Source organism: Dactylosporangium cerinum, from assembly GCF_042653625.1.
Taxonomy (GTDB): Bacteria; Actinomycetota; Actinomycetes; order Mycobacteriales; family Micromonosporaceae; genus Dactylosporangium; species Dactylosporangium cerinum.
This window is the reverse complement of record NZ_JBHSIU010000004.1, coordinates 281,055-338,725: the sequence shown is the minus strand read 5'-3', so window position 1 is coordinate 338,725 and position 57,671 is coordinate 281,055. Positions and strand designations below refer to the sequence as shown.

Annotated in this window: 53 protein-coding genes and 2 pseudogenes (2 of these 55 cut by a window edge); 43 read left to right on the top strand and 12 right to left on the bottom strand. The window is 72.0% G+C overall.

Translation table 11 applies throughout. The features are described from left to right. Positions 1–2 carry a 2-nt sliver of a hypothetical protein gene (locus tag ACFPIJ_RS02455; RefSeq protein WP_380112902.1) on the bottom strand. Its footprint begins 463 nt before the window's first position, so just 2 of its 465 coding nucleotides fall inside the window; only part of the start codon is in view: it crosses the left edge, with 2 bases visible at positions 1–2; its stop codon lies beyond the left edge, outside the window. A gap of 198 nt (positions 3–200) precedes the next feature. On the opposite strand from ACFPIJ_RS02455, the gene rimP reads away from it, so the two are divergent. The 17 genes from rimP to dapB all read left to right on the top strand — a co-directional run bounded on the left by rimP (position 201) and on the right by dapB (position 17,488). Next, a complete protein-coding gene (gene rimP, locus ACFPIJ_RS02450; RefSeq protein ID WP_380112901.1) occupies positions 201–806 on the top strand; it encodes a ribosome maturation factor RimP in 606 nt (201 codons plus the stop codon). Then, the gene (gene nusA, locus ACFPIJ_RS02445; protein ID WP_380112900.1) at positions 803–1,837 is read left to right on the top strand and encodes a transcription termination factor NusA; all 1,035 of its coding nucleotides are present in this window, start codon (positions 803–805) and stop codon (positions 1,835–1,837) included. Before rimP ends, nusA begins: the two co-directional genes overlap by 4 nt. A 5-nt stretch (positions 1,838–1,842) precedes the next feature. Next, positions 1,843–2,142 carry a YlxR family protein gene (locus ACFPIJ_RS02440; RefSeq protein WP_380112898.1) on the top strand — a complete coding sequence of 100 codons (300 nt, stop codon included), beginning with the start codon at positions 1,843–1,845 and terminating at the stop codon, positions 2,140–2,142. A gap of 159 nt (positions 2,143–2,301) precedes the next feature. Continuing rightward, positions 2,302–5,355 (top strand): translation initiation factor IF-2, encoded by a 3,054-nt coding sequence (gene infB / locus ACFPIJ_RS02435; protein ID WP_380112897.1) that lies wholly within the window; start codon positions 2,302–2,304, stop codon positions 5,353–5,355. A gap of 84 nt (positions 5,356–5,439) precedes the next feature. After that, positions 5,440–5,820: a hypothetical protein gene (locus tag ACFPIJ_RS02430; protein WP_380112896.1), complete on the top strand. Its 381-nt coding sequence runs from the start codon at positions 5,440–5,442 to the stop codon at positions 5,818–5,820. 20 nt (positions 5,821–5,840) lie between these two features. After that, a complete protein-coding gene (locus ACFPIJ_RS02425) occupies positions 5,841–6,137 on the top strand; it encodes a DUF503 domain-containing protein (protein WP_380112895.1) in 297 nt (98 codons plus the stop codon). Between the two features lie 87 nt (positions 6,138–6,224). Then, positions 6,225–6,722, top strand: coding sequence for a 30S ribosome-binding factor RbfA (gene rbfA, locus ACFPIJ_RS02420; protein ID WP_380112894.1), 498 nt, complete (start codon positions 6,225–6,227; stop codon positions 6,720–6,722). Further along, positions 6,719–7,750 carry a DHH family phosphoesterase gene (locus ACFPIJ_RS02415; protein WP_380112893.1) on the top strand — a complete coding sequence of 344 codons (1,032 nt, stop codon included), beginning with the start codon at positions 6,719–6,721 and terminating at the stop codon, positions 7,748–7,750. The genes rbfA and ACFPIJ_RS02415 overlap by 4 nt, the downstream gene beginning before the upstream one ends. A gap of 53 nt (positions 7,751–7,803) precedes the next feature. Then, the gene (locus ACFPIJ_RS02410) at positions 7,804–8,205 is read left to right on the top strand and encodes a hypothetical protein (protein ID WP_380112892.1); all 402 of its coding nucleotides are present in this window, start codon (positions 7,804–7,806) and stop codon (positions 8,203–8,205) included. Between the two features lie 73 nt (positions 8,206–8,278). Continuing rightward, complete coding sequence (locus tag ACFPIJ_RS02405) at positions 8,279–8,497, top strand: DUF6186 family protein (RefSeq protein ID WP_380112891.1); 219 nt, start codon at positions 8,279–8,281, stop codon at positions 8,495–8,497. 554 nt (positions 8,498–9,051) lie between these two features. Next, positions 9,052–10,338, top strand: coding sequence for an MATE family efflux transporter (locus ACFPIJ_RS02400; RefSeq protein ID WP_380113067.1), 1,287 nt, complete (start codon positions 9,052–9,054; stop codon positions 10,336–10,338). A 182-nt stretch (positions 10,339–10,520) separates the two neighbouring features. Further along, positions 10,521–11,354, top strand: a complete 834-nt coding sequence (gene truB / locus ACFPIJ_RS02395) for a tRNA pseudouridine(55) synthase TruB (RefSeq protein ID WP_380113066.1) — start codon at positions 10,521–10,523, stop codon at positions 11,352–11,354. Between the two features lie 72 nt (positions 11,355–11,426). Further along, positions 11,427–12,368, top strand: coding sequence for a bifunctional riboflavin kinase/FAD synthetase (locus ACFPIJ_RS02390; protein WP_380112890.1), 942 nt, complete (start codon positions 11,427–11,429; stop codon positions 12,366–12,368). Positions 12,369–12,462: 94 nt separating this feature from the next. Next, a complete protein-coding gene (gene rpsO / locus ACFPIJ_RS02385; protein WP_203846174.1) occupies positions 12,463–12,732 on the top strand; it encodes a 30S ribosomal protein S15 in 270 nt (89 codons plus the stop codon). Between the two features lie 219 nt (positions 12,733–12,951). After that, positions 12,952–15,414, top strand: coding sequence for a polyribonucleotide nucleotidyltransferase (locus ACFPIJ_RS02380; protein ID WP_380112889.1), 2,463 nt, complete (start codon positions 12,952–12,954; stop codon positions 15,412–15,414). A gap of 3 nt (positions 15,415–15,417) precedes the next feature. Further along, a complete protein-coding gene (locus ACFPIJ_RS02375) occupies positions 15,418–16,731 on the top strand; it encodes a M16 family metallopeptidase (protein ID WP_380112888.1) in 1,314 nt (437 codons plus the stop codon). 10 nt (positions 16,732–16,741) lie between these two features. After that, positions 16,742–17,488, top strand: coding sequence for a 4-hydroxy-tetrahydrodipicolinate reductase (gene dapB, locus ACFPIJ_RS02370; RefSeq protein WP_380112887.1), 747 nt, complete (start codon positions 16,742–16,744; stop codon positions 17,486–17,488). Between the two features lie 84 nt (positions 17,489–17,572). Here dapB and ACFPIJ_RS02365 read toward each other — a convergent pair whose 3' ends face one another. Further along, positions 17,573–18,178, bottom strand: coding sequence for a GNAT family N-acetyltransferase (locus tag ACFPIJ_RS02365; protein ID WP_380112886.1), 606 nt, complete (start codon positions 18,176–18,178; stop codon positions 17,573–17,575). Positions 18,179–18,334: 156 nt separating this feature from the next. Here ACFPIJ_RS02365 and ACFPIJ_RS02360 point away from each other — a divergent pair, with 156 nt between their 5' ends. From ACFPIJ_RS02360 to pspM, 17 genes and pseudogenes are all read left to right on the top strand, one after another. Beyond that, positions 18,335–19,666 carry a glycosyltransferase 87 family protein gene (locus ACFPIJ_RS02360; protein WP_380112885.1) on the top strand — a complete coding sequence of 444 codons (1,332 nt, stop codon included), beginning with the start codon at positions 18,335–18,337 and terminating at the stop codon, positions 19,664–19,666. A gap of 72 nt (positions 19,667–19,738) precedes the next feature. Then, complete coding sequence (locus ACFPIJ_RS02355; RefSeq protein ID WP_380112884.1) at positions 19,739–20,953, top strand: winged helix-turn-helix domain-containing protein; 1,215 nt, start codon at positions 19,739–19,741, stop codon at positions 20,951–20,953. 314 nt (positions 20,954–21,267) lie between these two features. Further along, entirely contained in the window at positions 21,268–21,819 is a 552-nt protein-coding gene (locus ACFPIJ_RS02350) for a DUF2752 domain-containing protein (protein WP_380112882.1), read from the top strand. A 9-nt stretch (positions 21,820–21,828) separates the two neighbouring features. Continuing rightward, positions 21,829–22,566 carry an FAD-dependent thymidylate synthase gene (thyX, locus tag ACFPIJ_RS02345; protein ID WP_380112881.1) on the top strand — a complete coding sequence of 246 codons (738 nt, stop codon included), beginning with the start codon at positions 21,829–21,831 and terminating at the stop codon, positions 22,564–22,566. A 36-nt stretch (positions 22,567–22,602) separates the two neighbouring features. After that, on the top strand, positions 22,603–23,556 hold the full coding sequence (gene dapA, locus ACFPIJ_RS02340) for a 4-hydroxy-tetrahydrodipicolinate synthase (protein ID WP_380112880.1): 954 nt from the start codon (positions 22,603–22,605) through the stop codon (positions 23,554–23,556). Beyond that, positions 23,553–25,241, top strand: coding sequence for a ribonuclease J (locus tag ACFPIJ_RS02335; protein WP_380112879.1), 1,689 nt, complete (start codon positions 23,553–23,555; stop codon positions 25,239–25,241). The genes dapA and ACFPIJ_RS02335 overlap by 4 nt, the downstream gene beginning before the upstream one ends. Positions 25,242–25,250: 9 nt before the next feature. Next, on the top strand, positions 25,251–25,664 hold the full coding sequence (locus ACFPIJ_RS02330) for a DUF2784 domain-containing protein (protein ID WP_380112877.1): 414 nt from the start codon (positions 25,251–25,253) through the stop codon (positions 25,662–25,664). A gap of 2 nt (positions 25,665–25,666) precedes the next feature. Next, the gene (locus ACFPIJ_RS02325; RefSeq protein ID WP_380112876.1) at positions 25,667–28,324 is read left to right on the top strand and encodes an FtsK/SpoIIIE family DNA translocase; all 2,658 of its coding nucleotides are present in this window, start codon (positions 25,667–25,669) and stop codon (positions 28,322–28,324) included. A gap of 643 nt (positions 28,325–28,967) precedes the next feature. Further along, positions 28,968–29,888, top strand: a complete 921-nt coding sequence (locus ACFPIJ_RS02320; RefSeq protein WP_380112875.1) for an AEC family transporter — start codon at positions 28,968–28,970, stop codon at positions 29,886–29,888. An 8-nt stretch (positions 29,889–29,896) separates the two neighbouring features. Then, positions 29,897–30,532 (top strand): helix-turn-helix transcriptional regulator, encoded by a 636-nt coding sequence (locus ACFPIJ_RS02315; protein WP_380112873.1) that lies wholly within the window; start codon positions 29,897–29,899, stop codon positions 30,530–30,532. A gap of 9 nt (positions 30,533–30,541) precedes the next feature. Beyond that, positions 30,542–30,985, top strand: coding sequence for a DUF3291 domain-containing protein (locus ACFPIJ_RS02310; RefSeq protein WP_380112872.1), 444 nt, complete (start codon positions 30,542–30,544; stop codon positions 30,983–30,985). A 29-nt stretch (positions 30,986–31,014) separates the two neighbouring features. Continuing rightward, entirely contained in the window at positions 31,015–32,445 is a 1,431-nt protein-coding gene (gene rimO / locus ACFPIJ_RS02305; RefSeq protein ID WP_380112871.1) for a 30S ribosomal protein S12 methylthiotransferase RimO, read from the top strand. Beyond that, positions 32,442–32,996, top strand: a pseudogene (gene pgsA, locus ACFPIJ_RS02300) (CDP-diacylglycerol--glycerol-3-phosphate 3-phosphatidyltransferase); the annotation flags it as partial. The gene rimO and the pseudogene pgsA, both read left to right, overlap by 4 nt. Before the next feature lie 410 nt (positions 32,997–33,406). Then, entirely contained in the window at positions 33,407–33,892 is a 486-nt protein-coding gene (locus ACFPIJ_RS02295) for a CinA family protein (RefSeq protein ID WP_380112870.1), read from the top strand. 99 nt (positions 33,893–33,991) lie between these two features. Next, entirely contained in the window at positions 33,992–34,447 is a 456-nt protein-coding gene (locus ACFPIJ_RS02290; RefSeq protein WP_380112869.1) for a helix-turn-helix domain-containing protein, read from the top strand. A 214-nt stretch (positions 34,448–34,661) separates the two neighbouring features. Next, positions 34,662–35,525, top strand: a complete 864-nt coding sequence (locus ACFPIJ_RS02285; protein ID WP_380112868.1) for a PspA/IM30 family protein — start codon at positions 34,662–34,664, stop codon at positions 35,523–35,525. 32 nt (positions 35,526–35,557) lie between these two features. Then, positions 35,558–36,301 (top strand): phage shock envelope stress response protein PspM, encoded by a 744-nt coding sequence (pspM, locus tag ACFPIJ_RS02280; protein ID WP_380112867.1) that lies wholly within the window; start codon positions 35,558–35,560, stop codon positions 36,299–36,301. A gap of 2 nt (positions 36,302–36,303) precedes the next feature. On the opposite strand, the gene ACFPIJ_RS02275 is transcribed toward pspM, so the two are convergent. From ACFPIJ_RS02275 to ACFPIJ_RS02260, 4 genes are all read right to left on the bottom strand, one after another. Further along, entirely contained in the window at positions 36,304–37,092 is a 789-nt protein-coding gene (locus tag ACFPIJ_RS02275; RefSeq protein WP_380112866.1) for a hypothetical protein, read from the bottom strand. A gap of 76 nt (positions 37,093–37,168) precedes the next feature. Next, entirely contained in the window at positions 37,169–37,618 is a 450-nt protein-coding gene (locus ACFPIJ_RS02270; protein ID WP_380112865.1) for a carbohydrate-binding protein, read from the bottom strand. A gap of 135 nt (positions 37,619–37,753) precedes the next feature. Next, entirely contained in the window at positions 37,754–38,563 is an 810-nt protein-coding gene (locus ACFPIJ_RS02265) for a DNA-formamidopyrimidine glycosylase family protein (protein WP_380112864.1), read from the bottom strand. A 19-nt stretch (positions 38,564–38,582) separates the two neighbouring features. Next, positions 38,583–39,518 (bottom strand): LLM class F420-dependent oxidoreductase, encoded by a 936-nt coding sequence (locus tag ACFPIJ_RS02260; RefSeq protein WP_380112862.1) that lies wholly within the window; start codon positions 39,516–39,518, stop codon positions 38,583–38,585. A gap of 15 nt (positions 39,519–39,533) precedes the next feature. Here ACFPIJ_RS02260 and ACFPIJ_RS02255 point away from each other — a divergent pair, with 15 nt between their 5' ends. The 4 genes from ACFPIJ_RS02255 (at position 39,534) to ACFPIJ_RS02240 (ending at position 43,189) form a co-directional block, all read left to right on the top strand. Next, positions 39,534–40,304 carry an SAM hydrolase/SAM-dependent halogenase family protein gene (locus ACFPIJ_RS02255; RefSeq protein WP_380113065.1) on the top strand — a complete coding sequence of 257 codons (771 nt, stop codon included), beginning with the start codon at positions 39,534–39,536 and terminating at the stop codon, positions 40,302–40,304. Between the two features lie 100 nt (positions 40,305–40,404). After that, positions 40,405–41,247 (top strand): SAM-dependent methyltransferase, encoded by an 843-nt coding sequence (locus tag ACFPIJ_RS02250; protein ID WP_380112861.1) that lies wholly within the window; start codon positions 40,405–40,407, stop codon positions 41,245–41,247. Positions 41,248–41,300: 53 nt separating this feature from the next. Beyond that, positions 41,301–42,497, top strand: a complete 1,197-nt coding sequence (locus tag ACFPIJ_RS02245; protein WP_380112859.1) for a glycoside hydrolase family 5 protein — start codon at positions 41,301–41,303, stop codon at positions 42,495–42,497. A 2-nt stretch (positions 42,498–42,499) separates the two neighbouring features. Next, the gene (locus tag ACFPIJ_RS02240) at positions 42,500–43,189 is read left to right on the top strand and encodes a GNAT family N-acetyltransferase (protein WP_380112857.1); all 690 of its coding nucleotides are present in this window, start codon (positions 42,500–42,502) and stop codon (positions 43,187–43,189) included. Positions 43,190–43,989: 800 nt separating this feature from the next. Here the strand turns inward: ACFPIJ_RS02240 and ACFPIJ_RS02235 are convergent. Beyond that, positions 43,990–44,487: a globin domain-containing protein gene (locus ACFPIJ_RS02235; protein ID WP_380112856.1), complete on the bottom strand. Its 498-nt coding sequence runs from the start codon at positions 44,485–44,487 to the stop codon at positions 43,990–43,992. 618 nt (positions 44,488–45,105) lie between these two features. Beyond that, a pseudogene (locus ACFPIJ_RS02230) lies at positions 45,106–49,845 on the bottom strand (Lhr family helicase); the annotation flags it as partial. Positions 49,846–49,974: 129 nt separating this feature from the next. Between ACFPIJ_RS02230 and ACFPIJ_RS02225 the strand changes: the two are divergent. Further along, a complete protein-coding gene (locus ACFPIJ_RS02225) occupies positions 49,975–50,409 on the top strand; it encodes a hypothetical protein (protein ID WP_380112854.1) in 435 nt (144 codons plus the stop codon). Positions 50,410–50,490: 81 nt separating this feature from the next. Here the strand turns inward: ACFPIJ_RS02225 and leuE are convergent, their stop codons facing one another. Both leuE and ACFPIJ_RS02215 read right to left on the bottom strand, forming a co-directional pair. Further along, complete coding sequence (gene leuE / locus ACFPIJ_RS02220; protein WP_380112853.1) at positions 50,491–51,129, bottom strand: leucine efflux protein LeuE; 639 nt, start codon at positions 51,127–51,129, stop codon at positions 50,491–50,493. After that, positions 51,129–52,319, bottom strand: a complete 1,191-nt coding sequence (locus ACFPIJ_RS02215; protein ID WP_380113064.1) for a bifunctional pyridoxamine 5'-phosphate oxidase family protein/GNAT family N-acetyltransferase — start codon at positions 52,317–52,319, stop codon at positions 51,129–51,131. The genes leuE and ACFPIJ_RS02215 overlap by 1 nt, the downstream gene beginning before the upstream one ends. Positions 52,320–52,396: 77 nt before the next feature. Between ACFPIJ_RS02215 and ACFPIJ_RS02210 the strand changes: the two genes are divergently transcribed. The 4 genes from ACFPIJ_RS02210 (at position 52,397) to ACFPIJ_RS02195 (ending at position 56,953) form a co-directional block, all read left to right on the top strand. Further along, positions 52,397–53,719, top strand: coding sequence for an aminotransferase class I/II-fold pyridoxal phosphate-dependent enzyme (locus tag ACFPIJ_RS02210; RefSeq protein ID WP_380112852.1), 1,323 nt, complete (start codon positions 52,397–52,399; stop codon positions 53,717–53,719). A gap of 199 nt (positions 53,720–53,918) precedes the next feature. Then, on the top strand, positions 53,919–54,707 hold the full coding sequence (locus ACFPIJ_RS02205) for a hypothetical protein (RefSeq protein WP_380112851.1): 789 nt from the start codon (positions 53,919–53,921) through the stop codon (positions 54,705–54,707). 296 nt (positions 54,708–55,003) lie between these two features. Further along, positions 55,004–55,738, top strand: a complete 735-nt coding sequence (locus tag ACFPIJ_RS02200) for a hypothetical protein (protein WP_380112849.1) — start codon at positions 55,004–55,006, stop codon at positions 55,736–55,738. A gap of 72 nt (positions 55,739–55,810) precedes the next feature. Next, complete coding sequence (locus tag ACFPIJ_RS02195; protein WP_380112848.1) at positions 55,811–56,953, top strand: acyl-CoA dehydrogenase family protein; 1,143 nt, start codon at positions 55,811–55,813, stop codon at positions 56,951–56,953. On the opposite strand, the gene dhaL is transcribed toward ACFPIJ_RS02195, so the two are convergent. Continuing rightward, positions 56,950–57,564 carry a dihydroxyacetone kinase subunit DhaL gene (gene dhaL, locus ACFPIJ_RS02190; protein ID WP_380112847.1) on the bottom strand — a complete coding sequence of 205 codons (615 nt, stop codon included), beginning with the start codon at positions 57,562–57,564 and terminating at the stop codon, positions 56,950–56,952. The two genes, ACFPIJ_RS02195 and dhaL, sit on opposite strands and share 4 nt — an antisense overlap. 1 nt (position 57,565) lies before the next feature. Next, positions 57,566–57,671: the final stretch of a dihydroxyacetone kinase subunit DhaK gene (dhaK, locus tag ACFPIJ_RS02185; RefSeq protein ID WP_380112846.1), read on the bottom strand. 884 nt of this gene lie beyond the right edge of the window; only the last 106 of its 990 coding nucleotides appear in the window; its start codon lies off the right edge, out of view; its stop codon occupies positions 57,566–57,568.

The following is a 57,671-nucleotide window of genomic DNA, read 5'->3' as shown; positions in this document are numbered from 1 at the left end:
ACGCGCACAGTGAACACTATCCGGCCGTTTTTCGGTGCACACGACCCACCGGTGGGGCGCACCGTCGCGGTGCGGTGGGAGCGCCGCCGGAACGCCTGACGTCACCGCGCGTTACGCTCTGCGGGGAGCCGCCCGCGCATTCGGTCGCAGGCGGCGTGCAGGCGTGTGCCCGCAGGGCGGTGCAGAAAGAGGTGTCGATCATGGCTCAGCAGCGGGATCGCCGCGCCGGCGGTTCGCGGGATGCTGGGGTCCGCGACGCCGGTGCGCACCGCGAGCGACTGCGGAAGGTCGTCGAGCCCGTGGTGGTGGCGGCCGGCTACGACCTGGAGGACCTCGACGTCAGCCGGGTCGGGCGGCGTCACCTGTTGCGGGTCGCGGTCGACAGCGACAAGGGCGTCGACCTGGACGCGGTCGCCGAGGTGTCGCGGGTGGTCTCGGCCGCGCTGGACGAGGCCGAGGCGTCGGGTGACGAACTGATCGCGGGGGAGTACGAGCTGGAGGTCGGCTCCCGTGGGGTCGACCGGCCGCTCACCGAGCCGCGGCACTGGCGGCGCAACCGGACCCGCCTGGTGCTGGTCGACGTCGCCGGGGTGCCCGTGACGGGCCGGGTGACGGCGGTGACGGACTCCGGGGTGACCCTGGACGTGGAGGGCACCGCCCGGACGTTCGCGTTCGAGGACCTGGGCCCCGGCCGGGTGCAGGTGGAGATGAAGCGGCTCGCCGAGCTGCCCGAGGACAACGACGAAGACCTGCCCGAAGACGAAGACTTCGATGACGACGACGAGGAAGGGGAGGACGAGGCGTGAACATCGACCTGGCGGCGCTCCGCGCGCTGGAGCGTGAGCGGGAGATCCCGTTCGAGACCATCCTCGCGGCGATCGAGACCGCGTTGCTGACCGCCTACCGGCACACCGAAGGGGCCAACTCGCACGCCCGGGTCGAGATCGACCGCAAGACCGGCGCGGCCTCGGTGCTCGCGCAGGACCTCGACGACGACGGCACGATCGTGCGGGAATACGAGGACACCCCGCACGACTTCGGCCGGATCGCGGCGATGACCGCCAAGCAGGTCATCCTGCAGCGGCTGCGCGAGGCGACCGACGAGGCGCACTTCGGCGAGTACGTCGGGCGCGACGGCGACCTGGTCACCGGCGTCATCCAGGCGCACGACGCGAGGACCGAGAAGGGCATCGTCTCGATCGACCTCGGCAAGATCGAGGGCCTGCTGCCAGCTGCCGAGCAGGTCCCCGGTGAGCGGTACGAGCACGGCCAGCGCATCAAGTGCATCGTGGTGCACGTGGTGAAGGGCTTCCGCGGGCCGCAGGTGACGCTGTCGCGGTCCCACCCGAACCTGGTGAAGCGGCTCTTCGCCCTCGAGGTGCCGGAGATCGCCGACGGGACCGTCGAGATCGCCGCGATCGCGCGCGAGGCCGGCCACCGCACCAAGATCGCGGTGCGCACGACGGTCTCCGGGGTGAACGCCAAGGGTGCCTGCATCGGCCCGATGGGCCAGCGGGTCCGGGCCGTCATGAGCGAGCTGCACGGTGAGAAGATCGACATTATCGACTGGTCGGACGATCCGGCGCAGTTCGTCGGCAACGCGCTCTCGCCGGCGAAGGCGCTCAACGTCGAGGTCGTCGACGCGGGCAACCGGGCCGCCCGGGTGACCGTCCCGGACTTCCAGCTTTCCCTGGCCATCGGGCGTGAGGGCCAGAACGCACGGCTCGCCGCGCGGCTCACCGGATGGCGGATCGACATCCGCCCGGACAACGCGTCGGACGGCAACGTCGATCACGTCACGGGACCGGGCGCGGCGCAAGCTGAAAGCGCAGGGTAGACTTCTTGTCGGTACGTCGCACGCCCCCGGTCCGCACTTGTGTCGGTTGCCGGAAGCGTGCGTCATCCTCCGAGTTGCTGCGGTTTGTCGCGATCGAGTCCGGCCCTGACCAGTTCATGGCTGTCCCTGATCCGGCCCGCAGACGGCCGGGTCGGGGAGCGCACCTGCATCCTGATCCGGCTTGCCTGGCGCTAGCGGAGCGTCGGCGAGCCTTCGGGCGAGCCTTACGTCTCGCCGGAGTCCTGGACACCGGTCCGCTGGCCGAAGCCGTCGCCCTGGCGGCGGCGTCGGAGCAATCGCAGTGATCGGAACCGCCGATGGTGGGCGCGAGATGCCCCACCCGGACACGCAAGGTAGGACGACGGACATGAGCACACGATGAAGTCCCTGAGATGACCAGGCTTCAAGTGCACGAGTGAGGTCGGCGCGGACCTATGCCGCCCGGCCTCGAGGTGAGGAGTGTAGTGGCAGGCAAGGCCCGCGTACACGAGCTGGCAAAAGAGCTCGGGGTCGAGAGCAAGACCGTGCTCGCGAAGCTGCAGGAGCTTGGCGAGTATGTGAAGTCCGCATCCAGCACGGTGGAGGCGCCAGTGGCGCGCCGGCTGCGAGCGAGCTTCGAGTCCGGAGGGTCCGCTTCAGCGCCCTCGGCACCTCCTGCGCCGGCATCGTCGGCCCCTTCGGCAGCGCCGGTGCCCTCGGCACCGCGTCCGAACCCGGCAGTCCCGGCAGCCAAGCCCTTCGCGCCCCCGAAGCGGCCACAGCCGCCCGCGGGCGGTGGCTCCGGAGGCGGGCCCGGCCCGCGTCCCGGTCCGCCGCGCCCGGCGCCCGTGGTCAAGCCGACGAGCGCACACGACATCGAGGTGGCGGCCGCCGAGCAGCGTGCCGCCGCACTGAAGGCGGACCAGGAAGCGGCCATGAAGGCCGCCAAGGAGGCCCGCCAGCGGGAGACCACCCGGCGTGAGCAGGCGCCGCCGCCCAGCGGTGGCGCACCTTCGCCCGGCCCGCGTCCCGGACCGGCGACGCCGGCACCCCAGCCGGGTGCCGCGCCGACTCCCGGTGCCCCACGTCCCGGCCAGGGGCCACGTCCCGGCGGCGCTCGCCCGCCGGCGCGTTCCCCGGGCAACAACCCGTTCGGTGTCTCCGGCGGCGCTCCGGCGCGGCCCGCACCGGGTGGCAACATCCCGCGACCGAACCCGGCCGCGATGCCTCCGCGGCCCAACCCCGCCTCGATGGGCGGCCCCCGGCCGAACCCGTCGCAGATGCCGAGCCAGCGTCCGGGTCGCCCGGCCGGTGGCCCCGGTGACCGTCCCGGTCGTCCGGGTGGCGGCCCTGGTGCCGGCGGCGGCCGCTTCGGCGCCGGTGGCGGCGGTGGTCGTCCCGGCGGTCCCGGTGGTGGCGGCGGCGGTGGCTTCCGTCCCGGTGGTGGCGGCGGCGGTGCCGGTGGCGGCTTCCGCCCCGGTGGTGGCGGCGGTGCCGGCGGTGCCGGTGGCGGCTTCCGTCCCGGTGGTGGCGGCGGCGCGCCCGGCGCGGGCGTCGGCGGTGCCGGTCGTCCCGGTGGCGGCGGTGCCGGTGGCCGTGGTCGCGGTGGCGGTGCGGCGGGTGCCTTCGGGCGTCCCGGTGGCCGGCCGACCCGTGGCCGCAAGTCCAAGAAGCAGCGCAGACAAGAGTTCGACAACCTGTCCGCGCCGACGATGGGCTCGGGCGCTCCCAGGGGTCAGGGTCAGACGATCCGGCTTCCGCAGGGTGCCTCGCTGTCCGACTTCGCGGACCGGATCAACGCCAACCCGGGCTCGCTCGTCCAGGAGATGTTCAACCTGGGCGAGATGGTGACGGCGACCCAGTCGTGCACCAACGAGACCCTGGAGCTGCTCGGCGAGCACCTGGGCTTCGTCGTCAGCATCGTCAGCCCCGAGGACGAGGACCGCGAGCTGCTCGCCCGCTTCGACATCGACCTCGATGCCGATGTCGACGAGGAGCGCCTGGTCATCCGGCCGCCGGTCGTGACCGTCATGGGTCACGTCGACCACGGTAAGACGAAGCTGCTCGACGCGATCCGCTCCACCAACGTCGTGGCCGGCGAGGCCGGTGGCATCACCCAGCACATCGGTGCCTACCAGGTGCACGTGCCGCACGGCGAGGACGGCATCGACCGCGCGATCACCTTCATCGACACCCCGGGTCACGAGGCGTTCACCGCCATGCGTGCCCGTGGTGCGCAGGCCACGGACATCGTGGTCCTGGTGGTCGCGGCCGACGACGGCGTCATGCCCCAGACGATCGAGGCGTTGAACCACGCCCAGGCGGCAGAGGTGCCGATCGTGGTCGCGGTCAACAAGATCGACAAGGAGAACGCCAACCCGGCGAAGGTCCGCCAGGAGCTGACGCAGTACGGCCTGGTCGCCGAGGAGTACGGCGGCGAGACCATGTTCGTCGACATCTCCGCGAAGAGCCGCATCAACATCGAGGGTCTCCTCGAGGCAGTGCTGCTCACCGCCGACGCCGCGCTCGACCTGCGCGCGCCGATCGACGGTCCGGCGCAGGGCATCGCGATCGAGTCGCACCTCGACCGTGGCCGTGGTCCGGTCGCCACCGTGCTGGTGGAGAAGGGCACGCTCAACGTCGGTGACTCGATCGTCGCCGGCCGTGCCTACGGGCGCGTCCGGGCGATGCTCGACGAGAACGGCAAGCCCGTGCCGTCGGCAGGTCCGGCCCGTCCGGTCCTGGTGCTCGGTCTGACCTCGGTGCCCGGCGCCGGCGACACGTTCCTCGCCGCCGACGACGACCGCACCGCGCGCCAGATCGCCGAGCAGCGGCAGGCTCGCCGCCGCGCGGCCGAGATGGCCTCGCGCACCGGCCGGGTCACGCTGGAGAACCTGTTCGACCAGCTCAAGGAGGGCGAGAAGACCACGCTCAACCTCATCCTCAAGGGTGACGGTTCGGGTTCGGTCGAGGCGCTCGAGGACGCACTGGTCAAGATCGTCGTCTCCGACGAGGTCCAGCTCCGGATCATCCACCGGGGCGTGGGCGCCGTCACGCAGGACGACGTCAACCTGGCGAGCGCGTCCGACGCGATCGTCATCGGGTTCAACGTGCGGGCCGAGGGTCGCATCCGCGAGCTGGCCGACCGCGAGGGCGTGGAGATCCGGTACTACACCGTCATCTACCAGGCCATCGAGGAGATCGAGACCGCGCTCAAGGGCATGCTCAAGCCGATCTACGAAGAGGTCGAGCTCGGCACGGCGGAGATCCGCGAGGTCTTCCGTTCGTCGCGCTTCGGCAACATCGCCGGCTGCATCGTCCGCTCCGGGCTCATCCGGCGCAACAGCAAGGCGCGCCTGCTCCGCGACGGGGCTGTCATCTCCGACAACCTCACCATCGCGGGCCTGCGCCGCTTCAAGGAAGACGCCACCGAGGTCCGCGAGGGCTTCGAGTGCGGTATCACGCTCGGCAACTTCAACGACATCCAGCTCGGTGACGTCATCGAGACCTGGGAGCTGCGGGAGAAGCCGCGCGGCTGATGCCGCAGAGCTGAGAAGGGCCGCCACGGAATCCGTGGCGGCCCTTTCTTTGATGTTGGATCCGGGCGTACCGTCGGATCCGTCATGAACCTCACCTGGTGGTCGATCGAGGTGCGCGACGGGGAGACCCCGGCGCGGCAGTGGCGTGACGCCTGGTCCAGCTCGTTGCTCGAGGCTGCGGTCACCCATGGCGCCCACGACTTCATCTGGCAGGCCGAGCCGTTCGGGGTCGTGCTGGAGCTCGGCTTCGCCGAGCACGAGACCGCCGCCTGGGACCGCTTCCGGCGCCTGCCGGCGGTGGTGGCCGCCCTCGACGCGGTCGACCCGCGCACGCTCTATGTCTACCCGGGCCGTGGCGGCAGCGCCGGCGCCGGGATGCCGCGGCGCACTCCCCGCCCGATCGTGGAGGACGCCGCGCCCCTGCCGGTGACCCCAGCCCCATTATTGCTGGCCAGGGCGACCTAGACTCGTTAGGATCTTGGGCCGTGTATACCGGAACCGCGGTCTTCGACATGCTCCTTCCCGGTGACTCCCGCTCGCTGAAGGCCAAGCGCGCCTACGTGCGGCCGCTCGTGGCGTATCTGCGCAAGTTCGAGGTGTCCGTCGCCGAAGTCGGCGCCCTCGACCTGCACGGACGCGCCGAGGTCGGCGTCGCGGTGGTCGCCTCCGAGGCCGCGCACGTGCGCGAGGTCCTGGACACCATCGAACGGGCGGTCGCCGGCCGACCCGAGATCGAGTTGCTCTCCGTGCGCCGCCGGCTGCACGGTGACGATGACGAGTAATCCTGAGTTCCGTGCGCGGCCTCCGGGTCGTGCCGCGGGTAATGTCAGAGCGTTGGTCAGATCGTTTTGGCTGCGGAGGTGTTCGAGATGACGGATCCGGCAAAGGTGCGCCGGCACGCGGAGCGCGTGAAAGAGCTGGTCGCTTCGGTGGTGCGGACACAGGTCAAGGACCCTCGGCTGGGCATGATCACGATCACCGACGCGCGGATCACCGCCGATCTGCGTGAGGCGACCGTCTTCTACACGGTCCTCGGTGACGCGACGGCACAGTCGGGCACGGCAGCGGCGCTGGAGAGCGCCAAAGGGCTCATGCGGTCCACCGTCGGCAAGGCCCTCGGGCTGCGCCACTCGCCGAGTCTCGCGTTCGTGCACGACGACGTGACCGAGCACGTGAAGCACATCGACGACCTGCTGGCGACTGCGCGCAGCGCGGACGCGGAGGTCCAGCGCCGGGCCGCGGGTGCGCACTACGCGGGCGACGCCCAGCCCTACAAGCTCGAGGACGAGCTGGAGAATGGAATCGACGATCTGGCGGGGGCCGAAGGTGCCGACGACGAGGTCGTCGTCGGCCAGGACCGGCGGTGACCCTCGCGCAGGCCGTGCGACCGACGCCCGGGGAGTGGGCCGCAGCGGTTTCAGCGCTGCGCGGCCTGCCCCCGGGCGCCCGCGTGCTGCTCGCGTGTCACGTCAACCCCGACGGTGACGCGCTGGGCAGCATGCTCGGCTTCGCGCTCGGTCTGCGCCGCTTCGCCCCGTCGTTCGTGATCGAGGCGACCTTCCCCGGCCCGATGGTCGTCCCGTCGCCCTTCGACCAGCTGCCGGGCGCGTCGATGCTGGTGCCCGCGAGCGCGGTGACCCTGCCCGACGCGATGCTGGTGTTCGACGCGGCCAGCATCGAGCGGCTCGGGGCCCTCGGCGCGACGCTGACCTCCACCCCGGTCGGCATCGTGCTGGACCACCACGCGTCCAACGCCGGCTTCGGCGCGATCAATCTCATCGACCCGACCGCCGCCGCGACGTCGGTCGTGGCCGAGGGCCTGCTCAGCCGGCTCGGCGTCGCGCTGGACCCCGAGATCGCCGAGTGCCTCTACGTGGCCCTGGCCACCGACACCGGCTCGTTCAAGCACGGCTCGACCACCCCGGCCGTGCACGAGCTCGCGGCCCGGCTCATCGCCACCGGCATCCCGGTCGGTGACATCTCCCGCCGCCTGTTCGACACCCGGCCCTATGGCGCGGTCCGGCTCTTCGGCGCCGCGCTGGCCCGCACCGTCCTCGAACCCGCCGGCGGGCTCGGCCTCGCGTGGACGTATGTGACGCTGGAGGACCTCGCCGAGTTCGACCAGCCCGCGGGCGCGGTCGAGGCGCTGATCGACTCGGTGCGCTGCGTGGCGGAGGCCGACCTTGCGTGCGTGGTGAAGCCCGTCGGGCCGGGTGAATGGTCCGTCTCGATGCGCAGCAAGGGCGCCGTAGACGTCAGCCGCGTCGCGGTCGGACTCGGCGGCGGCGGGCACCGCTTCGCGGCCGGGTTCAGCGCCGGCGGCACCGTCGAGTCGGTCATGGCCTCGATCCGCGCCGCGCTCGAGGACCGGGTCGTCCTCGTGGATCAGGGTTAATCCAGGGCTGACAGCGCTGGCCCGCCAGGTGGTTGTGCGGTGACAATCGATGTATGGACCGACCTGAGCTGGTTGCGGGGGTCGATCGGGTCTGGGCCCGCCCGGTCGTGCTGGCACCGGTCTTCGCCCTGACCGCCCTCGTGGGCGGGGCGTTGCCGTCGTTCTCCCTACGGGCCAACCTCCTCGTGCTCGGCGCCGGCGGTGCGCTGCTGTGGCTCGGGATGTCCGCCACGGTGCCGAAGCGCCCCGCGCCGGCGCGACTGCCCAGGGCCTCGGCGTGGTGGCTGCTGCCGATCGGGATCTTCGCGGTCGTCGAGGGCGTCACGTTCCTGATCGGCTCGCGGGAGTATCCGACGCTGTCCCGGCTCGCGGACCCGCTGCTGGAGCACTACCCGGCCCGCGCCGCCGGGTACTTCGGCTGGCTGTGGGTGTTCTGGGCGATGGTGCGGCGATGAGGGGCCGGCGCGGCGGAGGCGGCAGCATGAGCGGCCGGCGCAGCGGCTCGGGTCGCTCAGCGGAGGCGGCGGCATGACCCTCGCACAGGCGGGCATCGCGGCCGCGTTCGCCGTGGCCATCGGACTGTTCGCGGCGGTGGAGGTCGCGGCCCGCCGGGAGGGCTCGCGGGTGCCGACCATCGGCGAGGTCTGCGGGGTCGTCATGCGCTACCGGGTGGGCCCGCTGCCGGTCGGACGGATCGCGATGTTCGGCTTCTGGTGGTGGCTGGGCTGGCACTTCCTGGCCCGCTGAGCTGCGCCCTTGACCGTTTTCCGACACGTGAACCGGCGGGTAACAACGTCCAAATGGCGGGATGACGTCGCACATGCTGGAACTGAACGATAACTTAGTCATCATGCGCATCGTACGAATTCTTCGCAGCCCGTCCCGGGGCTGACCGCTTCTGCGGAACCCGGCGGCGGGCGTCTCACGGCCCAGGTCACACCACAGCCGCCGAATGCGAGGAAACCAGATGCGCCAGACCCACCGATCCACGTTTCAGGCCGACATCACCCACCGTCGGTCTCCTGGTCGTGCGTTGGCGTGGCCGCCGGTGACCCCGGCGCCCCTGCGATCGGATCGTCAACACACCAACCGCGTCGCCGGCCGTCCTGCCGGCGGCGTCATCAGTCAGGAGACCGGAGTCATGCCCGAGCAGCCGAAGCCCCAGCCCAAGCCGCAGGAGTCCACCCCCGACACCCGCGAGCGCGCCCGCGCCGCCCTGCAGATGTCGATGGACCGGCGGGGCTGATCCAACGTTGTAAGTAGCGCGTCGGGAGGTAACTCCTTACGCTGTCGCGGTGACCATGCGTCGTGTCGCCGCCCTCGCCCTGCCGGCACTGGTCGTGCTGGCCGCCGAGCCGCTGTATGTCCTGGTGGACACGGCGGTCGTCGGGCACCTCGGCCGCGAGGAGCTCGGCTCCCTGGCGATCGGCGGGCAGGTCATGGCGCTCGCCGTGTGGCTCGGCAACGTGCTGGCCTACGGCACCACCGGCCGCGCCGCGCGCCGCTTCGGTGCCGGTCAGCGTGAGGCCGCGGTCGAGGAGGGCGTCCAGGCGTCCTGGCTGGCCTTCGGCGCGGGCGTCGCCATCATGGTGACCCTGGAGGTCGCCGCCGGACCGCTGACCCAGGCCATCGCCGGCGCCGCGGGCCCGGTCGCCGACGGCGCGGCCGACTGGCTGCGCATCGCCGCGCTCGGCGCGCCCGGACTGCTGCTGGGCACCGCCGGCAACGGCTGGATGCGCGGCGTGCAGGACACCCGCCGGCCGCTGTACTACGTCCTCGGCGCCAACGCGCTGTCCGCGGTGCTCTGCCCGCTGCTGGTCTACCCGCTCGGGCTCGGCCTGGAAGGCTCCGCCGTCGCCAACGTCATCGCGCAGACGGCCGTCGGGCTGCTGTTCGTGCGGGCGCTGCTGACCGAGCGCGTCCCGCTGCGCCCGCACCTCGACGTGATCCGCCGCCAGCTGACGCTCGGGCGGGACCTGCTGCTGCGCGGCGCCGCGTTCCAGGCGTGCTTCCTGTCCGCGTCGGCGGTCGCGGCCCGCTTCGGCACCGCCAGCCTCGCCGCGCACCTCATCGCCATCCAGCTGTTCTTCTTCACGGCCCTCGCCCTCGACGCGGTCGCGATCGCCGCGCAGTCCCTGGTCGGCGCGGCCCTCGGCGGTGACCGCGCCGACGAGGCGAAGCTGCTCGCCCGCCGGATCACCACCGCCGGCCTCGTCTCGGGGATCGCGTTCGCGTTTCTCGTCGCGGCCGCCCTGGCGACCGTCCGTCCCTGGTTCGGCGCCGATCCGCAGGTGTACGCCCAAGCCAGGACCGCCTGGTGGTGGTTCGTCGCCATGATGCCGGCGGCGGGCGTGGTCTTCGCCCTCGACGGTGTCTTCCTCGGCGCCGGCGACATCAGATACCTGCGCAACCTGACCCTGGTGTCGGCCCTCGGCGGGTTCCTGCCCGGCATCTGGCTGGCGTACTGGCTCGACGCCGGCCTGCGCGGCGTGTGGGTCGCCCTCTGCCTGTTCATCGCGCTGCGCCTGGCCGGGCTGCTGTGGCGCCTGGCCGGCGACCGCTGGGCCGTCACCGGCGCTGTGCGATAGGCATGTGTGCGGACGCGAAGCGTTCGCATGGGGGGTGTGGGGTGGCGCAGCCCTCCACGGGACCGCTGGCGAAGCCGACGGAGCCAGTAACAGCGCCGTGCGATAACCCTCTAGGCTGGTCCGTCGTGGCGCAGAAGGCAGCAACGCAGGGCGGACTGGTCGTCGTGGACAAGTCCGGCGGGATGACCTCGCACGACGTGGTGTCGCGGATGCGGCGGCTGGCGCGGACGCGCCGGGTCGGGCACGGCGGGACCCTCGACCCGATGGCGACCGGGGTGCTCATCATCGGCGTGGAGAAGGCGACCCGCCTGCTCACGTACGTGATCGGCAGCACCAAGGAGTACCGCGCCACGATCCGGCTCGGGCAGGCGACCGTCACCGACGACGCCGAGGGCGAGGTCGTGTCCACAGTGGACGCGAGCGGGATCACCGACGGGGACGTGCACACCGGGCTGGAACCGCTGCGCGGGGAGATCCTGCAGGTGCCGAGCGCGGTGTCGGCGATCAAGGTGAACGGGGTGCGCTCGTACCATCGCGTCCGCTCCGGCGAAGAGGTCGCGCTGCAGGCCCGGCCGGTCACGGTGGCCCGCCTCGACGTCCTGGGGATCCGGCGCGAACCCGGCTGGGTTGACGTGGACGTGGACGTGGCGTGCTCGTCCGGCACCTACATCCGTGCCCTGGCCCGGGATCTCGGTGCCACGCTCGGGGTGGGCGGGCACCTGACCGCGCTGCGCCGCACCGCCGTCGGTGCGTTCACCCTCGCCGAGGCGGCGACCCTGGACGAGCTCGCCGACCGTGTGGACCCGGTCACGATGCCGTTGCCGGCCGCGGCCGACCGGTGCTTCCCGCGCCGCGACGCCGACGAGGTCGAGGCGAAGACGCTGTCGCACGGCGGCTCCCTGGCACCGATCGGGGTCGCCGAGCCGTATGCCGTGTTCGCCCCCGACGGCACCGTCCTGGCGATCGTCCGGGAGAAGGACGGCCGGGCCCGGCCCGAGATCGTGCTGGTGCCGTGAACCGGGCGGCCGGGCACGTCTCGTACACCTGCCGCAAATGTTGCGACAGCACCCTCGGCTAGTCTCGAATCCATGCAGCGGTGGCGGGGAACACAGGCGGCGCCGGGTGGCTGGGGGCGTGCGGTCACCACGATCGGCGTCTTCGACGGAGTGCACCGGGGACACCAGCAGGTGATCGGGCACGTCGTGAAGCGAGCCGGGGAGCTTGGCGTGCAGTCGGTCGTGCTGACGTTCGACCCGCACCCGTCGGAGGTGGTGCGGCCGGGGTCGCACCCGGCCGTGCTGAGCGAGCCGTCCCGCAAGGCGGAGCTGATCGAGGCGCTCGGGGTCGACGTGCTGTGCGTCATCCCGTTCACGGTGGAGTACTCCCACCTCTCCCCCGAGGCGTTCGTCCACGACGCGCTGGTCGAGCACCTGCACACGGCGCTGGTCGTGGTGGGGGAGAACTTCCGGTTCGGGCACAAGGCCGCCGGTGACCTGCAGCTGCTGCACCGACTGGGCCGCACGTTCGGGTTCGGGGTGGAGGGTGCACCGCTGGTCGCCGAGGAGGGCACCGTGTTCTCCTCGACCTACATCCGGGCCTGCGTCGACGCCGGTGACGTCGTCGCCGCGACCCGCGCGCTCGGCCGGCCACACCGGGTCGAGGGCGTCGTCGTGCGCGGCGACCAGCGCGGCCGTGAGCTGGGCTTCCCCACGGCCAACCTGCTGACCTCGGCAAACGCGGCGATCCCGGCCGACGGGATCTACGCGGCGTGGGTCACCAGGGACCGGGACCGGGTGCCGCACCCGGCGGCGGTGTCCATCGGCACCAACCCGACGTTCTCCGGCAAGGAGCGGCGGGTCGAGTCCTACATCCTCGACTTCACCGGCGACATCTACGGCGAGCGGATCGCCGTCGACTTCGTCGAAAGGCTCCGTGAGCAGCGGACCTATACGGGGATCGAGCCGCTGATCGAGCAGATCCGGGACGATGTCGCACAGACCAGACGGGTGCTGGAACGGCCCGTCTGTTAGCCTTGGATCGACGCCGGGTGACCGGCGGGGGTCAGGCTGCCTGCACGACGCCGCGGGGCTGACCTTTTCTGCACGTAACCTCGATAGGGAGATCATGGCGCTCGACTCTGCGCAGAAGACCGAGATCATGGGCAAGTACGCGACCGTCGAAGGGGACACCGGCTCGCCGGAGGTCCAGGTCGCGATGCTGACCAAGCGGATCGCGGACCTCACCGAACACCTCAAGCTGCACAAGCACGACCACCACAGCCGGCGTGGCCTGCTGCTGCTGGTCGGCCGTCGCCGCCGCCTGCTCAACTACCTGCAGCGCAGCGACATCGCCCGCTACCGCTCGTTGATCGAGCGGCTCGGCCTGCGGCGATAACGACTCACACGGTGGGGAGCGGCGTCCATGCGTCGCTCCCCTTCGTGTAGTGACACACTGGTAGCAACTCTTGTAACAGCGCCCCCCGCCGAGCGCGTCGGCGCACCGGTCCTCGGTAGTGGCTCCCGGGCAGCACAAGCCCCGTGAGCTTCGATCGAAGACCGGCCGCAGACGCTCCGCCCTTGGGCGCACCACCAACCCAAAGGAGCACCACACCACATGACCGAGCAGAGCACTCTCGGTACGCACTTCAGCACCGCGGTCATCGACAACGGCGCGTTCGGCACCCGGGAGATCACGTTCTCCACGGGTCGCCTGGCGCGGCAGGCCGCCGGTTCGGCGCTTGCCCAGCTGGGTGAGACCGTCGTGCTGTCGGCGACCACCGCCGGCAAGACGCCGAAGGACCAGTTCGACTTCTTCCCCCTCACGGTCGACGTCGAGGAGCGGATGTATGCCGCGGGCCGCATTCCCGGCTCGTTCTTCCGCCGTGAGGGCCGGCCGAGCGAGGACGCGATCCTCACCTGCCGCCTGATCGACCGGCCGCTGCGCCCCAGCTTCGTCAAGGGCCTGCGCAACGAGGTCCAGGTCGTCGAGACGATCCTCGCCCTCGACCCGGCCCACCCCTACGACGTCGTGGCGATCAACGCCGCCTCGCTGTCGACCAAGCTGTCCGGCCTGCCGTTCTCCGGCCCGATCGGCGCCACCCGCATGGCGCACGTCGACGGCCAGTGGATCGCCTTCCCGACCCTCGAGGAGCTCAGCCGGGCGACGTTCGACATGGTCGTCGCCGGCCGGACGCTGCCCGACGGTGACGTCGCGATCATGATGGTCGAGGCCGAGGCGACCGAGCACACCGTGGCCCTCATCGCCGGTGGCGCGCCCGCGCCCACCGAGGAGGTCGTGGCCGGTGGCCTGGAGGCCTCCAAGCCGGCGATCCGTGAGCTGTGCCGGGCCCAGTCCGAGCTCGCGGCGGTCGCCGCGAAGCCGGTCCAGGAGTTCCCGACCTTCCTCGACTACCAGCCCGACGCCTACGAGGCCGTGGCCGGTGCCGTCAAGGACGAGGTCTCCGAGGCGCTGCGCATCTCCTCGAAGGCGGAGCGCGAGGAGGCCCTCGACCGGATCAAGGAGGCCGCCTTCCAGCGCCTCGCCGGTGGCTTCGAGGGTCGCGAGAAGGAGGTCGGCGCCGCGCTGCGGTCGCTGACCAAGAACGAGGTCCGCGCCCGCGTCCTGCGCGAGCAGGTCCGCATCGACGGCCGCGGCCCGCGGGACATCCGTCCGCTGACCGCCGAGGTCCAGGTCCTCCCGCGGGTCCACGGCTCGGCGTTGTTCGAGCGCGGCGAGACCCAGATCCTGGGCGTCACCACGCTGAACATGCTGCGCATGGAGCAGACGCTGGACACCCTGGCGCCGGAGAAGTCCAAGCGCTACATGCACAACTACAACTTCCCGCCGTACTCGACCGGTGAGACCGGCCGGGTGGGCTCGCCCAAGCGGCGCGAGATCGGCCACGGCGCGCTCGCCGAGCGGGCCCTGATCCCGGTGCTGCCGGCCCGCGAGGAGTTCCCCTACGCGATCCGTCAGGTCTCCGAGGCCCTCGGCTCCAACGGCTCCACGTCGATGGGCTCGGTCTGCGCGTCGAGCATGGCGCTGCTGTCCGCCGGTGTGCCGCTGAAGGCGCCGGTCGCGGGCATCGCCATGGGCCTCATCTCCGACGAGGTCGACGGCAAGACGGAATACGTCACGCTCACCGACATCCTCGGTGCCGAGGACGCGTTCGGCGACATGGACTTCAAGGTCGCCGGCACCCGTGACTTCGTGACCGCCCTGCAGCTGGACACCAAGCTCGACGGCATCCCGTCGGACGTCCTCGCGGGCGCCCTGCAGCAGGCCCACGACGCGCGGCACGTCATCCTCGACGTGATGGCCGAGGCGATCGAGTCGCCGGCCGGCATGAGCCAGTACGCGCCTCGCGTGACCACGGTCCGCATCCCCGTCGACAAGATCGGCATGGTGATCGGGCCCAAGGGCCAGACCATCAACGCGATCCAGGACGAGACCGGCGCCGAGATCAGCATCGAGGACGACGGCACGATCTACGTCGGTGCGACCAACGGCCCGTCGGCCGAGGCCGCGGTGGAGCGGATCAACGCGATCGCCAACCCGACCATGCCGAAGGTCGGCGACAAGTTCCTCGGCACCGTGGTGAAGACGGCCGCGTTCGGCGCCTTCATCTCGCTGCTGCCCGGCCGCGACGGCCTGCTGCACATCTCCAAGGTGGGCAACGGCAAGCGCGTCGACCGGGTCGAGGACTTCCTCAACGTCGGCGACAAGGTCGAGGTGCAGATCGCGGACATCGACAACCGCGGCAAGATCTACCTCGACAAGGTGCTGACCGAGGCCGAGGCCGCCGCGGCGGCGGAGGCTGCGGCGGCGGGTGGCGGCGCTGCGGGCTCCGGCTCCGGTGACCGGCCCGCTGGCCGGGACCGTGGCGGTGACCGTGGCGGTGACCGTGGGCCGCGTTCGCGTGACCGTGGCGACCGGGGTGACCGCGGGCCGCGGCAGGCGTCCGGGGACACCGCGCCGTCGTCGCCCTCGGCTCCGTCGTCGTCCTCCTCTGACGAGGGTGGCGAAGGCGGCGAGGACGGTGGCGAGTTCCGTCGCCGGCGGAACCGGCACAGCTGAGACATGGCGAGTCGACCGCTGACCCAGACGTTGGCAGAGGACCCGCTGGGTGGCACGGTGCGCCGCACCGTGCTGCCCAACGGGCTGCGCATCCTGACCGAAGCGATACCGGCGATGCGCAGCGCGTCGTTCGGCGTCTGGGTCGGCATCGGCTCGCGGGACGAGACCCCGGCGCTGTCCGGGGTCTCCCACTTCCTTGAGCACCTGCTGTTCAAGGGCACCAAACGGCGCACCGCGCTGGAGATCTCCTCCCAGATCGAGGCGGTCGGCGGGGAGACCAACGCGTTCACCGCCAAGGAGTACACGTGCTACTACGCACGGGTCCTCGACGCCGACCTGCCGCTCGCCATCGACGTGGTGTGCGACCTGGTCATCGACTCGGTGCTGACCGATGCCGACGTCGAGACCGAGCGTGGCGTGATCCTCGAGGAGATCGCGATGCACGACGACGAGCCCGGCGACGAGGTGCACGACGTCTTCACCGAGGCGATCTTCGGTAACCACCCGCTCGGCCGGCAGATCTCCGGCAGCGTGGCGAGCATCTCCGCGCTGACCCGCAGGCAGATCGACGGGTTCTACCGCAAGCGGTATCTGCCCTCGCAGATGGTCGTCGCGGCGGCCGGCAACCTCGACCACGCGAAGGTGGTCAAGGCGGTCCGGGCGGCGTTCGACGGGCTCACCGTGGAGTCGGCTCCCGCGCCGCGGCGCTCACGCACCACGAGGGTCCCGGCCCGCTCCGGGCAGATCGTGGTGCGCAACAAGGACACCGAACAGGCGCATGTCGTGCTCGGTTGCGTGGGGTACCCGCGACAGCACGACAACCGCTTCGCGCTCGGTGCCCTCAACAACGTGCTGGGCGGCGGCATGTCGAGCCGGCTGTTCCAGCAGATCCGCGAGCAGCGCGGGCTGGCCTACTCGGTCTATTCGTTCACGTCGCAGTACAGCGACGCCGGGCTCTTCGGCGTCTATGCCGGCTGCGCGCCCGGCAAGGTCGAGGAGGTCCTCGCCATCACCCGGGACGAGCTGGCCCGGGTCGCGGCGGAGGGCGTCACCGACGCCGAGGTCGAGCGCGGCAAGGGCATGCTCAAGGGCGCCGTCGTGCTGGGCCTGGAGGACACCGGGTCCCGGATGAGCCGCCTCGGCAAGGGCGAGCTCCTGTACGACGAGCTGCTGTCCGTCGACGAGGTGCTGCGCCGGGTCGACCTCGTCACCCCCGAGATGGTCCGTCAGGTGGCGGGAGAGCTGCTGTCCCGCCCGATGTCCCTCGCGGTGATCGGCGAGTTCGACGACAACGCCTTCGCGGGAGCTTTGGGATAAATTATCCCGTGTGAACTCTCCTTCTGAGCCGATCAAGGTCGGCGTGCTCGGCGCGCGCGGCCGGATGGGCACCGAGGCGTGCCAGGCCGTTTCCGGCAGCGCCGACCTTTCGCTCGTGGCGTCGCTCGACGTGGGTGATCCGCTCGTCGCCTCGTTCGATGTGCTGGTCGACTTCACCACGCCGGACGTGGTGATGGACAACCTGCGCTGGTGCGTGTCGCACGGCGTGCACGCGGTTGTCGGCACGTCCGGCTTCACCACGGCGCGGCTGGACGAGGTGCGGTCGTGGCTGGTGGACAAGCCGGACGTCGGGGTGGTCATCGCGCCCAACTTCGCCCTCGGCGCCGTGCTGATGATGGAGTTCGCGGCCCGCGCGGCCCGGTACTTCGAGTCGGTCGAGGTGGTCGAGATGCACCATCCTCAGAAGATCGACGCGCCCAGCGGCACCGCGCTGCGCACCGCCCAGCTCATCGCCGCGGCGCGGGCCTCCGCGGGTCTGGGGCCGGTGCCGGACGCCACCACCGAGGAGATGGCGGGCGCCCGTGGCACCGACGTCGAGGGCGTCCCCGTGCACTCGCTGCGGGCCCGGGGGCTGGTCGCGCACCAGGAGGTCCTGTTCGGCGCCACGGGGGAGACGCTCACCATCCGGCACGACTCGTTCGACCGGAAGTCGTTCATGCCGGGCGTTCTGCTCGCCGTCCGCGCCGTCGTGTCGCGGCCCGGACTGACGGTCGGCCTCGGTCCGCTGCTCGACTAATTGGTTACGTTGTGTAACTGATTCGCGTTCGTAGGAGATTCCCGAATCGTGGGATCCAGAGGCCCCAATTCGGGCGCAACAGGGTCACATCGCGGTAACGGAAGGGCCTTCCTCGGTCTCGAGTGACGCATGCCACCGGACCTGCGGGACGAGCAGATCATCGACGTCGAGTGACCGGCTGACTCCGTCCGGGGCCCAGCCGGAGCTCTCCAGAAATCGACGCGTAACACGGTCGTCAGCGAACGTCCATGCGAGGGCTGTCGTGAATCCGTCAGTACGCCATAAATCGACACTAGCCGCCAGTAATCGGCTTCCATGGCCGCGACGTCCCCAGCGGGGTTCGACCAGGACATCGGTGATCGCCGCGGCCTTCGCCAGGACGGTGTGATCTTCGTCCGGGGCGAGTGCGGTGTCGTCTGCCGGACCTGACGCGGCAAACCCCACGACGTATGCTGAGGTCGGCCCGCCGGGCGATTCCTGTTGCTCAACAGCTACCAGGACCCGGTGCGCAGGCGTCGGGGGCTCCGCGATTGCGTCCCGCCACCTGCGGGTAATCCAGTCCTCATCCAGTTGGTCGAGGATGTGTTGGGGTAGCAGTCGCCGATAGGCGACCCGCCAGGTCGAGAGTTGGATGCGCGTGATCTCGACGACGTCGTCGAGTCGCGCCGGTCGGACGAAGCCGAGCGTCATGACGCAGCAGCCTACGGATTTTGTGTGAAGAGCCACGTGGCGGGGTAGCGCCGACTCGTCACAGTTGGACCCGAGCAACCGTTGAGACAGGCAGAAGGTCAGCCAGCAGCGAGCGAGTGGAGGGCAGCACAAGTGGCGGAGCGAGGACGAGTCGCCGTGTTGACGGCCGTCCGGCCCAAGCTTCGGCCCCGGGTCAAGCAGGTGCTCATCGTGGTGGCCGTGTGGGCCGCCGTGTGGGCCTTCTTGGCGGTGGCCGCCGCGCGAAACGGGTATTTCGACCTCAAGGTCTACTACGGCGCGATGGACTACTGGGTGAACAAGGGTGGCGACATCTACGACTACCTGGTGCCCGGCACGCCGTATGGCTTTACCTATCCACCGTTCGCCGCCGCGCTGATGTCGCCCATGGCGCTCATCGGCTGGCACACCGCGATCGCGATCAGCGTGACGATGAACGTCGTCGCGCTGGGCTTCATCATCACCTGGCTCATCGGCCCGGTCATCAAGCGCCAGGGCTGGCAGTTCTGGTTCTCCTTCGCCATCGCGTTCGCCCTCGTCGCGGCCTTCGAGCCGGTGCGCGAGACCGTCAACTTCGGCCAGGTCAACATCCTGCTGCTGGTCATGGTCGTCGGCGACCTGCTGGTCCTGGTCCGCGGCGGCTCACGCCTCGGCGGCATCGGCATCGGCCTGGCCACCGCGATCAAGCTCACGCCGGGCGTGTTCATCGTCTACCTGCTGGTGACCCGCCGCTGGCGGGCCGCCGCGGTCTCCACGGCCACCGCGGCTGCCGCGACCTGGGCGGCGGCGACCTTCGCGCCGGACGCCTCGCGGGTCTTCTGGACCGACGCGATGTGGAACACCGACCGCGTCGGCTCGGCCTCGTTCGTGTCCAACCAGGCGCTCAGCGGCCTTGCCGCCCGCCTGTACAGCCCCGACCCGGGCAAGCCGGTGTGGATGCTGCTCGTGCTCGCCGCGCTCGCGGTCTGGGTGTGGCGGGTTCGTAAGGCCGTCAAGGTCCGCGACGACCTCGCCGGGCTGGCGCTGACCGGTCTCGTCGGCTGCCTGGTCAGCCCGATCAGCTGGATCCACCACCTGGTGTGGGTGCTCCCGTCGATGGCGGTGCTGCTGGACCACGCAACCGATCGCAGCTACGACCCGCGGCGCCGGCGCTACCTCATGATCTTCGGGGTGTTCTCGTTCCTGCTGCTGTGCAGTCGCACACCGTGGGCGTTCCACCAGAAGTTCGACGGTCTCGGCCTGATCGGCGGCAACGCCTACGTGCTGCTGATGGTCGCCCTGCTGATCGCCCTGCCGATCCGGGAGCCGGCCTCCGAGAGCTCCGGTCCGGCGCGCCTGACCAACCCGGCCACGTCGACCGGTCCGGTCGTCGAGGACGTGCCCGACCTGGTCGAGATCGACCGGCGGGTCAGCGCCGCGTTCGACGCGAAGGACGCGGGCGAACCGGCCCGCCCGCTCGTCGGCGCATAACGCGATGCTCTGAGGGCGGCCCCCGACCGGGGGCCGCCCTTTTTTGTCATACCCCGGGGTTAGCCTCGCGGAGTGCTGACACTCACCCAGGCTCGGAGGATCGCTCTCGCCGCTCAGGGCTTCGCCGACCGGGTCCCGGGCGTCGTGCCGGAGCGGCGTCACCTGAAGCGGGTCCTCGGCCGCACCGGCCTGCTGCAGATCGACTCGGTCAACGTCGTCCAGCGCGCGCACTACCTGCCGGCCTACAGTCGCCTGGGCCCCTATCCGACCGAGCTGCTCGACCGGCTGGCCTATCGGCGCCCCCGCGAGCTGTTCGAATACTGGGCCCACGAGGCGTCCCTCGTCCCGGTCCACCTGCACCCGGCGCTGCGCTGGCGGATGCAGTCCGGCGCGGCCTGGGGCCGGATGGTCCGCATGGCCCGCGAGCAGCCCGACCTCATCCGCTGGGTGCTGGACGAGATCCGCGCCAAGGGCCCGATCACGGCCAACGAGGTCGAGGGTGACCTCGCCCGCCCCCGCAGCAAAGACCACTGGGGGTGGAACTGGTCGGACACGAAAACCGCGATCGAGTGGCTCTTCTACACCGGCGAGGTCAGCGTCGCCAGCCGCAACTCCTCCTTCGCCCGGGTCTATGACGTGCCGGAGCGCATCTTTCCCGCGGCCGTCCTCGCCGCGCCCACGCCGGAGCCCGCCGATGCCTACCGTGAGCTGGTCCGCGTGGCGGCCAGGTCGCTCGGCGTCGCCGCCGAGCCCGAGCTGCGGGACTACTTCCGCCTGCCGCTCGCCGGTGCCCGCACCGCGATCGCCGAGCTGGTCGAGGCCGGCGAGCTCATCCCGACCGAGGTCGAGGGCTGGCAGCCCCGCGCCTACCTGCACCACGAGGCGCCCACCCCGCGCCGCGTCGGCGCCGCGACCCTCGTGAGCCCGTTCGACCCGCTGATGTGGGAGCGGGCCAGGGTGGCACGGCTGTTCGGCTTCACCTACCGCATCGAGATCTACGTGCCGCCGCTGCAGCGCCTCTATGGCTATTACGTCCTGCCATTCCTGCTCGGCGACCGGCTCGTCGCCCGGGTCGACCTGAAGGCCGACCGGCGCTCCGGGACGCTGCTGGTGCCGGCCGCGTGGGTCGAGCCGCTGACGGGACGCGGGGCGCCGTCGCGCGGGGAGGTGGCGGAGGCGCTGGCGGTGGAGCTGCGCAGGTTCGCGGGGTGGCTGGGGCTGGAGCGGGTCGACCTGCCGGTGGCGGGGGACTTCGCCGTCGACCTGGCCAAGGCGATGGCCGGCTGAGTGCCGGATCTTCGGGGCCTGTCCATGAGGGGTCGGTGCGAGCTCCGGCGCCCGGGCCGGGCCGGGCCGGTTCGGCGTGGCGCGCGGGGCCGGTCTGGGCGAGGCGGTGGACCGTCGCAGCCCGGCGATTGTCACGAACGCCTGGGCTGGGCCGGTTCGGCGTAGTGCGCGGGGCCGGGCTGGGCGAGTCGGCGTGGTTCCGGCACCTGGGCTGGCGTGGGCGCGCCGGACCGGTCTGGGCGAGGCGGTGGACCGTCGCAGCCCGGCGATCGTCACGAAACGGGCCCTGGTTGGCTGGGTGTAGCGTTATGAGGGTGACGTCACCCCTTCAGGCCGCGCCCAGCAGTGACGGGCTGGCGGCGCATCTGCTGGCCGCTGCGGAGCAACCGCCGCCGGGCGGTTATCAGTACACCTACGTGGCGCCGCCGAAGGGGCGGATCGCCAGGCTGGTGGACAGGATCCCGAGGTGGGCGTCGCCGCTCGGGCTGACGGCGCTGGTGTCCGGCGGCGTGGCCTACACGTTGCTGATGCGGCCGACCTCGGCCGGCGCCACCGACGTGCCGACGTGCGTGATGAAGCTCTTCACCGGCTTCGACTGCCCGGGGTGCGGTGGCACGAGGGCTGCCTGGTATCTGCTGCACGGTGACATCCCCGCAGCCGCGCACCACCACGCGATGCTGGTCTTCGCCGCGCCGTTCCTGGCGTACATGTATGTGAGCTGGACACTCAACCGGCTCGCCAACCGGCAGATCCTGCCGATGCTGCGACTGTCCAGCGGCGCGATGATCGGATTCCTGGTCGCCTGGTTGGTGTTCTCGGTCGCACGGAACTTGCCCTGGGCGCCGTTCGATTGGCTGTTCGTCTAGGCTTTTTCCATGCTCTCCGCCAAAGCCATCGCCTGGACGCATTTCGAACCTCCCGCCGATGTCCCGTGGGAGACCGACGCGGACGGCGGTCAGGCGCTCGCGGAGTTCGCCGGTCGGGCGTGCTACCAGTCGTGGAAGAAGCCCAACCCGGCGACCGCCACCAACGAGGGCTACCTGCGCCACATCCTGGAGGTCGGGCACCTGTCGGTGCTGGAGCACGGGACCGTGACGTTCTATCTCACCGGTGTGTCCCGGTCGTTCACGCACGAGCTGGTCCGGCACCGGCATTTCTCGTATTCGCAGCTGTCGCAGCGATACGTGCCGGGGCGCGAGGCGCAGATGGTCGAGCCGGACGTGATCGCCGAGGACCCTGAGCTGCACAAGGTGTTCGTCGAGGCGTCGGAGTCGGCGCTGCGGGCCTACAACGAGCTCCTGGAGGGCCTGGAGGCCAAGTTCAGCGAGGTCGAGAACGGCACCAGCCGGCGCAAGCAGGCCCGGCAGGCGGCGCGGGCGGTGCTGCCCAACGCGGCCGAGACCAAGATCGTGGTCACCGGCAACTACCGGGCGTGGCGGCACTTCGTGACCATGCGGGCGACCGAGGCGGCCGACGTGGAGATCCGTGAGGTGGCGGTCGCCTGCCTCAAGGAGCTGCAGCGGGTGGCGCCCAACGTATTCGCCGATTTCACGATCAGCACGCTGCCGGACGGCACCGAGGTCGCCGCTGGTCAGTACAGCTGGGAATCTTGAGCTGAGCGACCAGAAGGCGTCCGCTAGGTTGTGCCTATGACACGCACCGGTTCCGTCCCCGGCCGGCCGTTCGGCCGGCTGCTCAGCGCAATGGTGACGCCATTCCGTGCTGACGGTTCGCTCGACGTTGACGGTGCGGCGCGGCTGGCCGCTCATCTGGTCGACGACCAGGAGCACGACGGCCTGGTGGTCAACGGGACCACCGGGGAGTCCGCGACCACCAGCGACGCCGAGAAGGACCAGGTGTTGCGGGCCGTCATCGAGGCGGTCGGCGACCGGGCCACGGTGATCGCCGGCGTCGGCACCAACGACACGCATCACACGATCGAGCTGTCCCGCGCCGCGGAGAAGGCGGGAGCCGACGGGCTGCTCGTCGTCACGCCGTACTACAACAAGCCCCCGCAGGCCGGCATCCTGCAGCACTTCCGGTCGATCGCGGACGCCTCCGGGCTGCCGGTGATGGTCTACGACATCCCCGGCCGGACCGGCGTCGCGATCGAGACCGAGACCATGTGCCGGATCGGCGAGCACGAGCGGATCGTCGCGGTCAAGGACGCCAAGGGCGACCTCGGCGAGAGCGCCTGGGTGATCAAGCGGACCGACCTGGCGTATTACTCGGGTGAAGACAAGCTGACCCTGCCGCTGCTGTCGGTCGGCGCCGTCGGGGTGGTCGGGGTGCCGACGCACGTCTTCGGCCCGGAGACCAAGCGGATGATTCTGGCGCACGAGGAGGGCGACGTCGCCCGCGCCCGTGCGCTCCACCTGCAACTGCTCCCCGCGTTCTGCGGATTCTTCCGCACGCAGGGGGTCATCCTCACCAAAGCCGCCCTGACGCTGCTGGGCCTTCCCGCCGGGCCGGTGCGCCCGCCGCTGGTGTCGGCCAATGCAGCGGAGCTCGGCCGGCTGCGGGAGGATTGCGCTGAGGCGGGCCGCACGATCGGCACCGCGGACCAGATGGCTCATCACAACGACCTCGGAGTGGCCCTATGACGGTGGCACACATCGAGCTCGAACCACCGCCGCCACTTACTCCAGGCGCCCTGCGGATCACCCCGCTGGGCGGTCTGGGCGCCATCGGGCGCAACATGACGGTGTTCGAGCACGACGGCAAGCTGCTCATCATCGACTGCGGGGTGCTCTTCCCCGACGTCGAGCAGCCCGGCGTCGACCTGATCCTGCCCGACTTCTCGTCGATCCTCGACCGGCTCGACCGGGTTCAGGCGATCGTGCTCACTCACGGCCACGAGGATCACATCGGTGCCGTGCCGTATCTGCTCGCCCACAAACCGGACATCCCGCTCGTCGGGTCCAAGTTCACGCTGGCGCTGGTCGAGGCCAAGCTTGCCGAGCGGCGGATCGAGCCCTACACGCTGACCGTGCGCGAGGGTCAGGTCGAGCGGCTCGGCCCCTTCGAGTGCGAGTTCTTCGCCGTGAACCACTCGATCCCCGACGCGCTCGCCGTGGCGGTCACGACGTCGGCCGGCACCGTGCTGCACACCGGCGACTTCAAGATGGACCAGCTGCCGCTGGACGGGCGCATCACCGACCTCGCCGGGTTCGCCCGGATCGGCGCCAAGGGCGTCGACCTGCTGCTGTCGGACTCGACCAACGCGGAGATCCCCGGGTTCGTCACCCCTGAGCGGGAGATCGGTCCCGTCCTGGAGCGGACCTTCGGCCGGGCGACCGGGCGGATCATCGTGGCGTCATTCGCGTCGCACGTGCACCGGGTCCAGCAGGTGTTCGACGCCGCGAACCTGCACGGGCGGAAGGTCGCGCTGATCGGCCGTTCGATGGTGCGCAACATGGGCATCGCCCGCGACCTGGGGCTGCTGCGGATACCGGCCGGGCTGCTCGTGCCGATCGACGAGGCGATGGGGCTCCCCGAGGACCGGGTCGTGCTGATGTCGACCGGTTCGCAGGGCGAGCCGATGAGCGCCCTGGGCCGGATGGCCAACGGCGACCACCGGCACGTCCAGATCGGCGAGGGCGACACCATCGTGCTCGCGTCGTCGCTGGTGCCGGGCAACGAGACAGCGGTGTACCGCGTGATCAACCAGCTGTCCCGGGCCGGCGCGCTCGTCGTGCACAAGGACGTCGCCAAGGTCCACGTGTCCGGGCACGCCCCCGCCGGTGAGCTGCTCTACCTGCTCAACGTGGTCAAGCCGCGCAACTTCATGCCGGTGCACGGCGAGTGGCGGCACCTGCGGGCGCACGCGCAGCTGGCCCGGGAGGCCGGTGTCCCCGGCGACCGGGTCGTGCTCTGCGAGGACGGCGACGTCGTGGACCTCGTGGACGGCAAGGCGTCGCTGGTCGGGCACATCCGCTCGCGGTATGTCTACGTCGACGGCCTCGCCATCGGCGACGTGGGCGAGTCGCTGCTCACCGAGCGCCGCATCCTGGGCGACGGCGGGTTCATCGCCGCGACCGTGGTCATCGACTCGGTGACCGGCAAGGTCGTCGCCGGTCCGACGGTGTCGGCGAAGGGCTTCTCCGACGACCCGGCGGTGTTCGCCGCGGTGTTGCCGCTGGTCACCGACGCGCTCAACAAGGCCGCGACCGAGGGCATCACCGACCCGCACCAGTTGCAGCAGATCGTGCGGCGCACGGTCGGGCGCTGGGTCAACGAGGCTTACCGGCGCCGTCCGATGATCGTCCCGACGGTGGTGGAGGTCTAATCTAGAGGTATGTATGAGGTGCTGGCGTCCACCGTGCTCGTCCTGCACTTCTGCTTCCTCGCCTACGTGGTGCTGGGCGGGTTCCTCGCCTGGCGGTGGCCCAGGGCGTTGTGGCCGCATCTCGCGGCCGCCGCCTGGGGTCTCGCCGTGGTGACCATCCCGCTCACCTGCCCGTTGACGCTGGTCGAGCACTGGGCCCGGCGGAAGGCCGGCGAGACCGGTGTCGGGCGGGGCTTCATCGACCAGTACATCGAAGGCGTGCTCTACCCGGAGCGGTACACCCACCTGTTGCAGGTGTTGGTGGGGGTCCTGGTCGTGGTGTCGTACGTGGGGATCTACCTGCGCCGCAGAAAGCGCCGGAACACGACCACGAATAGCTCCCCGGGGTCCGAAGAAATGTCGGAACCTACCGCTACGGTGTGACCATGGCGGGCCGCACCTCTCAGGCCGGCCGCGGTTCCGGCGCGTCCGGCTCCCGCGGCGGTTCGAGCACGCCGTCCAAGCGTTCTGCTCCTGCCAAGCGCGCCACTCCGGTCGAGCGCGCTGCTCCTGTCAAGCGCGCCGCTTCCGCTTCGCGCTCCACTGCCGCCAAGCGTGCCGCGCCGGTCCGTCGCACCGCGGTGGCCCGGCGGCGGCGTGGTGGCGCGGCGGTCGCAACGCCGCTGGGGCTGCTCGGCCGGGGCATGATCGCGCTCTGGATGGGCGTGGCGCACGGTGTCGGCTGGGCCGCCCGGGCGGTGGGCCGCCAGGCGGCCAACGCCCGTGACCTGGACCCCGCACACCGCCGCGACGGCGCCGGCCTGGGCCTCATCGGCCTCGCCGTGCTGGTCACCGCCGCGGTGTGGTTCCAGTCCGCCGGGCCGGTCGGGCACTGGGTCGCCGGGATCTGCCACACGTTCATCGGTGGCGCCGCCTCGGTGCTGCCGGTGCTGCTGCTCATCGGCGGCATCCGGGTCATGCGCGCCGACCCCGAGGAGGACCACCGCGGCCGCGGGCTCGTCGGCTGGACCGCGCTGTTCCTCGGCGGCACCGGCCTCATGCACCTGGCCGCCGGCAGCCCCGACAAGCCCGACCTCATGGACAAGGCCGGCGGCCTGCTCGGCCGGGCCGCGGGCGGCCTGCTGGAGAAGGCCGTCACCGCCTGGGTCGCGGTGCCGCTGCTGCTCCTGCTCGGCGGGTTCGGCCTGCTCGTCGTCACCGCCACCCCGATCAGCCGCATCCCGCAGCGCTGGCGGCAGCTGCGTGACCTGGCCCTCGGCCGGGTCGAGGACCCGACCCTCGACGTCGACGAGGAGTTCGAGGAGCTCTATGACGAGCCGGAGCCGCGCCCGGCCCGGCGGACCCCGGCCCGCCGCCGGCAGGCGGCCGCGCTGCCCCACCCGCTCGACGACCCGGACGGGCCGCTCGACGGGTATGACGCCTCGGCACCCGACCTCGGCGCCGGTCTCGACCAGGATTCAATCGTCCACGACACGGTCGTGCTGCAGCGCACCCCTGCATCGGGCTCGGCCGCCGGGTCGAGGAAGAAGGCGAAGGATCGGGAGAAGGAGCCGCCGGAGCACTCGCCGCTGCCGACCCGCGCGGAGCAGCTGGCGCTCACCGACGCCGACTACAAGCTGCCGCCGCCCGACCTGCTCGGCACCGGCGACGCGCCGCGCGGGCGCACCCGCGCCAACGACGAGGTGACCGCGGCGCTGCAGGGCGTGTTCGAGCAGTTCGGCGTCGACGCGCTCGTCACCGGCTTCACCCGCGGGCCGACCGTGACCCGTTACGAGGTCGAGGTCGGCCACGGCGTCAAGGTCGAGCGGATCACGGCGCTGTCGCGCAACATCGCCTATGCGGTGAAGTCACCCGACGTGCGGATCCAGAGCCCGATCCCGGGCAAGAGCGCGGTCGGCGTCGAGATCCCCAACCCCGACCGGGAGAACGTCGCGCTCGGCGACGTGCTGCGCTCACGGGTCGCGACCAGCGACCACCACCCGCTCATCGTGGCGCTCGGCAAGGACATCGAGGGTGGCTACGTGGTGGCCAACCTGGCGAAGATGCCACACATCCTGATCGCCGGCGCGACCGGCGCGGGCAAGTCGAGCTGCCTCAACACGCTGCTCGTGTCGCTGCTGACCCGGGCCACACCCGACGAGGTCCGGCTGCTGCTGGTCGACCCGAAGCGGGTCGAGCTGACCAGCTATGAGGGCATCCCGCACCTGGTCACGCCGATCGTCACCAACCCGAAGAAGGCCGCCGACGCCCTCGACTGGGTCGTGCGCGAGATGGACATGCGCTACGACGACCTGGCCGCCGCCGGGGTCCGGCACATCGACGACTACAACCGCAAGGTCCGCGCCGGGCAGATCACCGCGCCGCCGGGCAGCGAGCGGGTCATCCGGCCCTACCCGTATCTGCTGGTCGTCGTCGACGAGCTGGCCGACCTGATGATGGTCGCCCCGCGCGACGTCGAGGACTCGGTGGTGCGCATCACGCAGCTCGCCCGCGCCGCCGGCATCCACCTGGTGCTCGCCACGCAGCGCCCCAGCGTCGACGTGGTCACCGGCCTGATCAAGGCGAACGTGCCGTCGCGCCTGGCCTTCGCCACGTCCAGCCTCGCCGACTCGCGGGTCATCCTCGACCAGCCGGGCGCGGAGAAGCTGATCGGCCGCGGCGACGCGCTGTTCCTGCCCATGGGCGCGTCGAAGCCGATCCGCATCCAGGGCGCCTGGGTCAGCGAGACCGAGATCAGCGACATCGTCAAGTTCTGCAAGGACCAGCGCGAGCCGGAGTTCCGCGAGGGCGTCACCACCAAGCCCGAAGACGTCAAGAAGAAGGTCGACGAGGAGATCGGCGACGACCTTGAGCTGCTGCTGCAGGCGATCGAGCTGGTCGTCACCAGCCAGTTCGGCTCGACCAGCATGCTGCAGCGCAAGCTGCGGGTCGGGTTCGCCAAGGCCGGCCGGCTCATGGACCTCATGGAGACCCGCGGGATCGTCGGCCCGTCCGAGGGCTCCAAGGCCCGCGACGTGCTGATCAAGCCGGACGAGCTGCCCGAGGTGCTCGGCGCCCTGAGAGCCTCCGAAGACGACGACTGAGCGCGACCGGCACGAGCCGGCGTCGGTGTCATGTCCGTGTTCGTCGCGCGCTGCGGGTCGTGCCGTGCGTGTGGGCCTGGACGGGCACTGGAGCCGCGCGGTCGGTGATCGTTGAGGCGCTCACCACGTGGTCGATCACGACTGGCGTGATCGGAGTCGCGGAGTGGTTGCCCGGGAGTCGCCGTGGAGGGGGACAGTCGGTGCTCCAACACCGATCACGCCCGAGGACGAAGACTCATCGATCAGTGGACCGGCGGGTACCAGCGCCGAAACAGCGATCTCCCGCCCCCCGCTCATGGTCGAAGGAGCGCCGCGGTCGCCCACGCGACCACCTGACGCCTTCGATCAAGCGGCCAAGATCGTCAGGCCTTGGCGCAGATCCCGCCAGCGCCCTGATTAGGCGATTTGTCCGAAATCCTTGAAGCCGGCGACCACCGAGAGCCCCGGGCCACCGCCAACCCGCCGGCGACGTCAATCCGCAACAGGCTCCAGAGGACCGGCTGCACACCGGGTTCCGGATCGGTGTTGTGGCGCCGGGCGGATTACCCTCACCGGGCGACGCGTCGGCGGCCTTGGGGGAGGACGGCCGGGCGCGGGGTGGTCCGAGTGGGCGAAGATCGAGTCGGAGCGGAGCTGGGCGGCGGTGTTGGCGGCGTTCGTGCCGATCTGGGCGCTCACCGTCGTCGGGTACGTCGCCGGGCGCACCGGGGTGCTGGGGTTCGGGGCCGTCGACGTGCTCGGGCGGTTCGTGTTCTACGTGGCGATGCCGGCCGCGCTGCTCGACACGCTGATCCGCCAGCCGATCACCGGGCTCGCCGGTGAGGGCGTCGCCGCGTTCGTGGGGGCCACCGTCGCCGTCGGGGCGGTCGGGATCGGCGTCGCGCGCTGGGCGTTCCACCGGTCGCTGGGGGAGCAGGCCATCGCCGGCATGGCGGCGGGCTACGTCAACGCCGGCAACCTCGGCATCCCGGTGGCGGTGCAGGTGCTCGGGGACGCGTCGTTCATCGCGGTGGTGCTGCTCATCCAGACCACGATCCTCACGCCGCTCATTCTCGGCACGCTCGACCTGGCGCGGCAGGAGGGTGCCGGGGGGCGCTGGCGGCGGCTGGCGACGGTGCCGCTGCGCAGCCCGGTGATGCTGGCCTGCCTCGCGGGGGTGACGCTCGGCGCCGCCGGGGTGCGGCTGCCGGCGTTGCTGGCCGGCGTGGTCACGCTGCTGGGCGACGCGGCCGTGCCCTCGGCGCTGGTGGCGCTGGGGCTGTCGCTGGTGCGCACCGACGTCGCCGACCCGGTGCCCGCCCGCCCGGTGGAGGTCGCGCTGTCGGTGCTGCTCAAGTCGTGCGTGCAGCCGGCCGTGTGTTTCCTGCTCGCCAGGTTCGTCCTCGACCTGCACGGCGCCGCGCTGTTCGCGGCGGTGTTGTGCTCGGCGCTGCCGACGGCGCAGAACACGTTCGTGTTCGCGAGGGCGTACGGGGTCGACGGCCGCTTCCCACGGGATGCCGTGGTCGCGTCCACGGCGGTCTCGATGGTGACGCTGACGGTGGTGGCGGCACTGCTGGGATAGTTGGTCGGGTGGATGCCGCAGCGATCGCCGCCCTCGCCGAGCCGCAACGCCGGGCCGTCTACGAGCACGTTGCCGCCGCCGGGGCGCCGGTCAGCCGCAACGCGGTCGCGGACGCCCTGGAGATCGGGCGCACCCTCGCCGCGCACCACCTGGACAAGCTGGCCGAGGCGGGTCTGCTCGAGGTGTCGTTCGGGCGGGTGAACGGGCGCAGCGGACCGGGCTCGGGCCGGCCGTCGAAGCTGTACCGGCGCACCGCCACCGAGCACGAGCTGAGCCTGCCGCCGCGGGACTACCGGACCCTGGCCTCGGTCTTCGCCGACGCGGTCGAGGCGGCGGGCGTGGAGCCGGCGCTGTTCGAGGCGGCCCGCCGGGAGGGCGAACGGCACCGGAAGGACGACCTGCCGCCCGAGGAACTGCTGCGGCGGCTGGGCTACGAGCCGTACGAGGACGGCGACGTCTGGCGGCTGCGCAACTGCCCGTTCGACGGCGTGGCGCGCACCCACGCGGCCCTGGTCTGCGGCGCGAACCTCGCGCTGCTTGAGGGGGCGCTGGACGGCGTGCGGATCGACCCCCGGCCGGAGGGGTGTTGTGTGACCGTTCGGCGGAGCGCCCCCGGTACCATAAACAATGTGGATAGGTTTTAGAATCTGGCAATGACCTCCCACCTCGCGCAGCTCAACATCGGCCGGACCGTCGGGCCCAAGGACGACCCGCGCATGGCCGGCTTCTACGGCGACCTCGACCGGATCAACGCGCTCGCCGACGGCTGGCCGGGCTTCGTCTGGCGGCTGGTCGACGAAACCGGCGCGGACGCGACGTCGCTGCGGCCGTTCGGCGACGACGTGATCGTCAATCTGACCGTGTGGGAGGACCTCGAATCACTGCGGGAATTCACGTTCCGTAGTGGTCATCTCGACGTGTTGCGACGGCGCCGTGAGTGGTTCGTCCCACTCGGTGACGTGTACGCCGTCAACTGGTGGATCCCGGCCGGCCACATCCCGACGGTCGACGAGGCGGGCAAGCGTCTGGACCTGCTACGCCGCAACGGGTCGTCACCCGAGGCCTTCACGTTCCGCGACCCGTTCCCCGCAGCCTGAGCCCGGGTCCGCCCGGTACCCTCGACAGCATGCCCACCAACGCTGACCGTCGCGTCGCCCTGCTCACCCTCGGCTGCGCCCGTAACGAGGTGGACTCCGAGGAGCTCGCAGCCCGCCTCGCGGCCGGCGGCTGGGCGGTCACCACCGACGGCACCGACGCGGACGTGGTGGTGGTCAACACCTGTGGCTTCGTGGCCAAGGCCAAGCAGGACTCGATCGACACGCTACTCGCCGCCGCGGACACCGGCGCCAAGGTGGTCGCGACCGGCTGCCTCGCCGAGCGCTACGGCGAGCAGCTCGCCGGTGAGCTGCCCGAGGCGGACGCGGTGCTCGGCTTCGACCACTACCCGGACATGGCGGCCCGCCTCGACGCGATCCTCGCCGGCGAGAAGATCGCCTCGCACGTGCCCCGGGACCGGCGCACGCTGCTCCCGCTCACCCCGGTTGCCCGGCGCGAGGCCACCGAGGTGGTCGTGCCCGGACACCTTCCGGCGCACCTGCGTGGCGTGATGCGGCAGCGGCTGGAGAAGGGCCCGGTCGCGCCGCTGAAGCTGGCCAGCGGCTGCGACCGCCGGTGCACCTTCTGCGCGATCCCGTCGTTCCGTGGCGCGTTCGTGTCCAGGACGCCCGACGAGGTCCTCGCCGAGGCGGAGTGGCTCGCGTCGACCGGCGTCCGCGAGCTCGTGCTCGTGAGTGAGAACTCGACCTCATACGGCAAGGACCTCGGCGACCCGCGCCTGCTGGAGCGGCTCCTGCCGCAGCTCGCCGCGGTCAGCGGCATCGTCCGGGTCCGGGTGTCCTACCTGCAGCCCGCCGAGACCCGCCCCGGCCTCGTGGAGGCGATCGCCACCACGCCCGGCGTCGCGCCGTACTTCGACCTGTCGTTCCAGCACTCCAGCGAGCCGGTCCTGCGGCGCATGCGGCGCTTCGGCTCGACGGAGCGGTTCCTGGAGCTGCTCGACTCGGTCCGCAAGCTCGACCCCGACGCCGGCGCCCGCAGCAACGTGATCGTCGGCTTCCCCGGCGAGACCCGCGAGGACGTCGACGAGCTCGCCCGCTTCCTCACCGAGGCCCGCCTCGACGCCGTCGGCGTGTTCGACTACAGCGACGAGGACGGCACCGAGGCCGCCGACCTGCCCGACAAGGTGTCCGAGAGCGACATCAAGAAGCGGTACGACTGGATGAGCGCCCTCGCCGAGGAGCTGTGCGCGCAGCGGGCCACCGACCGGATCGGCTCCCACGTCGAGGTCATGGTCGACGACCTGGCCGACGACGCCGTCGAGGGCCGCGCCGGGCACCAGGCACCCGAGGTCGACGGCTCCACCACCCTCGTCGAAGGCGGCGGGATCGAGCTGTCCACGCTGCGCCCCGGCGACTTCGTCCGGGCCAGGGTCGTCGACAGCGTCGGCGTCGACCTGGTCGCCGTCCCGATCGAGATGATCAGTCCGGCGGACTCATGACGGTGGTCAAGCCCGTCCCACTGCTCAACGCGGCCAACATCCTGACCGTCGTGCGGATGGTGCTCGTCCCCGTCTTCGTCATATTCGTCGTCGCGGGCCGGATGACCGACACCGGCTGGCAGCTCGCGGCGGGCATCACCTTCGTCGTCGCGTCCGCGACCGACTACGTCGACGGGTGGATCGCACGCACGTACAACCTCGTCACCTCGTTCGGCAAGGTCGTCGATCCGATCGCCGACAAGGCGCTCACCGGGGCCGCGCTGGTCCTGCTGTCGCTGTATGACCGGTTGCCGTGGTGGGTGACGGTGCTCATCCTCGTGCGCGAGTGGGGCGTCACCCTCCTGCGGTTCTGGGTGATCCGGCACGGGGTCATCCCCGCCAGCCGGGGCGGCAAGGTGAAGACGGCGCTGCAGATCCTGGCGATCGGCTGGTACCTGACGCCGCTGCCCGACTGGCTCGCCGCGGTCGGCCCGTGGCTGATGGCCGGTGCCCTCATCGTCACGGTCGTGACGGGCCTGGACTACGTGCTGCGGGCGTACCGCGTCCGCCGCGACTCCCTGCGCCGCCGGGCCGGCAGCCCGGGCGGGTCGGGCGGCGGCGCCGACGACTTCGGCGGTGCGGCCCACTCGACGGCGGAACCGGCGGCCGGGCTGCAGGGTCCGCTGCTCAGCGCCCCCGCGGCGGCCCCGGCCGTCGCGCCCGCGGCCGACGAGCCGGTCGCATGACCGGCCAGCGAAGCGTCTCGGGCCGGTCATCAGGGGTCCAGTGTCGGGTCAGGCGCCCGGAGCGAAGTGAGGACGCATGACCGGCCAGCGAAGCGTCTCGGGCTGGTCATCAGGGGTCCAGTATTGGGTCAGGCGCCCGGAGCGAAGTGAGGACGCATGACCGGCCAGCGAAGCGTCTCGGGCTGGTCATCAGGGGTCCAGTGTCGGGTCAGGCGCCCGGAACGAAGTGAGGACGCATGACCGCCGCCGACATCCTCGTGCTGCTGCAGGACCGGGGTGAGACGCTCGCCGTCGCCGAGTCGCTCACCGGTGGGCTCCTCGCCGCCGAGTTCGTCACCGTCCCCGGGGCGAGCGCCGTCTTCCGCGGTGGCGTCGTCGCATATGCGACCGACTTGAAGGCCAGCCTGCTGGGCGTACCGCCGCCGCTGCTGCATTCGCACGGGCCCGTCGATCCGTCCGTCGCGGCCGCGATGGCCGCCGGTGCCAGGGAACGCTGCGGCGCCGACTGGGCCGCCGCCACCACCGGTGTCGCGGGCCCTGATCCGCAGGGTGGCCAGCCCGTCGGCAGGGTGTACGTCGCGGTCGCCGGCCCGCTGCCCGGACATGCCGCCGTCCGCGAACTCACCCTTCAGGGTGACCGCCCCGCGGTGCGCTCCGGCGCCGTCGAAGCGGCCGTCGCCCTCCTCGCGGAGCGGCTCGCGATCACCATCACCTCCCGATAACGGCGGGGCAGGGTGTCGATCGGCGCTGCACCAGGTACCGTGGCGGGTACCAGTTTTCGCGGCCAGCCATTCGCGGACTGCCTCAGAGGGGGTGCCAAGGTGCTGCTTCGTCGAGTGATCGGTGACGCGCTGCGTGCGCGGCGGCAGGCCCAGCACCGGACCCTGCGCGAGGTGTCGACCGCCGCCAACGTCAGTCTCGGCTACCTGTCCGAGATCGAGCGTGGGCAGAAGGAGGCCTCCAGCGAGCTGCTGGCGGCCATCTGCGAGGCGCTCGGAGCCGCGTTGTCCGAGGTGCTGCGCGATGTGAGCGACACGCTCGCCACGTCCGAGGACCTGCCACGCGTGCTCGTCCCGGTGGGTGCGCCGGAGTCCGAGTCCACCTCCGAGCCCGAGCCGGCCGGTCCGTCCGCTCCGGAGGCCCGGCTCAGCCGCGGCGCGCCGAAGACGAAGGTCAGCGCGGACGCGAAGCTGTCGGTCGCGGTGCGTCACGACGGCCCGCTCCGAACCACGCTGCGCGCGACGCGCAATCCGCGCGAAGTCGTCTACGCCGCCTGAGTGCTCATGATCATGAAGACCTTGTGTGCCCGGGGCATACAAGGTCTTCCGCGTCTTGGGGGTATCCCTGAGATCACCCTGAGGCGTGCGCGGTTCGTCCCAGTTCGGCCGGTTTCTTCTACCGTTTGCCTCGAAGCCGGGCGTGACGCTCTAGCGCTCGCCTGACACGATGGAAGCCGCACGTTCGTAGTGCTGGCGCAGAGAGGACCGCGAGATGGCGAATCCCGCCGTTAAGGGCTGGAAGTACCTGATGGCGCTCTTCGGCGCCAAGATCGATGAGCACGCCGATCCCAAGGTGCAGATCCAGCAGGCGATCGAGGACGCGCAGCGTCAGCACCAGGCCCTGGTGCAGCAGGCCGCGGCCGTGATCGGCAACCAGCGTCAGCTCGAGATGCGGCTGTCCCGGCAGATGGGTGAGGTCGAGAAGCTGCAGAGCTCGGCCCGGCAGGCACTGCTGCTCGCCGACAAGGCCCGGGCCGAGGGCAACGAGGCGAAGGCCGCCGAATACGAGCAGACCGCCCAGATCTTCGCGACCCAGCTGGTCGCGGCGGAGCAGGGCATGGAAGACATGAAGACGCTGCACGACCAGTCGCTCAACGCGGCCGCGCAGGCCCGCCGGGCGGTCGAGAACAACGCGATGCTGCTGCAGCAGCGCCTCGCCGAGCGCACCAAGCTGCTCAGCCAGCTCGAGCAGGCCAAGATGCAGGAGACCGTCGCCAAGTCCCTGGAGTCGATGAGCGGCCTCGCGGCCCCCGGCAACACGCCGTCGCTGGACGAGGTGCGCGAGAAGATCGAGCGCCGCTACGCCAACGCGATGGGCCGCGCCGAGCTCGCCTCCAACTCCGTCGAGGGCCGGATGCTGGAGGTCCAGCGCACCACCCTCGACATGGCCGGCAGCTCCCGCCTCGACCAGATCCGTGCCAGCATGGCCGGCGACCAGCTGACCGCCGCGCCGGGCGCGCCCGCCGCGGCCACGCCCACCGGGCCGAAGGACGCCAGCGTGGCCCGTCTCGACGAGATCAGGGCCGGGCTGCTGAACAAGGACAAGCAAGCGGGAGACGCCGCCAGCGCGAGCTGACGTTCCACAACGGTCAAGGGGGAGAGCGGGTCATGGCCTCGGAGCGGACGAAGCACCTGAAGCGACTGCGGCGGCTGCACCGCTCTGCGCGGGGCTGGTCGGTGCGGGCCGGCCTACTGACCGGCGCCACGGCCGTGCTCGTGCCCTACAGCGGCCTCGGGCTGCCCGACGCGTTCTGGGCGGCGGGCGCCGGCGGCTCCATCGCCATCGCGATCTGGCGGTGGATCGACCTGCGGGCCTTCCGGGCCCTGCCCGTCCCGCCGGAGCCCGACCCGGCCGTCATCGGCGAGAAGCTGGCCGGCATCGTCGCGCGCATGCCCGCCGGGCGCACCGCGCTCGCCGAGTTCGGCCGGCACCGCGACTCGTTCAAGCTGCGCGGCCTCACCGTCGCCGAGCCGTGGCGGCGCCTCGACCGGGCCTCGGCCATGCTCAGCGGCCTGGTCGGGCGGCTCGGCCCGCACGCGGAGGCCGCCGTGCTCGACGCCACCGTCGCCGAGCAGTCGCTGCGCGACCTCGCGCAGCGCACCGCCTCGGTCGAGCGGGCGATGGGGATCGGCCCGGCCGGCCAGTCGCTGCGGCCCGCGCACGCCGCCCTGGCCACGCAGCTCGAGCAGGGCGTGGCGGCGTATGAGCAGTTCGTCACGGCGGCGGCCGGTTGTGTCGCCGAGGACAGTGCCACGATCGGCAACCTCGCCGACGCCACCGCGTTCCTGCGCGGCGTCGCCGAGGGACTGTCGGACCTGCGCGCCACCACCCCGCGCCCCAGCCCGGCCTGACGTCACTCGTTGGGCAGCAGGTATCGCCAGCTGGCCCGGACGACGTCGCCGCCGGCGGTCTCGTAGGCGGGCCAGGCGCCACGCTGGTCCAGGTCCCGGGTCAACGTCCGCACCACCGCCCGGGCGGCGTCACCCGACAGGTCCGCCTTGCGCAGGGCACCCGCGTCCGGTGCCGGCAACGCCACGTCCGCGGGCCACGTGTTCACGGTGGCCGGCTCGCTGTCGACCGGCATCGCGACCAGCCGGATCCGGTCCGCCAGGTAGGGCTGGGCGGTCGCCGACACCTTCTTGTGGATCGCGGCGAGGCGGTCCCGGGCGTCGTAGAGCACGTCGGCGTAGACGTGCTCGGTCTTGAGCTCGTCGAGTCCCTCGGCGGTGAACGCGAGCACCCCCGTCGGTGTCCACGTGGACACCTTCGTCACCGGAGCGCCGGGGACCGGCGGGGCGGCGGTGCGTTGCTTCTGCGCGTCGCTGGAGCGCAGGTCGGCGACGAGGCCGATGTTGAGGCTCTGCAGCTCGTCGGAGTCCAGGCGGGACCGATACGCCGCGTCGGCGATCGCGTCACCGTCGCCGAAGACGACCAGGCGCGGCGCGCGCAGGGCGAGCATCGCCGTGCCGACGAGCTCGCTGGTCAGCTCCCAGACGGCCAGCGGCGTGCCGTCGGGCGGTCGCATCGTCGGGGCCGCGGTCGGCGTGGTGAGCGGGGTCCCGTCACAGCCGCCGAGCGCGGATGCGAGGAGCGCCGCCGCCGAGCCGACGAACAGGCCCCGCCGGCTCAGCCGGTGATCCACCGGAACAACACCACACCCAGCGTCACGCCCCAGACCCTACCGCGTGCCCTCAACGATCAGTGCGCGGGCGTAAACCTCACGACACCCGGCTCCAGAGCGCGGGTGCGGCGACCGGTGACCAGTCCACCTGCGACGTGTGCGTCTGCAGGCAGGCATAGCCGGCGCCGCGGTACGTGACCTGCGCTCCCGTTCGATAGGCGACGCCGACCGCCCAGGCGGGGCTCGTGGCCTTCTTCGATGCGGGTGGCTTCGAAGCAGGCCTGGTCGGTGCAGCGCTCGTCGGCGCCGGTGCCGACCCCGACCCGCCCGGCCCGGACACGAAAGGTGAAGGTGCCGAGATGGGCGGGTCGGGGTCGGCCGGAGGGGGCAGGCACGCGGCGCCGACGCCCGCCGAGTTGTAGCAGAGCCGGCTGTCGTCGGTGGCCTCGACGGGCCCGCCGTCCGTCCGTGCGACCGCGACGGCACCGAGCGTGAACGCGATCAGTGCTGCGGTGCCCCACAACAGCGTCCGATCGGTGCGCCCCAACCGGTGAACTCCCTGCACGTCCACTCGCCCCAACGCCTCGCGCTTCGCGCTCCTCGCGCTCCACGCGTTGCGCTTCGCGCCTTTCGCGCTTCGCGCGTTGCCCGCGAACCGCGCCCTGACCAGCGGGTTCGCAGCCTACGGGCCAGGTGGCGCGACGACAACCGGCTGGCAGTGCGGACACCAGTAGGTGATCCGGTCATGATCGCCACCGGTCCAGCGTTCGATCGTGGTCCCGCACCGGCGGCACGGCCGGCCGGCCCGCTCGAACACCCAGTTCGTCTCGCCCCGGCGCAGCGACCCGGTGGTCGTCTGCGTCCAGCGGCCCCGGTTGGAGTTGAGCAGCCGGTGCGCGAGGTCCACCATCGCCGGCAGGTCCGGCACCGCGCCGGTCTCGGCGAACGGGTTGACCCCGCGCAGGAACAGCACCTCGGCCTTGTACAGGTTGCCGATCCCGGCGAGGTTGCGCTGGTCGAGCAGGGCGTCGGCGATGGGCCGGTCGGGCCGCTCGGCCAGCCGCGCGACGGCCAGCGCGGGGTCCCAGCCGTCGCCCATCAGGTCCGGCCCGAGGTGCCCGATGAGCCGGTGCTCCTCGGCGGTCGGCACGATCGCGAGCTCGTGCAGGTGGAAGCCGACGGCGACGGGCGCTGGGGTGTGCAACGCGACCCGGATGAGGTGCGCGGGGCGCCCGGTCCAGCGCTCGCCTCGTTGGTACACCCGCCAAACGCCATCCATCCGAAGATGTGAATGCAACGTGAGCGCCCGCTCGTCCTTGCCGAATCGCAGCAGCAGGTGCTTGCCGTAGCTGGCGGACTCCGCAACCCGCCAGCCGGAGAGGTCGATGGTCGCCAGTTTGGGCACGCGGAAGTCGCTGCGGGTGAGGACCTGGCCCTCGATCGCCTCGGCGAGCACGCGGGCGGTGTTCCAGACGGTGTCGCCTTCGGGCACGCCCCTATCTTGCCCCCCGTCACGGCAGCAGTGGCGCTACCTCCGCCGCGATCAATTCCAGCTGGTCCAGGTCCCGGATGTCGAGGACCTGGAGGAACGCCCTGGAGGCGCCGGCCTTCACGAAGTCGGCGAGCTGCTCAGCCACGCGGGCCGGCGTGCCGTACAGCTGCCCGCCGGAGGCCGGCGGCCCGTTCGGGTCGAGCCCCACCGCCTCCGCCCGGCGGCGGACCTCGGCGTCGGTCGCGCCGCACACGATCGTCTGCGCGAACGAGAACACGATCGGCGCCCGCCCGTCCCGCCCCTCGGCCTCGATCGCGGCGACGACCCGGTCGTAGGACGTGGTGGTCTCGGCGAGCGAGGAGAACGGCACGTTGAACTCGTCGGCGAACCGCGCCGCCAGCCGTGGCGTCCGCTTGAGCCCCTTGCCGCCGATGATGATCGGCGGTCCGGGCCGCTGCGCCGGTTTCGGCAGGGCGGGCGAGTCGACCAGGTCGTAGTAGCGGCCCTCGAAGCTGAACGTGTCGCCCTCCGGCGTCGACCACAGCCCGGTCAGGATCGCCAGCTGCTCCTCGAGCCGGTCGAACCGCTCGCCGACGGGCGGGAACGGGATCCCGTACGCCGCGTGCTCCCGCTCGAACCAGCCGGTGCCCAGCCCCAGCTCCACCCGGCCGCCGCTCATCGCGTCGACCTGCGCGACCGCGACGGCCAGCGGGCCCGGGTAGCGGAACGTCGCCGACGACACGAGCGTGCCGAGCCGGATCGTGGAGGTCTCGCGGGCGAGCGCGCCGAGCGTCACCCACGAGTCGGTCGGCCCGGGCGCCCCGCCGCGCGTCGCCATGTAGTGGTCCGAGCGGAAGAATCCCTCGAAGCCGAGCCGCTCGGCCCGCTGCGCGAAGGCGAGCTGTTCCTCGTACGTGGCGCCGATCTGGGGCTCGATGAACACTGCTAGCCGCATGCAGCCGACACTATCCTGATGGGCCGCAGCTGGATCTCCTTCACCACCGACTACGGGCTCGAGGACGGGTTCGTCGCCGCCTGCCACGGCGTGATCGCCCGCCTGGCCCCCGACGCGCGGGTGATCGACGTGACGCACCTCGTGCCGCCGGGCGACATCACCCGCGGCGCGCACGTGCTCGCGCAGACCGTCCCGTCGCTGCCGCGCGGCGTGCACCTCGCCGTCGTCGACCCGGGCGTCGGCACCGCGCGCCGGCCGATCGCGATCGAGGCGGCCGACGGCGGTTTCCTGGTCGGCCCCGACAACGGGCTGCTGATCCCGGCCGCGGAGGCCCTCGGCGGCGTCCGCAGTGCCGTGCACCTGCGGTCGGCCCCCGACGTGTCGCGCACGTTCCATGGCCGCGACGTCTTCGCCCCGGTGGCCGCCCGCCTCGCCGAAGGCGCTGACTTCGCATCCCTAGGAAGTGCAACCACGGATTTGGTACGACTGGCGCCGCCGCTCGCACGTACCCTTCCGGACGGCGTGACGGCCGAGGTGCTCACCGTCGACCGGTTCGGCAACGTGCAGCTCGCGGTGGTCGCCTCGGCCGTGCAGCTGCCGTTGTCCGGGGTGACCGTCGACGGCAGGCCCGCCGTCGCCGGTGGCACGTTCGGCGATGCCGCGCCCGGCGAGCTCGTGGTCTTCGCCGACTCCGCGGGTTACCTCGCCGTCGCGGTCAACGGCGGCAGCGCCGCCGCGTTGCTCGACGCTCGGGCCGGAGATCAGGTAACTGTCCGCTTTCCTTGACGTGCGCACGGTTTTCGATAGTGACCGACGGTGATGATCGGGCATATGATCCGAGCGGGCCGGGGACGCCCAAGCGGATCACAAGTGGCGGAGTGTGGACATGTCAGGCGCCGACTGGATGAAGCCCAAGCCGGAGGAGACCCGCGAGCCGGTCGACCTGCAGACGGATCGTCCGCATCCGGCCCGGGTCTATGACTTCCTGCTGGGCGGCAAGGACAATTTCCCCGCCGACCGGGGCGCCGCCGAGGCCGGCCTGCGCGCCAACCCCAACAGCCGCATTCCCCCTCGGGAGAACCGGGCCTTCCTCCGCCGCGCCGTGGAGTATCTGGCCGGCGAGGTCGGCATCCGCCAGTTCCTCGACATCGGCACCGGCATCCCGACGTCACCCAACGTGCACGAGGTTGCCCAGGCGATCGCCGCCGACTCCCGGATTGTCTACGTCGACAACGACCCGATCGTCCTGGCCCACGCCCGCGCACTGCTCACCAGCAAGCCCGAGGGCCGCACCGAGTACATCGACGCCGACCTGCGCGACGTGCGCCGCATCCTCGACTCGCCGCAGCTGCGCGACGTCATCGACTTCGACCAGCCGGTGGCCCTGCTGCTGATCGCGATCCTGCACTTCGTGGGTGACGCCGACGAGCCCTACGCGATCGTCCAGGAGCTGCTCGACGCCCTGCCGGCCGGCAGCTACCTGGCGCTGTCCCACCTGACCGGCGACTTCGACCCGGTCGCCTGGGAGCACGTCGCCGCGATCTACGCCCGCCAGGGCGTGACGATGCAGGTCCGCCCGCACGACGACATCGCCCGGTTCTTCACCGGCCTGGAGCTCGTCGAGCCCGGCCTGCCCCTCGTCACGAAGTGGCGCCCCGACGAGCACGTGTCACCCGACGTCACCGACACGCAGGTCTCCGTCTACGGAGGCGTCGCCAAGAAGGTCTGACCGGACCGCGGCGCCGGGCGCATGACCGGCGCCCACCCGGGCAGTGCCACGCGGTGGTGCGCAAAGCTCCGGCGCTGGCGATGGTGCTGCTGCTCGTGACGGCGCTGGTCGTACCGGTGACCTGGCCTCGTCCCGAACAGACGGTGTGCACGACGGACCTGGTCCAGGCCAGGGCCGTCGCGGGCCTGGCCAACTTCTCGGCGTGGCTGCGCCGCAACGGCGCGACCGGCTTCATCGGCGAGATCGGCTGGCCCGCCGACCGCGACGCGCAGCAGTGGACCGGGGTCGCCGAGGCCTGGTACTCGGCCGCCGACGTGATCGGTCTGCCCGTCACGGCCTGGGCGGCCGGCACCTGGCCGGCCAACTACCCGATGGCCGTCTACCGCCCCGTCGCACACGGCATGGACGTCGACGTCCCCGGCCCGCAGGCACGCGTCGTCGAACGCCACGGCACCGCCGCCGGCTACCTCCGCGGCGTCAACCTCGCCGCCGGCTCCTTCGCCACGTCCGAGGTGAACGGCGGCTTCGGCAGCGCCAACCCCGGCCGGTACGGCCACGACTACACGTACGAGACCCCGCAGAGCTACGAGTTCCTCGCCGGCCGCGGCGTCCGGCTGGTCCGCCTCGCGGTCAACTGGGAACGCCTCCAGCCGACCCCCTTCGGCCCCCTCTCCGTCACCGAGGTCGCCCGGGTCCGCGCCGCCCTCGACCACGCCGAGGCCGCCGGCCTCCTCGTCGTGCTGGACCTGCACGGGTACGGCGACTTCGCCCTCGGCGGCGGCCCCCACCAGCAGACCCTGCTGCGCCTCGGCGGCCCCGGCCTCCCCACCACCGCACTGGCCGACTTCTGGCGCCGCATGGCCGTCGAGGCCGACAACCCCGCCGTCATCGGCCTCGGCCTGCTCAACGAACCGACCCGCCTCGCCGCCGACGGCCGGGCCGGCGCACTGCTCTGGGAACGCGCCGCCCAGCAGTCCGTCGACGCGATCCGCGCCACCGGCGACCGCCGCGCACTGCTCGTCAGCGGCTACATCCCGATGGGCCCACCGTCCTGGGGCCTCATGCACCCGCGAGCCTGGATCCGGGATCCACTGCACCGCGTCGCATACGAGTCGCACGCCTACTTCGACTACGACGGCAGCGGCCACTACTGGCGCACGTACACCGACGAACTGCGCGACGTCACCTGGCCCCGCCCCACCCTCTGCCAGCAACTGACCCCGATGAACCGCCAGGTGCTTCAATGGTGACGATGAGCGACGTGCGCACCGCGCTGCCCGGCGACCTGCCTGCCGCCGTGGAGGTCTGGCACGCGGCGAACACCGCCCGTGGCCTGCCCCCGACTGCGTCCCGCCTGGCCCGCATCCGCGAGAAGCTGACCGCTTCCGACGCAACCGTCCTGGTAGCCACCCTGCCCGTCGCCTCCGCCGTGGCTGCCCCTGCTGCGGTTGCCCTTGCTGCGGCTGCCCCTGTGACGGTTGCGTCCACGGCCGTTGCTCCCGGCGTGGATGACCCAGCCGTCGTTGCCTCCGCCGTTGCTCCCGCCGCCGTTGCCTCCGTCGACCTTGCCTCCGTCGACCTTGCCGCGGTGTCGGACGGTCCCGGGCGCGAAGTTGTCGGGCCCGAGGTGGTGGTCGGCATGGCACTGGTCGAGCAGGGCCGCGCCGACGACGGCGCCGGTGAACCGGTCCCCGGCTACGGGCACGTGTCGATGGTGTTCGTGCATCCCTCCCACTGGTCGAACGGCTACGGCCAGCAGCTCCTCCGAGCGGTCGCCGCCCTCGGCTGGACCCGCACGACGCTGTGGACCCGGCAGTCCAACAGCCGTGCCCAGCGGCTCTACGCCGCCGCCGGGTACACGCCGACCGGCCGCGTCGCCCATCTCCACGACGGTGACGCGATCATCCAGCTCGAACACCTCACCGGAACACGGCCCGCATAATTCCCAGCCGCCGCCGCGCGCCGGCGCTGACCCGGCATCACCTGCGGGTGTGCGGGGTCGCTGAGTCACGGTGCGAGGTGCACGTCGCGCTGCTCGCGGCAACCCGAAGGATCGCGGGGGTCCTGGAGCCTGTTGCAGGTTGACGTCGCCGGTGGGTTGGTGGTGGTCCGGGGCTCCCGGTCGTCGCCGCCTTCAAAACTTTGAACAAATCACCCGAATCAGCGCGCTGGCGGGGCCCGGACCAAGGTCTGACGATCTTGTTCGCTTGGTCGAAGGCGTCGGGTGGTCGCGTGGACGACCACCGCGCTCCCTCGATCATGAGCAAGGACGGGAGATCGCCGTTTCGACGCCGGTATCCTCCGGTCCGCGGATTGATGTTTTCGTCCTGTGGGCGTGATCGGTGTTGGAGCACCGAATGATGCCCTCGACGGTGCTGGATCAGCTCGGACGGCGGGAACACCGGGCTGGATCAGCTCGGACGGCGGGAAACACCGGACAGCCCCCATCGCGCACCGACCGACCGCGACGTCAATCCGCAACAGGCTCCCTGACACCCGCACATCCCTCGGGTTCTCGCGGATCGCCGCTGCCGCCCGCGCCGCCCTGCTCCCGGTTGGTGGAGCTGCGCTCGCCGCGATTGGTCTCACCGACCACGGGACCCCGACCGGGTCCGCGCCGCGATGGGCCTCGTCGGCCGGCACGCCGCCGTCGACCCGGTCAACGATGCCGGCGTCCACGCCAGGGCCGTGCGCCGCCGACAGCTTCGGCCCGCCGGGGTTACGGTGCCAGCCGAGACGGTGCTACCGGAGCCCCGTGGGTCGGGCGTTGTCAGCGGGCCCCTCCCAGGTCCAGTGCGGCATCCGGACGTCGGCGGGCACCTGGGAGTCCTGCGGTGAGTACTGCATGACGTCGCCCGCGGCCCACGTCATGTAGTCGCGTAACGCCTTCCGGAACGCCGGTTCGGCGGGCAGGCCGGCGTCGTCGCAGGCGAGCACGAAGCAACGCACGAACCGCTCGCCGAGGTCGTCGTCGGCGCCCATCCGGGCGTGCAGGTCGAGCATCCCGAAGTGGCTGCCGCACGTCTGCGTGTACGCCGGCGGACCCCCGAACACCTCGGCCAGGTACGTCCCGAGCCGCTGCACATGCTCAGGATGCTGCCCCTCGTGCGAGAACGGATGGTTGAGCACCGGATCGGCGAGGCACCGCTCATGCAGCGCCGCTGCCAGCGCCTGGAAGGCCGGCGCGCCACCGGCGTACTCGAACACCGACATCCGTCCCTCACCCGTCGACCCGGTCACCGTGCCGCCTCCTTCCCGTGTCCTTGTGGATCGTTGCCGTACCGCGACTCCGCTGCGGGGTCGTACCGCAGCTCCGCAGCGGGAGCGTGCCCCGGCTCCACCGGGGAAGCTTGATGCACCTTCCGGGCCGGAGCGCCTGTACCAGCCGAACCGTGTCCATCTAACAGAGCCTGGTCCGGCCCGTCAGGTGGAGCGTGGCCGAGCTCCTCCAGTACAGCTTGATGCCTGCTTCGCGTTGGTGGAACCTGACGCGGCGCTCCGGGTGGAGCGGCGCGGCGCCGCGGGTGGTGTGGTTCAGTTCCGCAAGCGGAGTCCCTTCGGTGTGGTCCGGAAACCGGCGGCGGACAGTGCGTCGCCGAGCGCCGAGGCGTGGATGGACTCGCCGTCGGCGCGCTCGACCGACATCGCGCCGAGGGCGCCGGCGTGGACCGCGTCGGCGAGCGCCTTCGCGGCGAGTGCGAGCAGGTCAGTGTCCTCGACGTAGGACAGCAGGGTCCGGCCGCCGCGCTCCACGTAGATGACGAGGTCACCGCCGACCGTGACGACGAGTGCGCCCGCCTTGCGGCCCGGCCGGTGCCCGGAACGCTCGCCGTCGCCGGCGTCGACGATCCTGTCGGGCCAGGGCAGCGCCGCGCCGTAGGGGTTGGCGGGGTCGGTGGCCGCGAGCACCAGCGCGTCGCGGGTGTCGGTGCCGCCCCGCAGCCGGTCGACCGCACCCGGCAACGCGAACTGTGCGGCGCCCAGCCCTTCGACGAAGTATCCGCGCCGAGCGGCCCCGCGCTCCTCCATCGCGGCGAGCACCGGATACACCCCGGCGAACGCCCCCGGCAGATCCTCGGCCATCACCGCCCCGCGCGTGACGATCCCGTGCCGGTCCAGGAGCAACTCGGCGTTGGCGGTCGCCCGGCGGGTCGGGTCGAGGTCCCGGTCGGGCAGCCGATGCCACCGGCCCGCTCCGGTCGGCGGCCCGGACCGGGCCACCGCGAGCGACGCCCGTGCCGCCGCGACCCCGGCGCGCCGATACCGCGACCGAGGGGCGGCCGGCTTCGCCCGGTGTGCGCCACCGCCGCCGAGCTTCGCCCGCAGCGGCCCGAGTGTGTCGTTCGACAAGAGCCCGGCCCAGACCAGGTCCCACACGGCGTCGAGGAGCTCCGCCTCGCTCACGAAGACCGGTCGCCCGCCGGCCGACGCACCGGCGTGCAACGACGCCTCGACCCCTCGCAGGGTGCCGCTGATCGAGCCCTCAACCGGCGCCGCCTTGCCCCTGCGCAACCTGGCGAGCGGAATGGGCGGCGGCACGACCTCGCCCGCCTCCACCCGCCCCGCCGCACCCGGCAGCCCCCCAAGACGCCGAACCCCGTCCCCGCGCGCGCCGCCCCGACCCGCGCCACCTGCGGCATCGACGCCCGTGCCGCCGGTGCCCGTGCCGCCTGTGCCCGTGCCGCCTGTGCCCGCGCCGCCTGTGCCCGCGGCATCTGTGCGCGCGGCATCTGCGCCTGGGGCATCTGTGCTTGCGGTGTCAATGTCCGAGCCGTCGCCGTTCGAACCGGCCACGGCACCCACAGCGGCACCGCCCTCGGCAGCTGCCTGCCCACGGACGGTGCGGGTGCCGCCCCCTCGCCTCCGGGTGGACCCGGACCCGCCGGTGTCCCGGCCGGACGGCAGCTCGGGTGCCGGCGCGTCCAGCGCGGTCTGGTCCCCGGCGGGGGGCGGAGCGGAGGCAAGGATGTCGTTGACGCGCTCCGCCAGGGTGCGCAGGAACAGTGCCTGCCCGCCGGCGAGCGCGGTGAGGATCGCGGCATGGACCGGGCCGCCCACGTCGGCTGGGGGTGGCAGGAGCAGCGGGGCAGTGTCGGCGAAGGCGAGGCTGATCCAGCCGTCGTGCTCGCCGATGGCGCCGCCGCCGGACCAGAGCAGGTCGCCGGATGCGCAGAGCTCGTCGAGATAGGCGGGGGTGTAGTCGGCGACGCGGGCCGGCAGGATCAGCCGCTCCAGGGCGGACGCCGGCATGGGGATGCCCTGCAGCTGCTCCACGGCGGCAGCGACGGCGTCGATGCCACGGGCCCGGGACGAGCCGATCTGGTGCCACTGCGGCAGGAACCTGGCCAGGGCCCGGGGAGGCACCGGCTCGATCTCGCGGCGCAGCGCCGCGAGGGACCGGCGGCGCAGAAGCCGCAGGATCTCCGCGTCGCACCACTCGGTCCCGGCCCCGCCGGGGGTGAACTCGCCGGAGACCATCGACGGCAGGCGGCGCAGGGCCTGCTCGAGGACGAAGACGCCGAGGCCGAAGCGGGCCGCGCTGGTCGCCGCGCTGAACGGGGCGTGCGTGCGACCGTAGCGGGTGACGAGGTCGCCGAGCGGATCCGCGACCGGCTCGAGATAGGCGGTGGGCAGCCCGACGGGCAGGGCCACGCCGAGGGCGTCGCGGAAGCGGGCGGCGTCCTCGACCGCGACCCAGCGGGGCTCGCCGGCGACGCGGACCTGGATCGCGCGGCGCTGGGCGGCGAGCTCGACGGCCCAGGCGGGGTCGGCGCCACGGGCGGTGAGCTCGGCGTCGGAGAGGTCGCCCAGGACGCGGAGCATCTCGGCGACGTCCTCGGCGTCGCGTGGGGTGCGCTGGTCGCCGAGCCACTGCAGGGTCCGCTCGGTCTCGGTGACGACCTCGGGGTCCAGCAGCTCGCGCAGCTCGACCCGGCCGAGCAGCTCGGCGAGCAGCGTCGGGTCGAGGGCGAGGGCGGCGGCCCGGCGCTCCGCGAGGGGCGAGTCGCCCTCATACAGGAAGGCACCGACATAGCCGAACAGCAGCGACCGGGCGAACGGCGACGGCCGCGGGGTCTCGACCTCGACGAGGCGGAGCTTGCGGCCGGCGATGTCGCGCATGACGCCGACGAGCCCGGCGACGTCGAACACGTCCTGCAGGCACTCGCGGGCGGCCTCGAGGGTGATCGGGAAGTCGGCGTAGTCGCGGGCGACGTCGAGCAGCTGGGCGGAGCGCTGCCGCTGCTGCCACAGCGGCTGGCGGCGGCGCGGGTCGCGGCGCGGCAGCAGCAGGGCGCGGGCCGCACACTCGCGGAACCGCGCGGCGAACATGGCCGACGTGCCGACGGTCTCCTCGACGATGCCGGCGATCTCGTCGGGGTCGAACGCGACGAGGTCCGCGCCGGGCGGGTCGTCGGCGATGTCGGGCAGGCGGACCACGATGCCGTCGTCGCTGGGCATGACCTGGGCGTCGACGCCATAGCGCTCGTTGAGCCGACGGGCGATCGCAAGTGCCCACGGCGCGTTGACCCGGGCGCCGAGGACACAGTGGACGGTCATCCGCCAGTCGCCCAGCTCGTCGCGGAACCGCTCGACCAGCACGGTGCGGTCGTCGGGGAGGTGCCGGGTCGCCTCGCGCTGCTCACGCAGATAGGCCAGGAGGTTGTCGGCGGCCCACTCGTCGAGGCCGCCGCTGCGCAGCTGCGTGCGGGCGACCTCGTCGCCGGACTTCACGAAACCGCGCAGCCGGGCGCCGATCGCGCGGCCCAGCTCGACCGGCCGGCCGGGCGAGTCGCCCTTCCAGAACGGCATCTTCGCGGCGGCGCCCGGGGCGGGGGAGACCAGCACGCGGTCGGGGGTGATGTCCTCGATGCGCCACGAGGTGGAGCCGAGCAGGAACACGTCGCCGACCCGTGACTCGTAGACCATCTCCTCGTCGAGCTCGCCGACGCGGGCGGCCTTCTCGGCGCCGGCCAGGAACACGCCGAACAGGCCACGGTCCGGGATGGTGCCGCCACTGGTGACGGCGAGGCGCTGGGCGCCGGGGCGGGCGGTGAGCACCCCGTCGGTGCGGTCCCACACGACGCGGGGCCGCAGCTCGGCGAACGCGGTCGACGGATACCGGCCGGCGAGCATGTCCAGCACCGCGAACAGCGCCGACTCGGGCAGGTCGGCGAAGACCGCGGTGCGCCGCACCAGCGCCGCCAACTCGTCGATGTGCCACGGCTCCATCGCGACCATGGCGATGATCTGCTGGGCGAGGACGTCGAGCGGGTTGCGCGGGTAGCGCAGCTCCTCGATGCCGCCCTCGACCATCCGCTCGGCGACGACGGCGCACGAGACGAGGTCGCCGCGGTGCTTCGGGAACACCACCCCCCGGGAGACGGCACCGACCTGGTGCCCGGCGCGTCCGACCCGCTGCAGGCCGGCGGCGACGCTCGGGGGCGCCTCGATCTGCACGACGAGGTCGACGGAGCCCATGTCGATGCCCAGCTCCAGGCTGGAGGTGGCGACGACGGCCGGCAGCTGGCCGGACTTGAGGGCCTCCTCGATGTGCTTGCGCTCCTCGCGGGAGACGCTGCCGTGGTGCGCGCGGGCCACGACCGGCGCCGCGCCGTTGGCGGTCCCGGCCTGCGCCATCATCTCGGCCGGCGTCCGTGGCGCGGTGGGCGTGGGGATGCCGGCGCGGGCTGCGGACAGCTCGTTGATCCTGGCGCAGAGCCGCTCGGCGCCGCGCCGCGAGTTGGTGAACACGATGGTGGAGCGGTGGCCCTCGATCAGGTCGAGCACGCGCTCCTCCACGGCGGGCCAGATGGAGGCCTGCCGCGGTGCGCCGTCGTCGTCCTGCGTCGGGTCGGCCTCGCCGAGGGCCGTCATGTCCTCGACGGGCACCTGGACCTCGACCTCGATGGTCTTGGCGCTGGGCGGCTGCACGACCTCGACGGGCGCGGCCCCGCCGAGGAACCTGGCGGTCTCGTCGATCGGGCGGACGGTCGCGGACAGCCCGACCCGCTGCGCCGGCCGCTCCAGCAGGGCGTCGAGCCGCTCCAGGGAGAGCGCGAGGTGCGCGCCGCGCTTGGTCGCGCAGACCGCGTGGACCTCGTCGACGATCACCGTCTCGACGCTGCGCAGGGACTCCCTGGCCTGCGAGGTGAGCAGCAGGAACAAGGACTCGGGCGTGGTGATCAGGATGTCGGGCGGGGTCTTGGTGAAGGCCCGCCGCTCGTCGGCCGGGGTGTCGCCGGTGCGCATGGCGACCCTGATGTCGGGCGGCACCTGCCCGAGCCGGGCGGCGGCCTGCCGGATGCCGGCGAGCGGTGCCCGGAGATTGCGCTCGACGTCGACCGCCAGGGCCTTCAGTGGGCTGACATAGAGCACCCGGCAGCGCTTCGCGGCCTCCACGTCGGGCCGGGCGGCGAGCTGGTCGAGCGACCAGAGGAACGCCGCCAGGGTCTTGCCGGAGCCGGTCGGCGCGACCACGAGGGCGTGCCGGCCGGCGCTGATCGCCCGCCAGGCGCCGGCCTGCGCCGCGGTCGGCGCCGCGAACGCCGCACCGAACCACTCCCGCGTCGCCGCCCCGAACCGACCCAGCTCATCCATGCCTCCATCCTGCCCCCGGGGTACGACACTTTCCCGAGACCGGCTGACCCCGCCGACAGGATTAGTCCGATTTGTACGAAAGGGGGAGTTTGGCTAAGGTGTGCCAATCCCCAATCACAGGAGCAGCCGGTGGCAGCACAGCGCACGATCGCCCAGCGGGCGATCCGCCAGGAATCGGAAGTGCTGCTGCGTCAACTGGACGCCTATCTCACTGCCCTGCGGACCGGCCGCGGCACCGCCCCGCGGAACGGTCCCGGCGCCACCGACGTCGGGCACGCCGAGCGGATGGCCGCCGCCCTCCGGCAGCTGATCGCCGACACCGCCAGATCGAGCGCGGTCGACCGGGCCCGGGTGCGGGCCGCCGTGCACTACTTCGTCTACCGGGGCGCCACCGGCGCCACCGGCGCCACCGGCGACGGTCCGGCCCGCCCGGGTGGCGCCCGGCTGGCCCTGCTCACCGGAGGCCGCGCACCCGTCGAACGCCGCCGCCAGGGTGACGACGACCGGGTGGTCAACGACCTGCTCCGCGACCTGGGTCGGGCGGACCTGATCGTGGAGCACTGAGAACTTGCCTGGCCGGGCAGCGAAGAGGGTCCCCCATGAACCAGTGGGGGACCCTCCATGCGTTGCGCGGCAGGAACGGCACTACGACAGGCTGGCCGTTGCCAGCTTGACGCTGAACGCCAGGAACAGCCCGCCGACCGTGGTGCTCAGCCCGGCGGCCAGCTTGCGGCGCGAGCGGAACTGCTCCGCGAGGTAACGCCCGGCGAAGATCAGCACGGTCAGGTAGATCGCGCTCAGTACCTCGGCGACGATCCCGAGCAGCAGGAAGCTCACCGCCGGATACGCGTAGTCCGGGTCCACGAACTGGATGAAGAAGGACACGAAGAACAGGATCGCCTTCGGGTTGAGCAGACTGATCACCAGTGCGCGCCGGAACGGCCGGTCCGCGGGCGGCTCGGGCTGCGGCGTCGAGGCTGGTGCACGTAGCCGTCGCACCGTGTCGACCACCAGACGGACGCCGAGATAGGCCAGGTAACCGGCCCCCGCGTATTTGACCAGCACGAACAGCCACGGATAGGTGTGCAACAGCGAGGCGACGCCACCGGCCGACAGCGTCATGAGCAGCGCGTCGCCGAGCCAGACCCCGGCCGCGCCCCGATATCCGTCCCGAACTCCGCGGCGGGCGGCGACGGACAGCACATACAGCGAGTTGGGCCCGGGCAGCAGCACGATGGCGGCGGTGCCGAGCACATAGGTCCACGGGTTGGTCACGCCGAGCATCAGCGGACCCCCGCTTCCAGCGCCGAGGTCAGCCGCTCCCGCGCCGCCGACCATTCGCCGGCGAGCATCGCGAAGCAGACCGTGTCCCGCCAGCTGCCGTCGGGGCGCTGCCGGTGCGCGCGCAGGACGCCCTCCCGCTCGGCGCCGAGCCGGGCGATGGCCCGCTGTGAGCGCTCGTTGCGGATGTCGGTGTGCCACTCCACCCGGTTCGCGCCGAGCGTGTCGAACGCGTGCGCCATCAGCAGCAGCTTCGACTCCGTGTTGATCGCGGTGCGCCAGTGCGGCCGGCCGAGCATCGTGTGCCCGATCGCGATCGAGCGGCGGCCCTCGTCGATCGCGTAGAACGAGGTGCTGCCGAGGATCTCGTTCGTCGCCGGGTCCCGCTGCACGAAGGGTGTCCGCGTCTCGTCCTTGATCGCCGTGGCGATGATCGTGGCCATCTCCTCGACCGAGCCGGGACGGGCCACGGTGAGATGGGTCCAGACCTCGGCGTCGTCGAGCGCGGCGAACAGGCCCGGCGCGTCCGCGTGGTCGAGCGGCTCGATCACCACGTGCCGCCCCCGCAGCGTCGGTGCGCCGCGCCAGCCGGTCGCGGCAGGCCGCAGATACTCCGGGACCGGCACGAGCGTGTCCGGTGCCGATCGGGGTGTGCCGGCGACGAGCGTGAGCGGCACCACACCCGCCCAGTGCGGCAACTGCATGTCCTGCGCGTCGTCGGACGGATCACCCGTGCGGACCTTGGCGGACACCTCTCGCAGCGGCAGTGCCAGCAGGGCGGTCTGGGCGAACTCCTTGGGGTTGGGTGGACGGCTGTCCGCGGCGCGGCCCGGGACGATCTTGTCGACGAGTGCCGCGAACGCCAGGTCGCGCTCCTGCGGGTCGGTGACCAGCCGGGCGGTGCCGTGCGCCACGACCGAGCGGTAGTTGGCGCTGTGGTGGAACTGCGAGCGGGCCAGCACCAGGCCGTCGAGCAGCGTCACGGTCACGCAGATGGGCAGGCCGCCGTCGCGGGCCGCGAGCAGCGCGCGGTTTCCGGTCGAGCCGTGCAGGTAGACGACGTCGCCGACGCGCGCGTGCAGGGTCGGCAGCACGCGGGGCTCGCCGTCGACCACGAACCCGAGGTGGCAGACGTAGGCCTCGTCGAGGACGGAGTGCACCAGGCCGGCGTCGTACGACGCGCGCTCGCCCATCCGGTTGGGTGTCGTCCGCGCCGTCTTCAGATAGGTTTCCACCGCGACCTCGTTTGTTCTAGTACAATCTCGTAACTGTGGCAGTACAGTATCAGCCGACCGGGGGCACCGCAGCCCAGATTTCGGCCAGCGTCGAGAGCGGCATCCGCAGCGGCGAGCTCGACCCGGGTGCCCCGCTGCCCTCGGTCCGGGCGCTCGCCGTCGACCTGGGCGTCAGCCCGGCGACCGTCGCGGCAGCGTATCGGGTGCTCCGCGAGCGGGGGCTGGTCGAGACCGCCGGTCGCGGCGGCACCAGGGTCCGGCCCCGGCCGCCCGTGGCCAGGCGGACGCGGCACACCCTCGCCGTGCCCGCCGGCGCCCTCGACCTGGCCAGCGGCGGCCCCGACCACGACCTGCTGCCGCACTACGCGCCGCACCTGATCCGGCTCGCCGCCAGCATGCCGCCGGTCGGCTATGCCGGCGGTGGCCCGCTGCCCGAGCTGCTGGAACTGGCCGGCGAGCGGTTCGCCGCCGACGGCATCCCGTCGGGGCGCCTCACCGTGGCCGGCGGTGCGCTCGACGGGCTCGAGCGAGCGCTCGTCGCCCACCTGCGGCCGGGCGACAAGGTCGCGGTCGAGGACCCGGGCTGGGCCAACCTGCTGGACCTGGTCGCGGCGCTCGGCTTCACCCCGGTGCCGGTGCCGGTGGACGACGAGGGGCCCACGGAGGAAGGTCTGCGCGCGGCGCTCCAGGCGGGCGTCGCCGGCCTGGTTGTGACCTCCCGCGCGCAGAATCCCACCGGCGCGGTGATCACCGGCCGGCGGGCCGCGGCGTTACGGGGCCAGCTCGGCGCGCACCGGCAGCTGCTGGTGCTCGAGGACGACCACGCCGCCGAGCTGGCGCACGAGCGGGTGCATCCGCTGGTCGGCGTGACCGGCTCATGGGCGTATGTGCGGTCGCTGTCGAAGCCGTACGGGCCGGACCTGCGCGTCGCGGCGATCGTCGGCGACGACGTGACCGTGGCGCGGATCGAAGGGCGCATGCGGCTGGGTGTCGGATGGGTCTCCACCGTCCTGCAGCGCCTGGTCGTGGCGTTGTGGCAGGACCCGGAGGCCACAGCGGCGGTCGACCGTGCCCGGGACGTCTACGCGACCCGCCGGGAGGCGCTGCGCACCGCGCTCGGGGATCTGCCGGCCCATGGTGTGAGCGGGATCAATGTGTGGCTGCCGGTGCCCGACGAGACGTCGATGGTCGCGGGGCTGCGCGAGGACGGCTTCGCCGTGACGCCCGGCTCCATGTATCGCCTGCTCACGCCGCCTGCGATCCGGATCACCACGGCCGCGCTCGACCCACGCGACGCCGGACGGGTCGCCGAGGCGGTGGTGCGCAGGCTCACCGATCCGTCCAGGCGACAGGTGTGACGTTGTGGCTTCGGGTACCCCCTGCGCCGACAAACTGTCGGACCCTGCCGATAGTGTCCGTCGGCATGGGACCTGCAGCGGAAACGGTCAGGCGGTCATCGACGCACCCGAAATCGTCCACCCGCTGTTGAACAGCGAGTAGGAAGGACCGGGTCGGCTCCAGCTCGCTCCGGGGCGCGTCATCAGGGAGGGGAATGACATGCGCACCAGCACGTTCAGGACGATCGGCATCGCCGTCGCGGCGTTGGCACTGGCACTGACCACCGCCTGTGGGGGCGACGACGACAAGGCCACCAGTGGCAGCTCGAAGAGTGCCGGCGCCTCGTCGACCGGGCCGTCCGCCAAGGACGTGCTCACCGCGGCCGTCAAGGACCTCAACTCGAGCACCTACGGCTATGTGATGAAGATCCCCGAGGGCACGTTCACCGGCTCGATCGACCCTGCCGGCAAGCAGCAGGTGAAGGTCGACGGGGTCGCTGCGGGCGGGGTCAAGTACACGATCGAGGGCATCGCGCTCGGCGCCGACTACTACTTCAAGACCAGCATCCCGACGACCGGCATCAACGCCAAGAAGTGGTACAAGCTGGATCGCTCGAAGATCAAGAAGGACGCGATCATCGGGCTGATCGAGGCGAAGGACCCCACCGTCAGCCAGGGCTTCGTCGCCCGCGTCGGCACCGCCACGCAGAGCGGCCCGACCACGATCACCGGCACCTATGACCTCACCGGCGGCGGTGACCTCGGCATCGACGACGCCGCCGTGCTGCAGGCGCTCGGTGACAAGGCCAAGGCCGCACCGTTCACGGCCACCCTCGACGGTCAGCACCTGGTCTCGTTGAAGATCACGGTCCCGGCCTACGGCACGGTCGCCGAGCAGGCGCTGACGGTTGACTACACCGGCCACGGCCAACCGGTCGCCGTCGCCGCGCCGAAGGCCGCCGACGTCATGGCCGCGCCCGCCGCCGTCTACGGCCTGCTCAACGGCTGACCCCGATGCTGCGACGACGGCGGACCCCGATGCTGCTGACCCCGATCCAGCCAGGCCATGCGCCCGGCCGCCCGGGCCACGCGCCCGGCCGCCCGGGCCACGCGCCCGGAGGCTCGGGCCACGCGCCCGGCCGCCCAGGCCACGCACCCGGAGGCTCGAGCTACACGCCCGACCGCCCGCGCCGCGCGCCCGTCCGGTCAGGACTCGCGCACCTGCGGTCAGGACTCGCGCACCTGCGGTCAGGACCCGCGCGCCGACGGTCCGGGCCGGCCCGCCCGCGGCGTGCAGCCCCGGCCGTGCTGGCGGCGCTGGTCTCGGCGCTGCTCACGACGGCCGCGCTCGCCGGCTGCTCGTTCGGCAAGAGCGAGCCGCCGCGGCCGACCACCGGGCCGTCGGTGGCACCGTCGCAGAGCGAGCTGACGAAGAGCCTGCAGGCGTTGATCAACGGCGGATACAGGTTCAAGGTGGTGGCCAAGGAGGGCAGCTACACCGGCGGCATCGACCCCGTCGCGGACCTGCTCGACGCCACGGTCAGCGTCTCGTCCGACGGGGCCTCGCTGAAGATCGACACGCTCGGCGTGCGGGGCACCGCGTATACCCGGCTGACCGGGCTGCCGATGCCCGGGTTCGACGGCAAGACCTGGTATCGGGTGGACCCCGCCCGGGTCACGCGGCCCGGGTCGCTCGGGCTCAGCGCCATCAAGGATCCGACGGGCGTGCAGGCGCTGGTCGCCGCCACCCACGACGTGCGCCGGGAGAACCGCGGCTACACCGGCACCGTCGACATGACCCGCGTGACGACGTGGGGACCGGTCAACATCCCGCAGGTGATCCAGCTCGGCGAGGTCGCCAGAAGGATCCCGTTCGAGGCGACCGTCGACGACCAGGGCCGGCTCGTGTCGATGAAGGTCGAGATCCCCGACAACCCGGTCACCGCCACGTATTCCGACTTCGGCGGCACGCTCAGCGTCACCGCCCCCACCGGCGCCGAGCCGTTACCCGACCACCTCTACGGCATGCTCGGCCTCTGATCCGGGTCGCGGGCCCGGTCGTGGTCGGTTCGGCCTAGGCGAGACCGTGTCTCACGGAGAACACTGCACGTCATGGAACAGCACCTGTACGAAGCCGAGCACGAAGCCTTCCGGGAACTGTGCAAGGCGTTCCTGGCCCGCGAGGCGGTGCCGCACAACGACGAGTGGGACAAAGCAGGCATCGTCGACCGGGAGATCTGGCGCAAGGCGGGCGCGGCCGGGCTGCTCGGCATGGACGTCGACGAGGAGCACGGCGGCGGCGGGCAGAAAGACTTCCGCTTCAACGCGGTCCTCGTCGAGGAGATCGTCGCCGCGGGTGCGTCCGGTCTCGGGTTCGGGCTGCACAACGACGTGGTCGCGCCGTACCTCACCGAGCTGGCCACCGAGGAGCAGCAGAAGCGCTGGCTACCCGGGTTCTGCTCCGGGGACATCGTGACCGCCATCGCGATGAGCGAGCCGGGCGCCGGCAGCGACCTCGCCGGGGTGCGCACCTCCGCCGTGCGCGACGGCGACGAGTGGGTCCTCAACGGGCAGAAGACGTTCATCACCAACGGTGAGCTCGCCGACCTCGTCATCGTCGTGGCGAAGACCGACGCCTCGCTCGGTGCCCATGGCATCAGCCTGTTCGTAGTCGAGACCGGCACGCCGGGCTTCACCCGGGGACGGCGGCTGGAGAAGGTCGGGCTCAAGGCCAACGACACCGCCGAGCTGTTCTTCGACGACTGCCGCATCCCCGCCGACCACCTGCTCGGCCAGGAGAACGCCGGCTTCTACCACCTGATGGCGAACCTCCCGCGGGAGCGGCTCGGCATCGCGGTGGCTGCCGTCGCGTCCGCCGAGCACGTCCTGGCGATCACCCTCGACTACGCCAAGACGCGGCAGGCGTTCGGCAAGCCGATCGGGTCGTTCCAGCACAACCGGTTCGTGCTCGCCGAGCTCGACACCGAGGTGACGATCGCCCGGACGTTCCTGAACCAGTGCATCGCCGAGCAGAACGCGGGGCGGCTCTCCGTCGCCGACGCGGCCAAGGCGAAGTGGTGGACCACGGAGCTGCAGAACAAGGTGGCGGACCGCTGCGTCCAGCTGCACGGCGGCTACGGCTTCATGATGGAGTACCCGGTCGCGAAGGCCTGGCTGAACAGCCGCGTCCAGACCATCTACGGCGGCACGACCGAGATCATGAAGGAGATCATCGGCCGTAGCCTCGGGGTCTAGGCGTCGGCGACGGCGGCGAGCGCGGCGAAGACCAGCGCGGTGGACGTGGCGCCCGGGTCCTGGTGACCGGCGCTGCGTTCGCCCAGGTAGGACGCCCGGCCCTTGCGCGCCTGCAGCGGTGTCGTCGCGGTCGCCCCCTCCGCGGCCGCGGCGGATGCGGCACGAGCGGCCGCCGCGAACCCGGCCGGGGCCGCGGCGGCGAAGGCGTCGACCGCCGGGGTGAGCGCGTCGACCATGGTCTTGTCCCCGGGCGCGGCCTTGCCGAGCCGCACGATCGCGTCCAGGCCCGCCCGCAGCCCGTCGCCGAAGGCAACGGCGTCCACCTCGCCCGGCAGGGACTTGCCGAGGGCGCGGAACAGGCTGCCGTACAGGGGGCCGGAGGCGCCGCCGACCTTCGACACGAGGGTCGTGCCGGTCTTGGTGAGGACCGCCCCGGCCGTGTCGGCCTCGAACCCGGCCAGGGCGACGACCACCGCGTCGAACCCGCGGCGCAGGTTGACGCCGTGGTCGCCGTCGCCGATGGCGGCGTCGAGGTCGGTCAGCTCGGCGGCGTGCTCGGTGACCGAGGTGGCGACGGCGGCAACCCACGCGCGGGCCAGGTCGGCGTCCACGTCAGGCACCCCACCGCAGGCCAGGGGTGCGGACCGGGGCGTCCCAGAGCCGCAGCAGCTCGTCGTCGACCCGGCACACGGTCAGCGAGATCCCGGCCATGTCGAGA

Coding starts and splice junctions, on each gene's coding strand:
- ACFPIJ_RS02205 (WP_380112851.1), top strand. CDS start 53,919: ATGCGCACCAGCACGTTCAGGACGATCGGCATCGCCGTCGCGGCGTTG.
- dapA (WP_380112880.1), top strand. CDS start 22,603: ATGACACGCACCGGTTCCGTCCCCGGCCGGCCGTTCGGCCGGCTGCTC.
- rpsO (WP_203846174.1), top strand. CDS start 12,463: ATGGCGCTCGACTCTGCGCAGAAGACCGAGATCATGGGCAAGTACGCG.
- leuE (WP_380112853.1), bottom strand. CDS start 51,129: ATGCTCGGCGTGACCAACCCGTGGACCTATGTGCTCGGCACCGCCGCC.
- ACFPIJ_RS02405 (WP_380112891.1), top strand. CDS start 8,279: ATGACCCTCGCACAGGCGGGCATCGCGGCCGCGTTCGCCGTGGCCATC.
- ACFPIJ_RS02400 (WP_380113067.1), top strand. CDS start 9,052: ATGCGTCGTGTCGCCGCCCTCGCCCTGCCGGCACTGGTCGTGCTGGCC.
- ACFPIJ_RS02380 (WP_380112889.1), top strand. CDS start 12,952: ATGACCGAGCAGAGCACTCTCGGTACGCACTTCAGCACCGCGGTCATC.
- ACFPIJ_RS02195 (WP_380112848.1), top strand. CDS start 55,811: ATGGAACAGCACCTGTACGAAGCCGAGCACGAAGCCTTCCGGGAACTG.
- rimO (WP_380112871.1), top strand. CDS start 31,015: ATGCCCACCAACGCTGACCGTCGCGTCGCCCTGCTCACCCTCGGCTGC.
- ACFPIJ_RS02260 (WP_380112862.1), bottom strand. CDS start 39,518: ATGCGGCTAGCAGTGTTCATCGAGCCCCAGATCGGCGCCACGTACGAG.
- ACFPIJ_RS02330 (WP_380112877.1), top strand. CDS start 25,251: ATGTATGAGGTGCTGGCGTCCACCGTGCTCGTCCTGCACTTCTGCTTC.
- ACFPIJ_RS02240 (WP_380112857.1), top strand. CDS start 42,500: ATGAGCGACGTGCGCACCGCGCTGCCCGGCGACCTGCCTGCCGCCGTG.
- thyX (WP_380112881.1), top strand. CDS start 21,829: ATGCTCTCCGCCAAAGCCATCGCCTGGACGCATTTCGAACCTCCCGCC.
- ACFPIJ_RS02365 (WP_380112886.1), bottom strand. CDS start 18,178: ATGACGCTCGGCTTCGTCCGACCGGCGCGACTCGACGACGTCGTCGAG.
- ACFPIJ_RS02325 (WP_380112876.1), top strand. CDS start 25,667: ATGGCGGGCCGCACCTCTCAGGCCGGCCGCGGTTCCGGCGCGTCCGGC.
- rbfA (WP_380112894.1), top strand. CDS start 6,225: ATGACGGATCCGGCAAAGGTGCGCCGGCACGCGGAGCGCGTGAAAGAG.
- ACFPIJ_RS02430 (WP_380112896.1), top strand. CDS start 5,440: ATGAACCTCACCTGGTGGTCGATCGAGGTGCGCGACGGGGAGACCCCG.
- ACFPIJ_RS02410 (WP_380112892.1), top strand. CDS start 7,804: ATGGACCGACCTGAGCTGGTTGCGGGGGTCGATCGGGTCTGGGCCCGC.
- ACFPIJ_RS02215 (WP_380113064.1), bottom strand. CDS start 52,319: ATGGGCGAGCGCGCGTCGTACGACGCCGGCCTGGTGCACTCCGTCCTC.
- ACFPIJ_RS02390 (WP_380112890.1), top strand. CDS start 11,427: ATGCAGCGGTGGCGGGGAACACAGGCGGCGCCGGGTGGCTGGGGGCGT.
- ACFPIJ_RS02335 (WP_380112879.1), top strand. CDS start 23,553: ATGACGGTGGCACACATCGAGCTCGAACCACCGCCGCCACTTACTCCA.
- ACFPIJ_RS02285 (WP_380112868.1), top strand. CDS start 34,662: ATGGCGAATCCCGCCGTTAAGGGCTGGAAGTACCTGATGGCGCTCTTC.
- rimP (WP_380112901.1), top strand. CDS start 201: ATGGCTCAGCAGCGGGATCGCCGCGCCGGCGGTTCGCGGGATGCTGGG.
- pspM (WP_380112867.1), top strand. CDS start 35,558: ATGGCCTCGGAGCGGACGAAGCACCTGAAGCGACTGCGGCGGCTGCAC.
- ACFPIJ_RS02295 (WP_380112870.1), top strand. CDS start 33,407: ATGACCGCCGCCGACATCCTCGTGCTGCTGCAGGACCGGGGTGAGACG.
- ACFPIJ_RS02375 (WP_380112888.1), top strand. CDS start 15,418: ATGGCGAGTCGACCGCTGACCCAGACGTTGGCAGAGGACCCGCTGGGT.
- truB (WP_380113066.1), top strand. CDS start 10,521: ATGACCTCGCACGACGTGGTGTCGCGGATGCGGCGGCTGGCGCGGACG.
- ACFPIJ_RS02250 (WP_380112861.1), top strand. CDS start 40,405: ATGTCAGGCGCCGACTGGATGAAGCCCAAGCCGGAGGAGACCCGCGAG.
- ACFPIJ_RS02310 (WP_380112872.1), top strand. CDS start 30,542: ATGACCTCCCACCTCGCGCAGCTCAACATCGGCCGGACCGTCGGGCCC.